Annotated in this window: 49 protein-coding genes and 2 tRNA genes (1 of these 51 running past the window's edge); 12 read left to right on the top strand and 39 right to left on the bottom strand. The window is 73.1% G+C overall.

The window, feature by feature from the left end; genetic code table 11:
- On the top strand, window positions 1-245 hold the final stretch of the coding sequence (locus EDD32_RS13310) for an ABC transporter ATP-binding protein (protein WP_123918204.1). Its footprint begins 556 nt before the window's first position; only the last 245 of its 801 coding nucleotides appear in the window; its start codon lies beyond the left edge, outside the window; the stop codon is at window positions 243-245.
- A 504-nt stretch (window positions 246-749) separates the two neighbouring features.
- Here EDD32_RS13310 and EDD32_RS13305 read toward each other — a convergent pair.
- From EDD32_RS13305 to lgt, 8 genes are all read right to left on the bottom strand, one after another.
- Entirely contained in the window at window positions 750-2,015 is a 1,266-nt protein-coding gene (locus tag EDD32_RS13305; protein ID WP_123918202.1) for an ABC transporter substrate-binding protein, read from the bottom strand.
- Between the two features lie 224 nt (window positions 2,016-2,239).
- Entirely contained in the window at window positions 2,240-2,854 is a 615-nt protein-coding gene (locus EDD32_RS13300) for an ANTAR domain-containing response regulator (RefSeq protein WP_246006294.1), read from the bottom strand.
- A gap of 159 nt (window positions 2,855-3,013) precedes the next feature.
- On the bottom strand, window positions 3,014-5,101 hold the full coding sequence (locus EDD32_RS13295; RefSeq protein ID WP_123918200.1) for a hypothetical protein: 2,088 nt from the start codon (window positions 5,099-5,101) through the stop codon (window positions 3,014-3,016).
- 128 nt (window positions 5,102-5,229) lie between these two features.
- A tRNA-Leu gene (locus EDD32_RS13290) sits at window positions 5,230-5,311 on the bottom strand.
- 87 nt (window positions 5,312-5,398) lie between these two features.
- Window positions 5,399-6,826: a pyruvate kinase gene (pyk, locus tag EDD32_RS13285; RefSeq protein ID WP_123918198.1), complete on the bottom strand. Its 1,428-nt coding sequence runs from the start codon at window positions 6,824-6,826 to the stop codon at window positions 5,399-5,401.
- A 187-nt stretch (window positions 6,827-7,013) separates the two neighbouring features.
- The gene (locus EDD32_RS13280; protein WP_123918196.1) at window positions 7,014-8,486 is read right to left on the bottom strand and encodes a glutamate synthase subunit beta; all 1,473 of its coding nucleotides are present in this window, start codon (window positions 8,484-8,486) and stop codon (window positions 7,014-7,016) included.
- The gene (gene gltB / locus EDD32_RS13275; RefSeq protein WP_123918194.1) at window positions 8,479-13,053 is read right to left on the bottom strand and encodes a glutamate synthase large subunit; all 4,575 of its coding nucleotides are present in this window, start codon (window positions 13,051-13,053) and stop codon (window positions 8,479-8,481) included. Before gltB ends, EDD32_RS13280 begins: the two co-directional genes overlap by 8 nt.
- Before the next feature lie 547 nt (window positions 13,054-13,600).
- On the bottom strand, window positions 13,601-14,695 hold the full coding sequence (gene lgt, locus EDD32_RS13270) for a prolipoprotein diacylglyceryl transferase (protein WP_123918192.1): 1,095 nt from the start codon (window positions 14,693-14,695) through the stop codon (window positions 13,601-13,603).
- A gap of 250 nt (window positions 14,696-14,945) precedes the next feature.
- On the opposite strand from lgt, the gene EDD32_RS13265 reads away from it, so the two are divergent.
- Window positions 14,946-15,581, top strand: a complete 636-nt coding sequence (locus tag EDD32_RS13265) for a hypothetical protein (RefSeq protein ID WP_123918190.1) — start codon at window positions 14,946-14,948, stop codon at window positions 15,579-15,581.
- 89 nt (window positions 15,582-15,670) lie between these two features.
- Here the strand turns inward: EDD32_RS13265 and trpA are convergent, their stop codons facing one another.
- The 9 genes from trpA to EDD32_RS13220 form a co-directional block, all read right to left on the bottom strand.
- Entirely contained in the window at window positions 15,671-16,477 is an 807-nt protein-coding gene (trpA, locus tag EDD32_RS13260) for a tryptophan synthase subunit alpha (RefSeq protein ID WP_123920537.1), read from the bottom strand.
- Between the two features lie 5 nt (window positions 16,478-16,482).
- A complete protein-coding gene (trpB, locus tag EDD32_RS13255) occupies window positions 16,483-17,772 on the bottom strand; it encodes a tryptophan synthase subunit beta (RefSeq protein ID WP_123918188.1) in 1,290 nt (429 codons plus the stop codon).
- On the bottom strand, window positions 17,769-18,584 hold the full coding sequence (trpC, locus tag EDD32_RS13250) for an indole-3-glycerol phosphate synthase TrpC (RefSeq protein WP_123918186.1): 816 nt from the start codon (window positions 18,582-18,584) through the stop codon (window positions 17,769-17,771). Before trpC ends, trpB begins: the two co-directional genes overlap by 4 nt.
- Window positions 18,585-18,682: 98 nt before the next feature.
- Window positions 18,683-18,964 carry an HGxxPAAW family protein gene (locus EDD32_RS13245; protein ID WP_123918184.1) on the bottom strand — a complete coding sequence of 94 codons (282 nt, stop codon included), beginning with the start codon at window positions 18,962-18,964 and terminating at the stop codon, window positions 18,683-18,685.
- Window positions 18,965-19,043: 79 nt separating this feature from the next.
- On the bottom strand, window positions 19,044-19,850 hold the full coding sequence (locus EDD32_RS13240) for a Trp biosynthesis-associated membrane protein (RefSeq protein ID WP_123918182.1): 807 nt from the start codon (window positions 19,848-19,850) through the stop codon (window positions 19,044-19,046).
- The gene (locus EDD32_RS13235; RefSeq protein ID WP_123920536.1) at window positions 19,847-21,382 is read right to left on the bottom strand and encodes an anthranilate synthase component I; all 1,536 of its coding nucleotides are present in this window, start codon (window positions 21,380-21,382) and stop codon (window positions 19,847-19,849) included. Before EDD32_RS13235 ends, EDD32_RS13240 begins: the two co-directional genes overlap by 4 nt.
- A 101-nt stretch (window positions 21,383-21,483) precedes the next feature.
- Window positions 21,484-21,855: a phosphoribosyl-AMP cyclohydrolase gene (gene hisI / locus EDD32_RS13230; RefSeq protein ID WP_123918180.1), complete on the bottom strand. Its 372-nt coding sequence runs from the start codon at window positions 21,853-21,855 to the stop codon at window positions 21,484-21,486.
- A 33-nt stretch (window positions 21,856-21,888) separates the two neighbouring features.
- A complete protein-coding gene (locus EDD32_RS13225) occupies window positions 21,889-23,760 on the bottom strand; it encodes an ABC transporter ATP-binding protein (RefSeq protein WP_123918178.1) in 1,872 nt (623 codons plus the stop codon).
- Complete coding sequence (locus tag EDD32_RS13220) at window positions 23,757-25,658, bottom strand: ABC transporter ATP-binding protein (protein WP_246006293.1); 1,902 nt, start codon at window positions 25,656-25,658, stop codon at window positions 23,757-23,759. Before EDD32_RS13220 ends, EDD32_RS13225 begins: the two co-directional genes overlap by 4 nt.
- A gap of 247 nt (window positions 25,659-25,905) precedes the next feature.
- On the opposite strand from EDD32_RS13220, the gene EDD32_RS13215 reads away from it, so the two are divergent.
- On the top strand, window positions 25,906-26,538 hold the full coding sequence (locus tag EDD32_RS13215) for a TIGR03085 family metal-binding protein (protein WP_246006292.1): 633 nt from the start codon (window positions 25,906-25,908) through the stop codon (window positions 26,536-26,538).
- A 45-nt stretch (window positions 26,539-26,583) separates the two neighbouring features.
- Here the strand turns inward: EDD32_RS13215 and hisF are convergent, their stop codons facing one another.
- Window positions 26,584-27,354, bottom strand: coding sequence for an imidazole glycerol phosphate synthase subunit HisF (hisF, locus tag EDD32_RS13210; RefSeq protein WP_123918174.1), 771 nt, complete (start codon window positions 27,352-27,354; stop codon window positions 26,584-26,586).
- A 69-nt stretch (window positions 27,355-27,423) separates the two neighbouring features.
- On the opposite strand from hisF, the gene EDD32_RS13205 reads away from it, so the two are divergent.
- Together EDD32_RS13205 and EDD32_RS13200 are read left to right on the top strand one after the other, a co-directional pair.
- A complete protein-coding gene (locus tag EDD32_RS13205; protein WP_246006127.1) occupies window positions 27,424-28,008 on the top strand; it encodes a uridine kinase family protein in 585 nt (194 codons plus the stop codon).
- 125 nt (window positions 28,009-28,133) lie between these two features.
- Window positions 28,134-28,568, top strand: a complete 435-nt coding sequence (locus EDD32_RS13200) for a rhodanese-like domain-containing protein (RefSeq protein ID WP_123918172.1) — start codon at window positions 28,134-28,136, stop codon at window positions 28,566-28,568.
- A 13-nt stretch (window positions 28,569-28,581) separates the two neighbouring features.
- On the opposite strand, the gene EDD32_RS13195 is transcribed toward EDD32_RS13200, so the two are convergent.
- The 7 genes from EDD32_RS13195 to EDD32_RS13160 form a co-directional block, all read right to left on the bottom strand.
- Window positions 28,582-29,625 (bottom strand): FKBP-type peptidyl-prolyl cis-trans isomerase, encoded by a 1,044-nt coding sequence (locus EDD32_RS13195; protein ID WP_123918170.1) that lies wholly within the window; start codon window positions 29,623-29,625, stop codon window positions 28,582-28,584.
- A gap of 38 nt (window positions 29,626-29,663) precedes the next feature.
- Window positions 29,664-31,064, bottom strand: coding sequence for a Pup--protein ligase (gene pafA, locus EDD32_RS13190; protein ID WP_123918168.1), 1,401 nt, complete (start codon window positions 31,062-31,064; stop codon window positions 29,664-29,666).
- Window positions 31,061-31,246 carry a ubiquitin-like protein Pup gene (locus EDD32_RS13185; RefSeq protein WP_123918166.1) on the bottom strand — a complete coding sequence of 62 codons (186 nt, stop codon included), beginning with the start codon at window positions 31,244-31,246 and terminating at the stop codon, window positions 31,061-31,063. Before EDD32_RS13185 ends, pafA begins: the two co-directional genes overlap by 4 nt.
- A 30-nt stretch (window positions 31,247-31,276) precedes the next feature.
- Complete coding sequence (dop, locus tag EDD32_RS13180; protein WP_123918164.1) at window positions 31,277-32,962, bottom strand: depupylase/deamidase Dop; 1,686 nt, start codon at window positions 32,960-32,962, stop codon at window positions 31,277-31,279.
- A gap of 8 nt (window positions 32,963-32,970) precedes the next feature.
- On the bottom strand, window positions 32,971-34,728 hold the full coding sequence (arc, locus tag EDD32_RS13175) for a proteasome ATPase (protein ID WP_211338820.1): 1,758 nt from the start codon (window positions 34,726-34,728) through the stop codon (window positions 32,971-32,973).
- Between the two features lie 80 nt (window positions 34,729-34,808).
- Window positions 34,809-35,993: a tRNA (adenine-N1)-methyltransferase gene (locus tag EDD32_RS13165; protein ID WP_211338974.1), complete on the bottom strand. Its 1,185-nt coding sequence runs from the start codon at window positions 35,991-35,993 to the stop codon at window positions 34,809-34,811.
- A 127-nt stretch (window positions 35,994-36,120) separates the two neighbouring features.
- Entirely contained in the window at window positions 36,121-37,260 is a 1,140-nt protein-coding gene (locus EDD32_RS13160) for a site-2 protease family protein (protein ID WP_123918160.1), read from the bottom strand.
- A gap of 107 nt (window positions 37,261-37,367) precedes the next feature.
- Here EDD32_RS13160 and EDD32_RS13155 point away from each other — a divergent pair, with 107 nt between their 5' ends.
- A complete protein-coding gene (locus EDD32_RS13155) occupies window positions 37,368-38,279 on the top strand; it encodes a RecB family exonuclease (protein ID WP_211338819.1) in 912 nt (303 codons plus the stop codon).
- A 34-nt stretch (window positions 38,280-38,313) separates the two neighbouring features.
- Here EDD32_RS13155 and EDD32_RS13150 read toward each other — a convergent pair whose 3' ends face one another.
- Window positions 38,314-39,015 (bottom strand): HAD family hydrolase, encoded by a 702-nt coding sequence (locus EDD32_RS13150; protein ID WP_123918158.1) that lies wholly within the window; start codon window positions 39,013-39,015, stop codon window positions 38,314-38,316.
- 87 nt (window positions 39,016-39,102) lie between these two features.
- Between EDD32_RS13150 and EDD32_RS13145 the strand changes: the two genes are divergently transcribed.
- The 3 genes from EDD32_RS13145 to EDD32_RS13135 all read left to right on the top strand — a co-directional run bounded on the left by EDD32_RS13145 (window position 39,103) and on the right by EDD32_RS13135 (window position 41,524).
- Complete coding sequence (locus tag EDD32_RS13145; protein WP_123918156.1) at window positions 39,103-40,011, top strand: proteasome assembly chaperone family protein; 909 nt, start codon at window positions 39,103-39,105, stop codon at window positions 40,009-40,011.
- A 209-nt stretch (window positions 40,012-40,220) separates the two neighbouring features.
- Complete coding sequence (locus tag EDD32_RS13140; protein WP_123918154.1) at window positions 40,221-41,279, top strand: YeeE/YedE family protein; 1,059 nt, start codon at window positions 40,221-40,223, stop codon at window positions 41,277-41,279.
- Between the two features lie 17 nt (window positions 41,280-41,296).
- Window positions 41,297-41,524, top strand: a complete 228-nt coding sequence (locus EDD32_RS13135) for a sulfurtransferase TusA family protein (RefSeq protein ID WP_123918152.1) — start codon at window positions 41,297-41,299, stop codon at window positions 41,522-41,524.
- A gap of 77 nt (window positions 41,525-41,601) precedes the next feature.
- On the opposite strand, the gene mshC is transcribed toward EDD32_RS13135, so the two are convergent.
- Both mshC and EDD32_RS13125 read right to left on the bottom strand, forming a co-directional pair.
- A complete protein-coding gene (gene mshC, locus EDD32_RS13130; RefSeq protein ID WP_123918150.1) occupies window positions 41,602-42,915 on the bottom strand; it encodes a cysteine--1-D-myo-inosityl 2-amino-2-deoxy-alpha-D-glucopyranoside ligase in 1,314 nt (437 codons plus the stop codon).
- A gap of 120 nt (window positions 42,916-43,035) precedes the next feature.
- A complete protein-coding gene (locus EDD32_RS13125; protein ID WP_123918148.1) occupies window positions 43,036-43,920 on the bottom strand; it encodes an undecaprenyl-diphosphate phosphatase in 885 nt (294 codons plus the stop codon).
- A gap of 151 nt (window positions 43,921-44,071) precedes the next feature.
- Between EDD32_RS13125 and EDD32_RS13120 the strand changes: the two genes are divergently transcribed.
- On the top strand, window positions 44,072-45,049 hold the full coding sequence (locus tag EDD32_RS13120; protein WP_123918146.1) for an aldo/keto reductase: 978 nt from the start codon (window positions 44,072-44,074) through the stop codon (window positions 45,047-45,049).
- 2 nt (window positions 45,050-45,051) lie between these two features.
- Here the strand turns inward: EDD32_RS13120 and EDD32_RS13115 are convergent, their stop codons facing one another.
- The gene (locus EDD32_RS13115; RefSeq protein ID WP_123918144.1) at window positions 45,052-45,333 is read right to left on the bottom strand and encodes a DNA primase; all 282 of its coding nucleotides are present in this window, start codon (window positions 45,331-45,333) and stop codon (window positions 45,052-45,054) included.
- Between the two features lie 103 nt (window positions 45,334-45,436).
- Between EDD32_RS13115 and EDD32_RS13110 the strand changes: the two genes are divergently transcribed.
- Window positions 45,437-45,676: a DUF5703 family protein gene (locus EDD32_RS13110; protein WP_123918142.1), complete on the top strand. Its 240-nt coding sequence runs from the start codon at window positions 45,437-45,439 to the stop codon at window positions 45,674-45,676.
- Window positions 45,677-45,936: 260 nt separating this feature from the next.
- On the opposite strand, the gene EDD32_RS13100 is transcribed toward EDD32_RS13110, so the two are convergent.
- The 10 genes from EDD32_RS13100 to EDD32_RS19555 all read right to left on the bottom strand — a co-directional run bounded on the left by EDD32_RS13100 (window position 45,937) and on the right by EDD32_RS19555 (window position 57,354).
- Entirely contained in the window at window positions 45,937-47,457 is a 1,521-nt protein-coding gene (locus EDD32_RS13100) for an IS1634 family transposase (RefSeq protein WP_211338818.1), read from the bottom strand.
- Between the two features lie 34 nt (window positions 47,458-47,491).
- Window positions 47,492-47,878 (bottom strand): transposase, encoded by a 387-nt coding sequence (locus EDD32_RS13095; protein ID WP_281274919.1) that lies wholly within the window; start codon window positions 47,876-47,878, stop codon window positions 47,492-47,494.
- Entirely contained in the window at window positions 47,808-48,197 is a 390-nt protein-coding gene (locus EDD32_RS13090) for an IS5 family transposase (RefSeq protein ID WP_123918138.1), read from the bottom strand. Before EDD32_RS13090 ends, EDD32_RS13095 begins: the two co-directional genes overlap by 71 nt.
- A gap of 152 nt (window positions 48,198-48,349) precedes the next feature.
- Window positions 48,350-50,131 (bottom strand): oleate hydratase, encoded by a 1,782-nt coding sequence (locus EDD32_RS13085; protein ID WP_123918136.1) that lies wholly within the window; start codon window positions 50,129-50,131, stop codon window positions 48,350-48,352.
- A 43-nt stretch (window positions 50,132-50,174) separates the two neighbouring features.
- Window positions 50,175-51,035 carry a 3-hydroxyacyl-CoA dehydrogenase gene (locus EDD32_RS13080; protein WP_123918134.1) on the bottom strand — a complete coding sequence of 287 codons (861 nt, stop codon included), beginning with the start codon at window positions 51,033-51,035 and terminating at the stop codon, window positions 50,175-50,177.
- A gap of 1 nt (window position 51,036) precedes the next feature.
- Window positions 51,037-51,672, bottom strand: a complete 636-nt coding sequence (locus tag EDD32_RS13075; protein WP_211338817.1) for a TetR/AcrR family transcriptional regulator — start codon at window positions 51,670-51,672, stop codon at window positions 51,037-51,039.
- Window positions 51,673-51,759: 87 nt separating this feature from the next.
- A protein-coding gene (locus EDD32_RS13070; RefSeq protein WP_484103608.1) for an IS5 family transposase occupies window positions 51,760-52,624 on the bottom strand; the annotation gives its coding sequence in 2 pieces (ribosomal slippage) (window positions 51,760-52,237 and window positions 52,236-52,624; 867 coding nt in all).
- Window positions 52,625-52,694: 70 nt separating this feature from the next.
- The gene (locus tag EDD32_RS13065) at window positions 52,695-54,020 is read right to left on the bottom strand and encodes a M20/M25/M40 family metallo-hydrolase (RefSeq protein WP_123918132.1); all 1,326 of its coding nucleotides are present in this window, start codon (window positions 54,018-54,020) and stop codon (window positions 52,695-52,697) included.
- Window positions 54,021-54,087: 67 nt separating this feature from the next.
- Complete coding sequence (locus tag EDD32_RS13060; RefSeq protein ID WP_123918130.1) at window positions 54,088-56,208, bottom strand: M3 family metallopeptidase; 2,121 nt, start codon at window positions 56,206-56,208, stop codon at window positions 54,088-54,090.
- Window positions 56,209-56,262: 54 nt separating this feature from the next.
- Complete coding sequence (locus EDD32_RS19555; protein ID WP_123918128.1) at window positions 56,263-57,354, bottom strand: bifunctional GNAT family N-acetyltransferase/nucleoside triphosphate pyrophosphohydrolase family protein; 1,092 nt, start codon at window positions 57,352-57,354, stop codon at window positions 56,263-56,265.
- A 224-nt stretch (window positions 57,355-57,578) separates the two neighbouring features.
- Between EDD32_RS19555 and EDD32_RS13050 the strand changes: the two genes are divergently transcribed.
- Window positions 57,579-57,664, top strand: a tRNA-Leu gene (locus tag EDD32_RS13050).
- The last annotated feature ends 7 nt before the right edge of the window (window positions 57,665-57,671 follow it).

Below are 57,671 nucleotides of genomic sequence, written 5' to 3'. Positions count from 1 at the left end.
GCCAGGACGAGACGTTCCTGCGCACCCGGAAGATCAACAAGGCCGGTGTCTCGGTGGTCATCGTCGAGCAGAACGCCCGCCGGGCGCTGCAGATCTGCGACCGCGCCTACGTCCTCGACCAGGGCACGAACGCCTACTCCGGGCCCGGACGTGAGCTCATGGACGACCCCAAGGTCGTCGAGCTGTACCTGGGCACCCTCGCCGCCGACGTCGAGGATGCCGCCGTGCGGGCCGGCGAGGCCTGAGCAACCTCCTGCGGCACGGCCCGACCGGCGCGGCCTGAGCTGGCTCCTGCGGCACCGCCCGACCGGCGCGGCCTGAGCTAGCTCCTGCGGCACCGCCCGACCGGCGCGGCCGATCGGGCCGCGCCCGCCGGCCCGCGGCGACCCCCCGGCCGCAGCCAGTCAGTACCTCCGCGCCGAACCAGCAGCAGGCGGGGCCAGTCAGCAGGGAACCTCCAGCTGACCCGACCCGTTGGCTGCTTACTCGTGGCGCCCGCCGGACAGCGACGGACGGAATCAGGCACCGGCGGCGAGGCAGCGCCCCCGTCAGCAAGAAGCCGCCCCGGCCAGCAACGCAGCCGCACCGGCCAGCAACGCAGCCGCACCGGCAGACGCGCCTCGAGGCCAGCCCCGGAAACTCACCCCGACGGCGAGCCGGCGCACACACGACGGCGCCCGGTGAACCACCGGGCGCCGTCGCGAGCGCGGGGAGAGCACGGCGAGAACCGCTCGCGCCGCGCGCCTTGGTCAGCCGATCTCGCCGAACTCCACGCGCTGGAAGGAGTTGTTGTTCTCGCCGTCGAAGAGGTAGACACCGATGTTCGCAGCGGAGGGGTCGTTCTCCGCGTTGAAGGGCCCGACGCCGGAGACAGCCTGGTAGACGATCTCCTCGCCGTCCTCGAGCAGCGCCGCGCACTCCTCGAACCCGGCGCACTCCGTGCCGCCCTCGGCGCCGGAGACGGCCGCCATGTTGGCCTGGATCGTCGGGCCGTCCGTGCCGTCGCCGCGCACCGCGGCGAGGGCGGCGAGCATGGTGGCGTCGTAGGACTCCGCCGCGTAGTTGAAGTCCGCGAGCTCGGGGTCCACCCCCATGAGACGCTCACGGAACTCGTCGGAGGGGAACACTCCGGGCTGGGTGCCCTGGGCGCCCTCGAGGGTGCCGGGGTCGAAGTCGTCGCCGAAGTTCTGAAGGTTGCCGTCGACGAAGTAGACCTTCGACATGTCGAAGCCCTGGTTGACGAGCTCGGCGATGATGAGCGGGGTCTGGGTGGTGAACGCGATGATCGCGACGGCGTCGGGTGCGGTCCCCAGCGCGTTGCCGACGATCGTGGAGAAGTTCTGCTCGGTCGGGTCGAACTCCTCGCCGGGCCCGCCGTAGGTGACCGTGCCGCCGGCGCCCTCGACGACGCCCTGGACGACGTCGCGCAGACCGGTGCCGTAGTCCTCGTTGAAGACCAGGATGCCGAGGTTGGCGTGGCCGTCGCCGAGGATGAGGTTCCCCAGGACGTCGCCCTGGACCGTGTCCGGCGGGGCGGTGCGGAAGAAGTACTCGCTGTACCCGGACAGCGTTGCGGAGGTGTTCGCCGGGGAGACCATGACGATCTCGGCGCCGACGACGTCGTCGATGACGTTGAGCGTCACCTGCGAGGAGGCGGCGCCGATGATGACGGCGACGTCCTCGCTGACGAGCTCGGTCACGGACTGCGTGGCCACCTGGGCGTTGTCGGCGTCGGAGGAGTCCTTGTGGGAGACCGAGACGTCGGCGCCCAGGACGCCGCCGGCCTCGTTGATCTCCTCCACGGCCAGGTCCACGCCGGCGATCTCCGGCGGACCGAGCTGCGACAGCGAACCGGTCTGGGGCAGCAGGGTGCCCAGGACCAGCCCCTCGGACGAGGCAGCCTCGTCGGTGGCGGCGCCGACGTCGTCGCCCTCGGCAGCCCCGCACGCGGCGAGGGTGAGGGCGACGGCCACGGCCAGGGCCGACGTGCGGACGGCAGAGCTCCTGCGGATCATGCGTTCCTCCTGGTGGACGTGGGCGGGGCCCGCCCGTACCGCCACCGTAGGAAGCCCGTGTATCCGCCCTGTGTCCCTGTGTGTCCGGCCCGTGAAGATCGGCTTCTCGGTGTGTCCGGCCCGTGAACTCGAGGTCTCGGTCCGGTCGCGGGACCCCCGCGGACGCCGACGGCCCGGCACCCCGTGGCGGGGTCCGGGCCGTCGGACGGAGTGAGCCGGGGGTCCTAGCGGGCGCCGACCTGCTCGATGACGGCGTCGGCCACCTCGCGCATGGTGAGGCGGCGGTCCATGGAGGTCTTCTGGATCCAGCGGAACGCCTCGGGCTCGCTCAGGCCCATCTTCGTCATGAGCAGACCCTTGGCGCGGTCGACGCGCTTGCGGGTCTCGAACTGCTCCGACAGGGAGGCCACCTCGGCCTCGAGGGAGGTGATCTCCTGGTGCCGGGAGATGGCGATCTCGACCGCGGGCAGGAGGTCGGCCGGGGTGAAGGGCTTGACCACGTACGCCATGGCCCCGGCGTCGCGCGCCCGCTCCACGAGCTCCTTCTGGGAGAACGCGGTGAGCATGACGACGGCGCAGGTGCGGTTGGCGATGATGCGCTCGGCGGCGGTGATGCCGTCCATGACGGGCATCTTGACGTCCATGACGACGACGTCGGGCTCGAGCTCGGTGGCCAGGCGCACCGCGGCCTCGCCGTCGGCGGCCTCCCCGACGACGTCGAAGCCCGCCTCGGTGAGCGACTCGACGATGTCGAGGCGGATGAGGGTCTCGTCCTCCGCCACGACGACGCGGTGGGCGCGCGTGCGCTCCTCAGCCGCTCCCGCCTCCGGGCCGGGCAGCTCGAGCTCGTCCGTGCTGGTGGGGGCGTCCTTCTCGTTCTCGGTCACAGGATCAGGGTATATCCCGCCGCCGACGCCTGACCGGCGCACGCTCGTGACGTAGGTCTCGCGGCTCCTGCAGTTCCGCTGACCTGCGTACTCACGGCCGTCGCGGCCGGCTCAGGCCCACCACGCAGCGGCGACCCCGACCACGAGCAGGACGAGGAGCGCGAGTGCGGGACCCGGCTCACGCCGGACCGCCGGCCCGGGGTGTCCGGGTCGGACGGTTGCCTCCGCCCCGGCAGCCCGCCCGGCGTGGGCGGCCAGCCCGGCGAGAGCGCGTGCGAGGTCCTCGGCACGTCGCCCGGCGTCCGTGCCGCCGGTGACGGCGGGCAGCTCGACCTCGGTGAACGGCTCCCAGGCGAGCCAGAGACCGGTCCCGTCGCGCCGGACGCCGTGGAAGGACGGCCAGGGCACCTGGTACCGCCACGTCCCCGTGACGACGGTGAGGCCGGACGACTCCCCCCGCACCTCGGTCAGGGCCCGTCGCGCCCCGGCCAGCAGGACGGTCACGGCGGCGAACGCGGCGGACAGGGCCTGGAACCAGTCGCCCTCGGTCATCCAGCGCACCCAGGCAGGCCCGCCGAGCAGGCCCGCCAGCACGAGGGCGACGCCGACGGCGCGCCGCGCCTGCGTCGTGCCGACGACGACCGTGCCGGTCACCGGGCCAGGCGCCACCGCGTGGCCAGGTGGCCCCTCCTCCCGAATGGACCCGGGATCGGCAGGGACGACGGCGTCGCCGTCCGCGTCCGCGCCGGTGACGGTGCGCCGCAGGGCGTCGAGCGCCCCACGGCCGGCGGCCGCACCACGCTCCTGCCACCCGCCGTCGGTCGCAGGACGGACCGGACCGTCGGGCACGAGAACCTCGTGCTCGGTGACCACCAGGACGTAGCCGCCCTCGTGGAGGCTGCCGACGACCGTTGCGGACTGCTCGACCGGCACCTCGAGCCCGGCGAGGTCGTCGTCGTCGAGCATCGCGGTCCAGTGCACCTCGTCGCGCCAGACCTGCCCGAACAGCGCGACGGCCTCGGCCTCGAGCCGGCGCGTGGTCTCGAGATCGAGCTCGTCGTCAGGACCTGGGCCATCGGCGTACGTGGCGCCGTCGACGCCTGGGCCGTCGGCGTACGTGGCGCCGTCGACGTCGGGCTCGCCGTCGACATCGGGCTCGCCGTCGGCGTCGGGCTCGCCACCGGCGTCGACGGCTGAGTCGTCCGACGCCCGCGGCACGGCGAAGGCGACGGAAACCCGGCCGAGGGGCCGGAGCGCGTGGCGCCCGCCCGAGCCGCCGGCCCCGCCCACCGGCAGGAGCATCACCGACCCGGACCCGTCCGGAAGGACGACGACCTCGCTCCGCGGCGCGCCGCCTACCCACAGCTCCCGCACGGCTCGCCGCCGCCTGACCTCGGCCACCAGCAGCAGCGCCGCGGCCGTCGCGGCGCCGAGGGCGGCGCTCAGCCAGCCGGTGTGGTCCGGCGGCTCGGCCACGAGGGTGGACCGGTCGGGCGCGGCAGGGTCGAGGAGCACCGGGACGCTCGCACCGACGGTGTGGTCCGTCGGTTCCAGGACGGGCACGGTCACCGTCCGCCGGGCGCCGCCGTCGCCGAGCGCGACGTCGAGCAGGTAGTCGACGTCGTCGACGGCCGCGACATCGCCGTCGACCACCACCGAGCGGGCCAGCCGGTCCTCCTCGACCGCCACGCTCTTTGCGTACCAGCCCGCCAGGCCGAGCGCGCCGAGGAGCAGGAGCCCCGCCGCGCCCACGCGCACCAGGTCCCACGAGTCGGGCTGGGCGTGCTCCGACACGGGTCCCGGCACCCGGTCGCCCGCGGTCAGCAGCCGCTGGCGGCGCCGGCCGCTGAGGATCCGCCAGAGGTGGACGGCGCAGCCGGCGCCGACCAGCCCGAACGCCACGTTGGCCGGGAGGTGGTCGTCCAGGGCGACGTCACCGACGGCGAACACCACACCGGCCGCTGCCCCGAGGACCGGCCGCAGCCAGAGCAGCACCGGCGTCGCGAGGAGCGGGACCAGGAAGACGGCGAAACCCGTGTCGGGTCCGCACACGCTCGGGTCCGCCGGCGAGCAGGGCCCGGTGTCCGTCACCACGGAGACCGCGAACGCCGCCGCCCACGCCACGATCAGCGCGACCGCCCACCGGCGCGACGGGATCGCGGTGCGCCACTCGCCGGCCCGCTCGGGCGTCATCGACACCGGGACATCATCGGGGTGCCGGGCACCCCCTTCGGACCATCCGCCGACATGTCCGGACGTGGGGTCCGTCACACCCGAGCCCACCTGGCGCCGGTGGGGGCGGAACGGGCCCGTCACAGACGGCACGGTGCTCCCGGCGGGACTCGAACCCGCACGCCTCTCGGCGCCGCATTTTGAGTGCGGTGTGTCTGCCAGTTCCACCACAGGAGCGTCTCGGCGGTCAGGGTATCGCCCCGCCGCCGTCCGCCGACGACGCGGCCCCGCCACCGAGGTGGCGGGGCTGGGCGGTCGGACCGGTCAGGCCTTGGTGTAGGTCTCGCCGATCTTGTGCACGCGGATCGAGTTGGTCGACCCCACGGTGCCGGGCGGCATGCCCGCGACGATGACGACACGGTCGCCCTCGTCCGCCAGGCCGGTGGTCTGGAGGAGCTGGTCGACCTGGTTGACCATGTCGTCGGTGTGGGTGACCGAGGGCACGGTGTAGGTCTGCACGCCCCAGCTCAGCGCGAGCCGGTTGCGGGTGTCGGTGCTCGGGGTGAAGGCGAGCAGCGGGATGGGCGAGCGCAGGCGCGACATGCGGCGGGCGGAGTCGCCGGACTCGGTGAAGGTCACGAGGTACTTCACCTCGAGCATCTCGCCGATCTCGGCCGCGGCGCGGGTGATGACGCCGCCGCGCGTGTGCGGGGAGGACCCCAGCGGCGCGATCCGCTCGCCGCCGTTCTCCTCGGTGTTCTCCACGATGCGGGCCATGGTGCGCACGGTCTCGATCGGGAAGTCACCCACGGACGTCTCGCCGGAGAGCATGACCGCGTCGGCGCCGTCGAGGATGGCGTTGGCGACGTCGGAGGCCTCGGCGCGGGTGGGGCGCGGGCTGGTGATCATCGACTCGAGCATCTGCGTCGCGACGATGACGGGCTTGGCGTTGCGGCGGGCGAGCTCGATGGCGCGCTTCTGCACCAGCGGGACCTGCTCGAGGGGCAGCTCGACGCCGAGGTCGCCGCGGGCGACCATGATGCCGTCGAAGGCGTCGACGATCTCGACGAGGTTCTCCACGGCCTGGGGCTTCTCGACCTTGGCGATGACCGGCACGCGACGGCCGACCTCGTCCATGATCGCGCGCACGCCGTCGATGTCCGAGGCGTTGCGCACGAACGACAGGGCGATGACGTCGGCGCCGACCTTGAGGGCCCAGCGCAGGTCGTCCTTGTCCTTCTCGGACAGGGCCGGGACGGAGACGGCCACGCCGGGGAGGTTGAGGCCCTTGTGGTTGGAGACGGGGCCGGCGACCTCGACACGGGTGACGACGCGGGGGCCGTCGACCTCGAGGACCCGCACCGCGACCTTGCCGTCGTCGATGAGGATGCGGTCGCCGGGCTTGCAGTCACCGGGCAGGCCCTTGAACGTGGTCGAGGCGAGCTCGGCGGTGCCGGGGACGTCCTCGGTGGTGATGGTGAAGGTGTCGCCCTCCTTGAGCTCGACCTTCTCCTGGGGGGCGAACTTGCCCAGCCGGATCTTCGGGCCCTGGAGGTCGACGAGGACCGCAACCGCGCGGCCGGAGGCCTGCGCGGCGGCACGCACGTTGCGGTAGACCGCCTCGTGCTCCTCCACCGCCCCGTGGCTGCGGTTGATCCGGGCGACGTCCATGCCGGCATCCACCAGCTCCTGGACCTTCTCGGCCGACGCGGTGGCCGGTCCGAGGGTGCACACGATCTTCGCTCTACGCATGCGCCCCAGCCTAGAGCAGGTGCTCTGCGGGGTCCCGGGTGAAGGTCCCGGTGCCGGAAGTTGCCGCCAGTGGCCCGCGTCACGTCCTGCGCTCGCCGCGCGCCCGCCGGGGCCCCCGGTCGAGCGCACGGGGCGAGCGCGCGGGGCCGTCCCGGACCGCGTCCGGGACGGCCCCGCAGCGCCTCGATCAGGCCGAGACGGAGACAGTCGAGGGCAGGATCGGCGCGGGAAGCTCGCTCTCGCCGCGCAGGAACCCGTCGACGGCGGACGCCGCGGCGCGGCCCTCCGCGATGGCCCACACGATGAGCGACTGCCCCCGGCCCGCGTCGCCGGCGACGAACACACCGGGGACGGAGGTGGCGAAACTCTCATCCCGGACGAGGCGCCCGCGCGCGTCGAGCTCGACGCCGAGCTGCTCGACGAGCCCGGCCCGCGGCACACCCGTGAAGCCCAGCGCGAGAAGGACCAGCTGGGCGGGGATGATCCGCTCGGTGCCCTCGACGGGGACGTAGGTGCCGTCGTCGGCCTTCTCCACGGTGACCAGGCGCAGGTGGGTGACCTCGCCGGTGTCGCCCTCGGAGAGCAGCTCCACCGTGGAGCTGGCGTAGACCCGCTCGCCGTTCTCCTCGTGGGAGGTCGAGGTCCGGTAGACCTTCGGGTAGGTCGGCCACGGCTGGTCCTCGGCGCGCTCCTCGGGCGGCAGCGCGTGGATGTCGATCTGCGTGACCGACCGGGCGTGCTGCCGGGTGGCGGTGCCGAGGCAGTCCGAGCCGGTGTCGCCGCCGCCGATGACGACGACGTCCTTGTCCGTGGCGAGGATCTGCCCGGGCACCTCCTGGCCGTCGACGGCCCGGTTGGCCTGGACGAGGTAGTCCATGGCCAGGTGGATCCCGCCGAGCTCGCGCCCGGGCACGGGCAGCTCGCGGCCGATGGTCGAGCCCATGGCCAGCACGACGGCGTCGTACCGCTCGAGAAGGTCCTGACCGGTGAGGTCCGCACCGCCGACGTCGACGCCCGGGCGGAACCGGGTGCCCTCGGCCTCCATCTGGGCGACGCGGCGGTCGACCTGGTCCTTCTCCATCTTGAAGTCGGGGATGCCGTAGGTGAGGAGGCCGCCGATGCGGTCGTCGCGCTCGTAGACGGCGACGGTGTGCCCGGCGCGGGTGAGCTGCTGGGCGGCGGCCAGCCCGGCGGGTCCCGAGCCGACGACGGCGACGGTGGCACCGGTGAGCCGCTCGGGGATCTGCGGCTGGACGAGCCCGCGGTCGAAGGCGTTGTCCGCGATCGACTGCTCGATGTTCTTGATCGTCACGGCAGGCTGGTTGATCCCCAGGACGCAGGCTGTCTCGCAGGGGGCCGGGCACAGCCGGCCGGTCCACTCGGGGAAGTTGTTCGTGGCGTGGAGGCGCTCGATGGCGGCCTCCCAGTCCTCGCGCCGGGTGAGCTCGTTCCACTCGGGGATGAGGTTGCCCAGCGGGCACCCGTTGTGGCAGAAGGGCACGCCGCAGTCCATGCAGCGGGTGGCCTGGCGCACCAGCGCCGGGCCGTCCTCGGAGCGGCGCTCGTACACCTCGCGGGAGTCGAGGATGCGCACCGGCACCGGGCGTCGGCGCGGCAGCTCGCGCTCGGTGTAGGTCAGGAATCCGCGCGGGTCAGCCACGGGTCGCCTCCATGATCGTCGCCCACACGTCGGGCGAGCTGGGGTCCAGGCCGTCCTCGGCCGCCTTGACGAGGGCGGCGGAGACGGCGGCGTACTGGCGCGGGAGCACCTTGGTGATCCGCGCGGTGAGGGCGCCGGGCTCGGCGAGCAGGTCCGAGGCGACGGTGGAGCCGGTCAGCTCGACGTGCCGGCGCAGGAGCTCGGCCACGATCGTCTCGTCCTCGGGGTCGAGCTCGGTGACGAGCAGGTCGCCCCCCGCCAGGGCGGGGACGTTGATCTTGGCGGTGTCGAGGTCCAGGACGAACGCGGTGCCGCCGGACATGCCGGCGCCGAGGTTGCGCCCCGTCGGGCCCAGGACGAGCAGCGTGCCACCGGTCATGTACTCCGCGGCGTGGTCGCCCACGCCCTCGACGACGAGCGTCGCACCGGAGTTGCGCACGGCGAACCGCTCCCCCGCCCGGCCCCGCAGGAAGATCTCCCCCGAGGTCGCGCCGTAGGCGATGACGTTGCCGGCGACGACGTTCTGCTCGGCGACGAGGTGCGAGCCGGGTGCCGGCCGGACGACGATCCGCCCGCCGGAGAGCGACTTGCCCACGTAGTCGTTGGCGTCGCCGAGCAGGCGCAGGGTCACCCCGCGCGGCAGGACCGCCCCGAAGGACTGTCCGGCCGAGCCGGTGAGGGTGATGTCGACCGTGCCGTCGGGCAGGCCCTCGGCGCCGTACCGCTTGGTCAGCTCGTGCCCGAGCATCGTCCCGACCGTGCGGTTGACGTTGCGCACGGGCAGCTCGATGCGGACCGGCTCGCCGCGCTCGAGCGCGGGCTCGGCCAGCTCGATGAGGCGGTTGTCCAGCGCCCGCTCGAGGCCGTGGTCCTGGGCGCGCACGTGCCGCAGCGCTGAGCCCTCCTTGGGGTCGACCTTGGTCAGGAGCGGCTCGAGGTCCAGGCCGGAGGCCTTCCAGTGGTCGACGGCGTCGGTGATGTCGAGGAGGTCCACCTGGCCGATGGCCTCCTCCACCGAGCGCAGCCCGAGGCTGGCGAGGTACTCGCGCACCTCCTGGGCGACGAACTCGAAGAAGGTCACCACGTGCTCGGCCCGGCCGGTGTAGCGCTCACGCAGGACGGGGTTCTGCGTGGCGATGCCCACCGGGCAGGTGTCCAGGTGGCACACGCGCATCATGACGCAGCCCTCGACGACGAGCGGGGCGGTGGCGAAGCCGAACTCCTCCGCGCCCAGGAGCGCGGCGACGAGCACGTCGCGCCCGGTCTTCATCTGCCCGTCGGCCTGGACGACGATGCGGTCGCGCAGGTCGTTGAGGACGAGGGTCTGCTGGGTCTCGGCCAGGCCGATCTCCCAGGGGCCGCCCGCGTGCTTGAGGGAGGTCAGGGGCGAGGCGCCCGTGCCGCCGTCGTGCCCGGAGATGAGCACGACGTCGGCGTGCGCCTTGGACACCCCGGCCGCGACGGTGCCCACGCCGATCTCGGAGACGAGCTTGACGTGGATCCGCGCCGCCGGGTTGGCGTTCTTGAGGTCGTGGATGAGCTGGGCGAGGTCCTCGATGGAGTAGATGTCGTGGTGCGGCGGCGGGGAGATCAGGCCGACGCCGGGGGTGGAGTGCCGGGTCTTGGCCACCCAGGGGTAGACCTTGTGGGCGGGGAGCTGGCCGCCCTCGCCGGGCTTGGCACCCTGCGCCATCTTGATCTGGATGTCGTCGGCGTGGGTGAGGTACTCCGCGGTGACGCCGAACCGGCCCGAGGCCACCTGCTTGATGGCCGAGCGGCGGCGCGGGTCGTGGAGGCGGTCGGAGTCCTCCCCGCCCTCGCCGGTGTTGGACTTCGCGCCGAGCTGGTTCATCGCGATCGCGAGGGTCTCGTGGGCCTCGGCGGAGATGGAGCCGTAGCTCATCGCGCCGGTGGAGAACCGCTTGACGATCTCGCTGACCGGCTCGACCTCGTCGATGCTGATCGGCGCCCGCTCGCCCTCCCGCAGCCGGAACAGCCCGCGAAGGGTCATGAGCCGCCGGGACTGCTCGTCCACACCCTCGGTGTACTTGCGGAAGATGTCGTACCGGCGGGTCCGGGTGGAGTGCTGGAGCCGGAAGATCGTCTCGGGGTCGAACAGGTGCGGCTCGCCCTCGCGGCGCCACTGGTACTCCCCGCCCATCCGCAGGGTGCGGTGCTTGGGCGAGATGCCCGACGGCGGGTACGCGGTGGCGTGCCGGGCGGCGACCTCGGCGGCGATGACGTCGAGGCCGACCCCGCCCAGCGGCGTCGGCGTGCCGGTGAAGTACTCGTCGACGAGGTCCTCCGAGAGACCGATCGCCTCGAAGACCTGGGCGCCGCGGTAGGACATCACGGTGGAGATGCCCATCTTGGACATCACCTTGAGCACCCCCTTGCCGAGCGCCTTGATGACGTTCTTGACGGCCTGCTCGGCGCTGATGCCCTCCAGGACGCCGGAGCTGACGAGGTGCTCGACGCTCTCCATCGCCAGGTACGGGTTGACGCAGGCCGCGCCGTAGCCGATGAGCAGGGCGACGTGGTGGACCTCGCGCACGTCGCCGGCCTCGACGACGATGGAGATCTTCGTGCGGGTGTGCTTGCGCAGCGTGTGGTGGTGGACCGCCGCGGTGAGCAGCAGCGACGGGATCGGCGCGAGCTCGGCGGTGGACTCTCGGTCCGAGAGGATGATGAAGCTGATCCCCGCGTCGATGGCGTTGTCGACCTCGTCGAAGATCTCCTCCAGGCGGGCCTGCAGCGCCGCGCCGCCGCCGGAGACCCGGTAGAGCCCCTCGATGGTCACCGAGGAGAAGCCGCGGCCCTGGCGGGGGGTCTTGCGGATGTGCTTGATCTTCGCGAGCTGGTCGTTGTCGATCGTCGGGAAGGGCACGAGCAGCTTGCGGGCGTGCTCGGGGGTGTCGACGAGCATGTTCGGCTCGGGGCCGATCGCCCCGGCGAGGGAGGTGACGAGCTCCTCGCGGATGGAGTCCAGCGGCGGGTTCGTCACCTGGGCGAAGAGCTGGGTGAAGTAGTCGAACAGCAGCCGCGGGCGGGCGGAGAGCACCGCGAGCGGGGTGTCGGTGCCCATGGACCCGATCGCCTCGGCGCCGGTGGCGGCCATCGGCGCGAGGAGGATGCGCAGCTCCTCCTCGGTGTAGCCGAAGGTCTGCTGGCGCCGCACGACCGACAGGCGCGAGTGGTCGACGTGGTCGCGCTCGGGGAGGTCCTCGAGCTCGACCAGGCCCTCGTCGAGCCACTGCTGGTAGGGGTGGGCGTCGGCGAGGCTGCGCTTGACGACCTCGTCGTCGATGATGCGGCCCGCCGCGGTGTCGACGAGGAACATCTTCCCCGGCTCGAGGCGGCCCTTCTTGACCACCTTGCGGGCGGCGATGTCCAGGACGCCGGACTCCGAGGCGAGGACGACGAGACCGTCGTCGGTGACCCAGTACCGGCCCGGGCGCAGGCCGTTGCGGTCCATGACGGCACCCACGAGGGTGCCGTCGGTGAAGGTCATCGCGGCGGGGCCGTCCCAGGGCTCGATGATGGTGGAGGCGAACTCGTAGAACGCCTTGAGGCCGGGGTCCATCGAGGTGTGGTTCTGCCAGGCCTCGGGGATCATCATGAGCACCGCGTGCGGCAGGGAGCGCCCGGCGAGGTGGAGGAGCTCGAGGACCTCGTCGAAGGTCGCCGAGTCCGAGGCGCCGGGCGTGCAGACCGGCATGAGCTGCTCGAGGTCGCCCAGGACGTTCGAGGCGAGCATCCCCTCGCGGGCGGCCATCCAGTTCCGGTTGCCGCGCACGGTGTTGATCTCGCCGTTGTGGGCCACGAGCCGGAACGGCTGCGCCAGCGGCCACGACGGGAACGTGTTCGTCGAGAAGCGCGAGTGCACGAGGGCGATCTCGGATGCGAAACGCGGGTCGGACAGGTCGGGGAAGAACGGCGCGAGCTGCGTCGTCGTGAGCATCCCCTTGTAGACCAGGGTGCGCGCGGAGAGCGAGGCGAAGTAGATGCCCGTCTCCCGCTCGGACCGCTTGCGCAGGCGGTAGGTGAGGCGGTCCAGCTCCAGGCCGGCAGCGCCGTCGGGGTCGGCCACGAAGAGCTGGCGGAAGGTGGGCATGGACGCGAGCGCGCTCGGGCCGATCATCGAGGCGTCCACCGGCACGTCGCGCCAGCCGAGGACGGTGAGGCCCTCGTCGGCGGCGATGGCCTCGATGCCCGCGACGGCCTCGGCCAGCGCAGCCTCGCCGGCGCTCTCCCCCGGCAGGAACACCAGGCCCGCGGCGTACCGGCCGGCGGGCGGCAGGTCGAACCCGGCCACGGCGCGCAGGAACGCGTCGGGCACCTGCGTGAGGAGGCCGGCGCCGTCGCCGGTGTTCTCCTCGGCGCCGACGGCGCCGCGGTGGTCGAGGTTGTGCAGCGCGGTCAGGCCGGCATCGACGATGTCACGACCGGGCGTGCCGCGCAGGGTCGCGACAAAGGCGACGCCACAGGCGTCGTGCTCCTGCGTGGGGTCGTACAGCCCCCGGCGCGGTGCGGCGGGGAACGGGCTGGCCGTGACCTGGTGGTCCATCCGCGTGCGTCCTCACTGGGTCGCCCCGGACGGAACGACCCGCATCGTCGTGCTGGTGATGTGGTCGGGTCGGCGTCGGCCCGTTGGTGGCGAGATGTTACTCGCAGATGACGTACTGGTGACACGAGGTGTCCACATTCTTGACACTTCTCCCGTGGGGCGCCACCCCTCCGGCCCTCCCAGCAAACGGGCGCCGGGGTGGGTTGTCAAGCACCCGGGGACGTCCGGAGAGGGACAGCGGGCGCTTCGGGCGGCGCACCGGGCGGGACTCTACGCGAACGGCGTAAGCCGGCGCGTCCGTGGCCACGCGCCCAGTACGTAGGCACGCGCCGAGCACGTACCGCCGCGCCTACGGACTCGAACCGCTGGCTCCTGACTCAAGCCGAGTACGTCGCCACGCGCCGAGCACGTAGCCACGCGCCGAGCACGTAGCCACGCGCCGAGCACGTAGCCACACGCCGAGTACGTACCGCCGCGCCTACCGACTCGAACCGTTGGCTACTGAGTGAAGCCGAAGGGGCCCCGGCATTCGCACCGGTGCGAGCTCTCAGACCTTCTGGTCGGACGCAGACGCGCCGTCCGTCGGCTCGGAGCCGGCCGCGTCAGTGGCCGCGGCCTCGTCCGTGCGCGAGCCGGCCGCGTCGGTGGACGCGGAATCGTCCGTGCGCGGACCGGCGGGGTCGGTCTGCGCAGTTGCGGCGTGAACGTCGGAGTTGCGGGAGCCGGCCGCGTCCACGCCTGCCGCGCCTTCACCGACGGCGACGTCGGCGTCGGCGCGGGCCTCGTCAGGCTCGACGCCGACCGGCTCCTGGCCGGGCAGCCACAGCGTGTCCGGCCGGTCGCGATTCCGGCGCCCGACGACGACGAAGATCACCAGGGCGACGAGGAAGATGAGGATGGAGGTCCAGACGTTGAGGCGGAGCCCGAGGACGATCTCCGCGTCGTCGATCCGGAGCATCTCGATCCACACGCGGCCCGCGGTGTAGAGCATGACGTAGAGCCAGAAGACCCGGCCGTGCCCGAGCCGGAAGCGGCGCTCGGCCCACAGCAGGACGGCGACCATCGCGAGGTTCCACACCATCTCGTACAGGAAGGTCGGGTGGAACAGGGTGCCCACCTCGTACCCGGGCACGAGGTGTGCCTCGTCGATCTCCAGGCCCCAGGGCAGCGTCGTCGGCCCGCCGTAGAGCTCCTGGTTGAAGTAGTTGCCGAGCCGGCCGACGGCCTGGGCCACGAGGAGGCCGGGGGCGAGCGCGTCGGCGAACGGCGCGAGCCGCAGGCCGCGGCGGCGCAGCGCCAGCCAGGCGCCGACGGCACCGAGCGCCACCGCACCCCAGATGCCCAGCCCGCCCTCCCAGATGTAGAAGGCACGCACGGGGTCGCCGTCGGGGCCGAAGTACGCGTCCGGCGAGGAGAAGACGTGGTAGATCCGCGCGCCGACGATGCCGAACGGGACCATCCAGAACGCGACGTCCATGGCCGTGTCCTTCGGCCCGCCCTTGGCGGTGTACCGGCGGTCCAGGATCCACCACGCCGCGACGATCCCGAGGAGGATCGCGAGGGCGTACGCGCGGACGGGGAAGGGGCCGATCGCCCACTCCGCCTGGGACGGGCTGGGGATCGAGGCGAGGGGCGGGAGCACCCCCGCAGCCTAACCGCTGGGACGAGCCCACCCGGCGAGAGGGGGATGCGGAGCCACCCCGCGAGCGGAGGACCCCGCACGGATCCGGCCACCTCGGCGGCACGGGTCTGGCAGGGTCGGCGTCACGTCCCGGTGGGCGTGGCCTCGCCTCCGCCGGCCGGTGGCGCCGGCACATCGGTGCCGGTCGGCGCGGGCACCCCGTGCCGGGCGACGTCGGCACGCTCGTGCCCGGCACAGCGAGGGGGTCGTCGTGGACGGGGTCGGGCCGGGATCAGCGCGGACCACGGGCACGCGGCCCCGGCCCGGGGCCGCGCGGCCCCGGCCCGACGGCACGCCCTGGCCGCGCGGGACGGCGCCGAGGAGCCGTGCCCTGCGCTCCCGCGTCCTGCCGTCGCTGCTCCTGGCGGCCCTCCTTGCGGGGTGCACCGGCGTGCCGACGCCGTCGCCCCTGCCGCCCGGCGAGCGGGGGGTCAACGGGGTGATGGTCGGCGTCGACGACACCGGGCTGCCCGACCACGCCGACGGCGGCGGCTGGGTCGCCGCCATCCCGGCCGAGCACCTCGACGCGCTCCTCGACCGCGCCGCCCGGGACGACTGGCGGCCCCCGGTGACGCACCTGCCCTACGTCCGGCTCCACCTCGACGAGGCGACGGTCGGGTCCTGGGGCGGGGAGGTCGCGGCCGTCGACGCCCGGGGTCGCTTCACGATCGGCCGGGACGAGTCCGGCGAGCCGCCCGTGACCGGCGCGGCGATCGTGTGCCGTCTCGTGGACGGCACCGAGGGCGCCATCACCCGCGGCTGCGACGAGGTGACCCTGCCCGAGCGGGGGACGCTACGAGCGACGTGGGGCGAGGCCGGCTTCCACGTGGGGCTGCTGAGCGGGTAGCCGCACCGGTGCGTCCGACGGCTCCGCCGGCCGACCGGTGGGTCGGCCGCCGGGCACTGTCGGTCCACCTTCGGTCCGCCGGGGCCTCCTCAGGCGCCGTGTGCGCCCGCGGCGATCTCCTCGGCCAGCACGCCGAGGTCGCGCAGGCCCGCGGTGCGGTCGCCGTCGGCACGCATGAGGGTGCGCACGAAGGCCGACCCGACGATGACGCCGTCGGCGAACTCGGCGATCTCGGCCGCCTGCTCCCCGGTGGAGACGCCCAGCCCCACGCACACCCGCTCCGCCCCGGCCGCACGGGTGCGGGCGACGAGCTCACGGGCGTGGGTGTCGACGCTGGCCCGGGCGCCGGTGACACCCATCGTGGAGGCGGCGTAGACGAAGCCACGGCACGCACGGGCGGTCATGGCCAGGCGCGCGTCGGTCGAGCTGGGTGCGACGAGGAAGACGCGGTCCAGACCGTGCGCATCGGACGCCGCGACCCACTCCGCCGCCTCGTCCGGGATGAGGTCGGGGGTGATGAGGCCCGCCCCGCCCGCGGCCGCGAGGTCGCGGGCGAACCGGTCGACGCCGTAGCGCAGCACCGGGTTGAAGTAGGTCATCACCAGCACCGCCGCGCCGGTGGCGGCCACCTGCTCGACGGCGGAGAGGACGTCGCGGGTGCGGGTGCCGCCGTCGAGGGCCGCCTGGGCGGCGCGCTGGATGACCTCTCCGTCCATGCCGGGGTCGGAGTAGGGCAGGCCGAGCTCGATGACGTCGGCGCCGGCCGCGACGAGCGCCTTCGCGGCCTCGACAGAGGTCGCGACGTCGGGGAAGCCCACCGGCAGGTAGCCGACGAGGGCGGCGCCACCCCGGGCGCGGGCGGCGTCCACGGCGGCGGCGGACTTCGAGGGGGTCATGACGCTCACTTCTCGATGCTCCCGGTGGCGTGCTCGGCGGGGCCCGGGTGGGCCAGCGCCTCCTCGTCGACGAGGTCGAACCACCGGGCGGCGGTCTCGACGTCCTTGTCACCGCGGCCGGAGAGGTTGACGAGGATCGTCGGCGCGGGCAGCCCGGCCGCCCCTGCCTCGCTACCGATCCGCATCGCGCCGGCCAGGGCGTGCGCCGACTCGATCGCGGGGATGATCCCCTCGGTGCGGCACAGCAGCCGGAAGGCCTCCATGGCCTCGGCGTCGGTGACGGGCTGGTACTCGGCACGGTGGATGCTCGCCAGCCAGGAGTGCTCGGGGCCCACGCCGGGGTAGTCCAGCCCGGCGGAGATCGAGTGCGACTCCACGGTCTGGCCGTCCTCGTCCTGGAGGAGGAACGTCCGCGCGCCGTGCAGCACCCCCGGCGTGCCGCCGGTGATCGACGAGGCGTGCCGGCCGGTCTCGACGCCGTCCCCGGCGGCCTCCAGACCGACGAGCCGCACGCCGTCGTCGTCGAGGAAGGCGTTGAAGATGCCGATGGCGTTGGAACCACCGCCCACGCAGGCGCAGACGACGTCGGGCAGCGCGCCGGTGAGCTCGAGCACCTGCTCGCGCGCCTCGTCCCCGATGACCTTCTGCAGGTCGCGCACCATCGCGGGGAACGGGTGCGGCCCGGCGGCGGTGCCGAAGAGGTAGTTGGTGGTGCCGACGTTGGTGACCCAGTCGCGGAAGGCCTCGTTGATGGCGTCCTTGAGGGTGCGCGAACCGGTGGTCACCGGCACGACCTCGGCGCCGAGGAGCTTCATGCGTGCGACGTTGAGCGCCTGCCGGCGCACGTCCTCCTCGCCCATGTACACGGTGCACTCCAGGCCGAGGAGGGCGGCGGCCGTCGCGGTGGCGACGCCGTGCTGGCCGGCGCCCGTCTCGGCGATGACCCGCTTCTTGCCCACCTTGCGGGTGAGCAGCGCCTGGCCCAGGACGTTGTTGATCTTGTGGGAGCCGGTGTGGTTGAGGTCCTCCCGCTTGAGGATGACCCGCGCCCCGCCGCAGTGCTCGGCGAAGCGGGGCACCTCGGTGACGATGCTCGGCCGGCCGACGTAGGTGCGGTTGAGGTGGTCCATCTCGGCGAGGTAGCCGGGGTCGACCCGCAGCTCCTCCCAGGCGGCCGCGAGGTCGTCGAGGGCCGCGATGAGCGCCTCGGGGACGAACCGGCCGCCGAAGTCGCCGAAGTAGGGGCCGGCGGCGTCGGCGAGACGGCCGGGGCCCGCCTGCCCGCCCGCGGTCATCGGCGCACCGCCCGCAAGGAGGGGTGCGACCCGGCGGCGACCATGTCCGCGACGGCCTGGCGCGGGTTGCCCTGGGTGACCAGCGCCTCCCCCACCAGGACGGCGTCGGCGCCGGCACGGGCGTAGTCGAGGACGTCGTGGGGCCCGCGGACGCCGGACTCCGCGACGCGCAGGACACCCTTCGGCAGGACGTCGACGACCTGGGCGAAGACGCCGCGGTCCACCTGGAGGGTGCGCAGGTCGCGGGCGTTGACGCCGACCACGCGGGCGCCGGCGTCGACGGCGCGCACGGCCTCCTCGCGGTCGTGCGCCTCGACGAGGGCGGTCATGCCCAGGGAGTGCACCCGCTCGACGAGGGAGGTGAGCACGGTCTGCTCGAGGGCGGAGACGATGAGGAGGACGAGGTCCGCGCCGTAGGCCCGGGCCTCCCACACCTGGTAGGGCGTGACGACGAAGTCCTTGCGGAGCACCGGCACGTCCACGGCCGCGCGCACCGCGGCGAGGTCCTCGAGGGAGCCGCCGAAGCGGCGGCCCTCGGTGAGGACGGAGATGACGGCGGCGCCACCGGCCTCGTACTCGGCGGCCAGGCCGGCCGGGTCGGCGATGTCGGCGAGCGCACCCTTGGAGGGGCTGGACCGCTTGACCTCGGAGATGATCGTGACGGCCTGGTGCTCACCGCGCAGCGCGGCGACGGCGTCCTTGGCCCCGTCCCGGCGCTGGGCCATGTCCTTGAGGACCTCGAGGGGCCGCTTCGCCTCACGCTCGGCGAGGTCCTCCCGGACCCCGGCGATGATCTCATCCAGCACGGTCACGGCTCGTACTCCCCTCGACTGACGACTCCCTCATCGTAGGTGTCAGCCGTGGGTGCCTCGAACGGCGTCCGCCAGGCGGCGGTCGGCGCCCGCCGGCGTCAGTCGCTGTACCAGTCCCGCTCACGCTCGCGGGCGGGCGGCGGCGCGGGCTGGCCCAGACCCATGCCGCGCATGACCACCGAGACCACGACCGCCGCCACCGCGATCACCACGGCGACGATCGTGAGCCAGTCGGCCTCGATCATGAGGCTCAGGCCGCCCACCAGGAACGCGAGGCTGACCCCCCAGGTCATGACCCAGGCCGCCGGGGTGCGCCCGTGGTTGGAGTAGGGCGCCGCGGACGGCAGCGTGTAGGGCTCGGTCGCGGGAATCTGCGGCATGGTGTCCTCCGGGGCAGGGTCGGTCTGGCCGCAGCATATCGGCCAGGTACCGGTCAGGCAGTGCGTCGCGCGCGGCCGGTCACGGTGCCTGGTCGCGCGAGGGGTCCTCGCCGCGGCCGAGGGCGTCCCAGTCGTCCATGGCGCGGGTGCGGGCATCGGTCTCCGGCGTCCCCCGAGGAGCACGGGGCGCCGCCCCGGGAGCGCCGCTCCGGTCGGGACCGGGCGCCCCCGGAGCGCCACCCCGGTCGGCACCGGACGCCGGCGAGGCGACCGTGCCGACGGCAGGACCCGTCGCCCCGGCCGGCCGGGTGGTCGACTCCCCCGGCACTGTCGTGGCCTGGTCCGGTGACGCGTCCGTGGGCGCGCCCGTCGGCGCACCCGTGGGGACCACGGCCGCACCGGCCCGCTCGAAACGACGCCCGGCGTGCTGCCACCGCCCGGCGGAGGCGACGGCCACCACGCCCGCGGCGCCGGCGGCGGCGCCCAGCAGCGCGGCGGCGTACGGCCACGGGGTCAGGGCGGGCTCGCCCTCGAGGACCCGGACCCCGCTGACCTGCGCCGCCGCGCCGAGGAGCGGCCCGGCGGGGTCCGCGAGGAGCCCGGCGACGGCGACGACGACCATGACGGCAGCCCCCAGGAGCGCCAGCCCGCCGAGCATGACGGCGACGCGCCGGCCGATGGCGACGGCCAGCGCGGCCGCGCCCATGACGAGCGCGGCCGCGGTCACCGCCGGGGCCGCGGACGTCCCGGCCACCGAGACCGTCTCGGTCCCGATCACCGTGGGGGCCGTCCCGCTCACCCACGTGGCCGAGGTGACGGCCAGGAGGAGCACGACGACGACGAGCGTGGCCAGGACGACGCGGCGCCTCGCCGGCCGGGCGGTCACGGCCGGCCCGCCGCGGGCCGCAGGCCGGCGGCGAGCTGGACCGCCCGGACGGCGGCCGCGGCCTTGTTCCTCGTCTCCTCGTACTCGGTGGCCGGCACGGAGTCGGCCACGATGCCCGCCCCGGCCTGGACCGACGCCTGGCCGCCGGCGATGACGGCGGTGCGGATCGCGATGGCCAGGTCGGCGTTGCCGGCGAGGTCGAAGTAGCCCACCACCCCTCCGTAGATGCCGCGGCGGGCCGGCTCGAGGGTGTCGATGAGCTCGATCGCCCGTGGCTTGGGCGCCCCCGACAGGGTGCCCGCGGGGAACGTCGCGACGAGGCAGTCCAGGGCGCTGACGCCGTCGCGCTGACGCCCGACCACCGTGGAGGAGATGTGCATGATGTGGCTGAAGCGCTTGACCTCCATGAGCTCGACCACCTCGACCGTCTCGGGCCGGCACACCTTGGCCAGGTCGTTGCGCGCGAGGTCGACGAGCATGACGTGCTCGGAGAGCTCCTTGGGGTCGGCGAGGAGCTCCTCGGCCAGGGCCCGGTCCTCCCCCGGTGTCGCCCCGCGCGGGCGGGACCCGGCGATGGGGAACGTCGTGACGTCGCCGTCCTGGACGTGGACGAGCGTCTCGGGGCTGGAGCCGACGACGGCGAACGTGCCCGCCCCGCCCGGGGCACCGCCATCGCCGCCATCGCCGTCGCTGCCGCCGCCCTCGTCCGCGGGCAGCTGGAGGTAGTACATGTACGGGCTGGGGTTGATGGTGCGCAGGACGCGGTAGACGTCCAGGGGGGCCGCCGTGCAGTCGATGTCGAGGCGCTGGGAGAGCACCACCTGGAAGACCTCGCCGTCCCGGATGGCCTCCTTCGCCGCCAGGACGGCGTTCTCGAAGTCGGGCCGGGACGTGCGGAAGCGCAGCTCGGGCGCCGCGGTGCCCACGTGCACGGCGGCCATGGCGGGCGCCGGGCGCAGGAGCGCGTCGGTCATCGCGTCGAGCCGGGCGACGGCGTCGGCGTGCGCGGCGTCGACGCGCTCGTCCGTGTCGTCGAAGTTCACCGCGTTGGCGATGAGCCAGACGGACCCGTCGTGGTGGTCGACGGCGGCCATGTCGGTGGCCAGGCACAGCGCGACGTCGGGGGTGGTGTGCTCGCGGGGGGCGAGCGCGCGCAGGTTCGGCTCCCACTCCCGCAGCACGTCCCAGCCCAGCGCACCGACGAGCCCGCCCGTCAGCGGCGGCAGGCCGGGCAGGGCGGGCGTGCGCAGCGCCTCGAGGGTCGCCGCGAGGACCTCCAGCACGGGCCCCTCGGCGGGGATGCCGACGGGCACGTCGCCGCTCCACCGGGCGCGGCCACCGCGGGCGGTGAGCACGGCGCGGGAGGCCACTCCGACGAACGACCAGCGCGACCAGGCGCCGTCGTGCTCGGCGGACTCGAGGATGAAGGTGCCCGGGCGCGAGCCCGCGAGCTGGCGGTACAGGCCCACGGGCGTGACGTCGTCGGCGAGGAGGCGGCGCACCACGGGCACGACCCGGCGGTCCGCGGCCATGGCCCGGAACGTGGGCAGGTCCGGCCAGGTCTCGCCCCAGTCGACCGAGACCTCCGAGGGGGCCGCAGCGACCTCCGAGGGGGCCGCGGCGTCGGGGGCGCTCACGCGACGTCCCCGACGACGGCCCCGAGGTCGCCGCCGGCCTCGAAGCAGGTCCGGGTGCCGGTGTGGCACGCGACGCCCACCTGGTCGACGCGCACGAGCAGGGCGTCGCCGTCGCAGTCCAGCGCCACGGAGACGACGTGCTGGACGTGCCCGGAGGTGTCCCCCTTGCGCCAGTACTCCTGGCGCGAGCGCGACCAGTACGTCGCCCGGCCGCTGGTGAGGGTCCGGCGCAGGGCCTCGTCGTCCATCCAGCCGACCATGAGCACCTCGCCGGTGTCGTGCTGCTGGACGACGGCGCAGACCAGGCCGTGCTCGTCACGCTTGAGGCGGTCGGCGACGGACGGGTCGAGGGTGGGGTTCTCGGGCACCGGACGATCTTGCCACGGGGCGGCGCGAGCCGGTCAGCGCGTCTGCGCCACCCAGGAGGCGTGCATCCGCGCGTACGGCCCGCCCGCGGCGAGGAGCGCCTCGTGGCTGCCCACCCCGGCGAGGTGCCCGTCCTCGACGACGACGACGAGGTCGGCGGCCTCGGCGGTGGAGAGGCGGTGGGCGATGGTCACCGACGTCCGGCCCGCGGTGAGGCGGTCCAGCGCCCGGGCGATCCGGGTCTCGGTGGCCGGGTCGACGGCGGAGGTGGCCTCGTCCAGGACGAGGAGGTCGGCGTCGGCGAGCGACGCGCGGGCCAGGGCCACGAGCTGGCGCTCACCCGCCGAGAGCGACTCCCCGCGCTGACCGACCGGGGTGTCGAGCCCGGCGGGCAGGCTCGCCACCCACCCGTCCAGGCCGAGGGCGGCGACGGCGGCCTCGACCTCCTCGGCGGGGTGGTCCACCGCGCCGTAGGCGATGTTCTCCCCGATGGAGGCGTCGAGGAGGAAGCCCTCCTGGGGCACGAGCACCACCCGGGAGCGCAGGTCCCGCAGGGTGAGGCGGCGCAGGTCCGCGCCGTCGAGGAGGACCTCGCCGGCGGTGGGGTCCATGAGCCGGACGAGGAGCTTGGCGAGGGTGGTCTTGCCCGACCCGGTCCGCCCGACGACGGCGACCTGGGTGCCGGGCTCGATCGCGAGGTCGACGCCGTGGAGCACCTCGGGGCCGCCGGGGTAGGCGTAGCGCACGCCCCGGAACTCCACCCGGGCCGCCCGGTGCGCGCCGTCCGGCGCCGGCACCGCCGGAGCGCCGGCCGATTCGTGGACGACGCCCGGCGTGGGGGCGTCGCCCGGCGCCGGGCGGGTGGCGTGCCGGCTGCGCGGCGGCAGCGGGTCGGCCGGGTCGGTGACGTCGACGGGCGTCTCGAGGACGGCGATGACGCGTCGCCAGCCGGCCACGGCGTTCTGGAGCTCGTTGAGCATCTCGGTCGCGTTCTGCACGGGCCCGGTGAACATCTGCACGAGGAAGAGGAACGCGAGCACCTCCCCGATCGTGAGGTCCCCGGCGGCGCCGAGGTACGTGCCGGCCACCACCACCGCCGCGAGCGCCACGGCCGCGAGGACGACGCCGGTGGAGAAGGCGATCGCCACGTAGGTCTGGGCGCGCACGGCCTCCTCGCGGTGCTCCCGGACGGCGGCGTCGATGCGGCGCTGGGTGCGCCCGGCGGCGCCGAACGCCCGGATCGTCTCCGCCCCGACCACGGACTCCGAGATCGCCGAGAGCATGGCCCCCACCCGCACCCGGACCCGGCCGTAGGCGGCGGAGACCCGCTTCTGCGCGCGCGGTGCGAGCAGCACCATCGGCAGGAAGCACACCCACACCAGCAGCGCGAGCTGCCAGGAGTACACCAGCATCGCCGCGCCGGCGAGGAGCAGCTGGCCGGCGTTGAGGACGAGCATGAGCCCGCCCCGCTGGACGAAGAGGGAGACCGTGTCGACGTCGGAGGTCACCCGCGAGACCAGCGAGCCGCGCTTCTCCGCGGACTGGGTCAGCGTGGACAGGTCGTGGACGTGGCGGAAGGTGGCCACCCGCAGCTGGGCCAGGCCCCGCTCGCTCGTGCGGTAGAGCCGGACGTTGACGGCGGCGCTGACCTGGCCGGTCAGGAGCAGCACCACGAGACCGGCGACGGCGAGCCAGGCCACCCGGGCGACGTCGGGCCCGCCGTCGGCGAGGATCCCGTGGTCGGTGGCCTGCTGGAGGACCACCGGGACGACGACGCGTCCGGCGGTGGCGACGACGGCGAGCAGCAGCGTGGTGACGATGCCCTCGGTCATCGCCGGGGAGAGCTGCAGCCCCCGGCGGACGGTGGCGACGACCCCGAGGTCGGACGCGGCGGAGATCGCGCTCATCGGTCCCCTCCCCCGGCGCGCCCGGCCCGGGCGGCCTCCCGCTCGGCGGTGCGCACCGCGTAGGCGGTGACGAGCTCGCGGTAGCCCGGGTCCCGCTCGGACAGCTCGGCGTGGGTGCCGGCGTCGACGACCCGCCCGGCGTCGAGGTGGACGACCTCGTCGGCCAGGGCGATCGTCGAGGTTCGGTAGGCCACGAGCAGCACGGACGTGCCGCCCTCCCCGGCGCCGAGGCCGGTGAGGATCTCCTGCTCGACGACCGGGTCGACGGCGGAGGTGGCGTCGTCGAGCACGAGGAGCCGGGGCCGCCGGACGAGTGCCCGGGCGATCGCCAGGCGCTGGCGCTGCCCGCCGGAGAGGGTCGCGCCGCGCTCGCCCACGACGGTGTCGAGACCGGCGGGCAGGGCGCGGACGAAGTCCTCGGCGCGGGCGGTGCGCAGCGCGGCCCAGACGTCGTCGTCGTCGAAGCGGTCGCCGTCGTCGAGGGTGACGTTGCCGCGGACGGTGTCGTCGAAGACGAACGTGGACTGGCTCACCAGGGCGACGGCGGCGGTGCGCGCGGCGGGGTCGAGCTCGCGCACGTCGTGCCCGCCCAGGAGCACCCGCCCGGCGGTGGGGTCCATGAGGCGGGCGACGAGCGCCGCGAGGGTCGACTTGCCTGCCCCGGTGGCGCCGACGAGGGCCACCGTGGCGCCCGGTGCCACCCGGAGCGAGACCCCGGAGAGCAGGTCCACCGTGCCGGGGTCGCGGCCCGGCCGGCCGGCCGGGGCGCCGTCGGGGTCCTTGGCCAGGCGGGCCGGGACGGTGAAGGTGACGTCCTCCACGAGCACCTCGAGGCCGCCCCGGCCGCCGGGGACGGCCCGGCCGCCGGTGAGGGCACCGGTCGCGTCGACGACGCGGGCGATGCGGTCGTGACCCACGAGGGAACGCGGGACCTCCCCCAGGACGAAGCCGATGGAGCGGATCGGCATCGTCATGACGGTGAGGAGGTAGGCGACCGTGACGACGTCGCCGGTGGCCGCGGCACCGGCCCGCACCCGCCACGCCCCGGCGGCGATGACGGCCAGGGTGGCCGCGGAGGGCAGGAGCTCGATGACGGGGTCGAACACCGCCCGGACGCGGCCCATCGCCACGTTGGCCTCGCGCAGCTCCTCGGTGACCGCGGCGAAGCGGCGCTCCTCCCGCTCGGCGGTGCCGAGGGACTTCACGAGCAGGGCCGCCTCGAAGCTCTCGTGCGCGACGTCGGAGACGGCGGCCCGCAGCCGCTGGGAGCGGGTGACGGCCGGCGCCATGCGGCGGCGGTAGACGGCGTTGGCGAGCACGACCAGCGGCAGGACGCTCACGCCGATGGCGCCGAGCCAGGGGTCGGCGAGGAACATCGCCACCGAGGCGACGAGCATCATCACGACCACGCCGAGGGCGAAGGGCAGCGGCACGAACACGCCGGAGGCGGCCTCGGCGTCGGCGTTGGCGTTGGAGAGGAGCCGCCCGGTGGGATGGCGGCGGTGCCAGCTCATGGGCAGGCGCAGGTACTGGCGGGTCACGCGCAGCCGGTGCGCGGCCTGGATCTCGTACGCCGCCCACCCGGCGTAGATCCGGCGCAGCGCCACGGCGGCGGCGGTGAGCAGGCCGACGACGAGCAGCGCGCCCCCGGCGGCCCAGACCTGGCCGGCGTCGAGGGAGCGCTCCGCGACGGCGGGGGCGACGACCTGGTCGGTGACCCAGCCGAGCAGCCACCCGGACGCGACCGTGCCGACGCCGTACACCGCGGCGGCCCCGACCGCGACGGCCGAGGTGCGCCGGGAGTCCACCAGCCCGCGGCCGATGAGGACGAGGCTGCGGCGCAGGGTGCCGCCCGGCAGGGCGTACGGGTGCGGGGTGCGCAGGTCGTCGGCGTCCACGTCCACCGCCTCGCCGGCGGTGCCGCCGGGGTCGTCGGGGGCGCCGTCGCCGGGCCGCGGGTGGTCGATCACGGGCACAGCGAGGTCCTTCTTCCTGGGGGCGGCCCGTCGATCCTCGCACAGGGCCGGCAGCGGCGCCCGCGGCGGCGGCGCCCCCCACCGTGTGGCACGGTGGGTCGAGCGTCAGCGTGGGCCCGAGCTCTCGCGGCGAGGCGGCGGACGGACGGAAGGCGGACCGGTGACCTGGATGGAGACCGAGCGCGAGGCGCTGGTGCAGACCCTGCGCGGGGCGGACCCCGAGGCGCCCACACTGTGCGAGGGCTGGTCCGTGCGGCACCTGCTCGCCCACCTCGTCGAGCGGGAGCAGGAGCCGGCGCGCTACGCCGCGGACATGGCGGCCACCCGGCTCGGCCGCGAGCCCGGTGCGGAACCCTTCCTGTCGCGGCTGGCCGGCTCCGCCGTCACCGCGCCGGGGTACGCCGCGCTGGTGGACCGGTTCGCCGGCGGGGGCTCGCGCATCGTGGCGCTCGGCGACCGCGCCCACCTGATCGAGTACGTCGTCCACCACGAGGACGTGCGCCGGGCGGGCACGGAGCCGGCCGAGCCGCGCGTCCTGCCCCCCGACCTCGTCCGGGCGGTGTGGCAGCACCTCGGTGCGCTCGCGCGCACGGCCTACCGGTCCTCCCCGGTGGGGGTCGTGCTCGTCGTGCCCGGCGGTCCGCGCAAGGTGGTGCGCCGCGGCGCCGACGCCGTCGTCGTCTCCGGCGACCCGGTGGAGCAGGCGCTGTTCGCGCTCGGGCGCCGCGAGGTCGCCGACGTGGAGATCCTCGGCGCCCCGGGGACCGTGGCCCGGTTCGAGGAGTGGGCGGACCTGGCCTGAGCCGTCCGCGCCTGGCCTGAGCCGCCCGTGGAGGAGCCGGGACGGTCAGCGGACGGTGACGCCCGCCGCGCGCATGTGGTCCTTGACCTCGCCGATCGTGAGGGTGCGGAAGTGGAAGACCGACGCCGCCAGCACGGCGTCGGCCCCGGCGAGCGCGGCCCCGGTGAAGTCCTCGACCTTGCCCGCCCCGCCGGAGGCGATGAGCGGGACGTGCAGCCCGGGACGGACGTCGGCGAGCATCGTGAGGTCGTAGCCGTCCTTGGTGCCGTCGGCGTCCATGGAGTTGAGGAGGATCTCGCCGGCACCGAGCTCGGCCCCGCGCAGCGCCCACTCCACCGCGTCGATGCCGGTGCCGATCCGGCCGCCGTGGGTGGTGACCTCGTACCCCGACGGCGTGCGGGTCTCGCCGGTGACCCGGCGCGCGTCGACGGACAGCACGACGACCTGGTTGCCGAACCGCTCGGCGACCTCGGTGATGAGCTCGGGTCGGGCGATCGCGGCGGTGTTGATGCCCACCTTGTCGGCGCCGGCCTTGAGGAGGCGGTCGACGTCGGCGACCGAGCGCACCCCGCCACCGACGGTGAGGGGCACGAAGACCTCCTCGGCGGTGCGCGAGACGACCTCCATCGTGGTGTGGCGGGCCTCGGCGGAGGCGGAGACGTCGAGGAAGGTGATCTCGTCGGCACCCTCGGCGTCGTAGCGGCGGGCGAGCTCGACCGGGTCGCCGGCGTCGCGCAGCCCCTGGAAGTTCACGCCCTTGACGACGCGACCGCCCGCCACGTCCAGGCAGGGGATCACGCGCACCGCGACCGACATCTCCACTCCTTCCCGGCGGGTCTGCCCCACCGGCGGCTACAGGTTAACCGCCCCGGTAGCCTCGCCCCGGTGAGCGTCCACGCCCCGCTCGAGGCCGTCCTCGGGCTCGTCACCGCCGCCCGGGCCCGGCACGACGGCCCGGGTCCGGTGGTGCTCGGCGTCGACGGCCGGTCGGGATCGGGCAAGTCGGACCTCGCCGGCGCGGTGACCGCGGCCCTGCGGGCCGACGGCACGGACGTGGCCCTGCTCGCCCTCGAGGACGCCTACCCCGGCTGGGACGGGCTCGCCGCCGGGGTGGCGGCCGTCGCGCGCGGTGTCCTCGCGCCGCTCTCCCGGGGCGAGCCGGGCACGGTGCGGACGTTCGACTGGGACGCGGCCCGCCCCGGCCCGGTGCTGCGGGTGCCGGCGCCGGGCCGGCCGCTCCCGGACGTGGTCGTCGTCGAGGGCTGCGGCGCGGGCTCGGCCGCCTGCGCGCCCTACCTCGACGTCCTGGTGTGGCTCGAGGCCCCCGAGGAGGTGCGCCGGCGGCGTGCGCTGGAGCGCGACGACCACACCTGGACCGAGCGCTGGGCGGCGTGGGCGGCGCAGGAGGAGGCCCTCCTGGCCGAGCGCGACGCCCGCGCCCTCGCCGACCTCGTGGTGCGGACCGCCTGACCCGTGGTGCGGACCGGCTGACCCGTGACGCGAACCGGCTGCGCCCCCGCCGCCGGTCCGCTCCGCCCGTGCCCTGACCCTGCCGACCGTGGCGCGGACGCCTGGCCCGATATACCCTTGGGGGTATGCAGAGACTCTCCCGCAGCATCCCCGCCCTCGCGGCCGCAACGGTCGCCGCCCTGCTCCTCGCCTCGTGCGGCACGGACGACGCCGGCTCGGCCGACCCCGGCGCCGTCTCGGTGGAACAGCTCCAGGGCAAGGTCGACCCGGCCGCCGCCGTCGAGGTCATCGACGCCGGCACGCACACCGTCATCGACGTGCGCACCCCCGCGGAGTTCGCCGAGGGCCACGTCGACGGCGCGGAGAACATCGACGTGCAGTCGCCCGACTTCGCCGACCGGATCGCCGAGCTCGACCCCGAGGGCGCCTATGTCGTGTACTGCCGCAGCGGCAACCGCTCGGCCGCGGCCTACCAGGCCATGCAGGACGCCGGGTTCACCTCGGTCGTCGACGCCGGCGGGTTCGACGCGCTCGTGGGCGCGGGCGTCGCCACGTCCTGAGCCCCGGCCCGGATCAGCCGGTCGTCTCCTCGGCGGCCGGCTCCGTCGTGTCCTCGGCCGGCTCGGTCTCCTCGGCCGGGTCCTCCGACGCCGGCTCCTCCGACGCCGGCTCCGTCTCCTCGGACGGCTCCTCCGTGGCTTCCGGGGACTCCTGGACCACGGCGTCCTCGTCGCCGCCGGAGGTGGCGAGGATGTCCACCACGAGGACCAGGGTCTCGGTGCCCTGCGCCAGGCCGGGCGGGATGACGAGCAGGACCTGGGACCCGACGTGCTGGTCGACCAGACCGTCGCGCAGGCCCGGGAAGACCTCGTCGATGGCGATCGTCTGGGGGACCTTGCCCTGCGCCCACGTGGAGTCGTAGTCCGTGCCGGACTCCCACGCCACGCCGGTGTACTGCAGGGTCACGCTCTGGCCGCGCCGCACCTGGGCACCGTCGCCGCGGATGAGCGGCTGGACCACCAGCGCGGTGGGGGGTTCACCCTCGGGCAGGCTGATCGACGGCGCGCCGTCGTCGGCCAGGCTCACGGTGGGCAGGCCCTCGCGCGGCTCGACCGCCTCGCCGCGGGCCCGGGTGTAGAGCACGTCGACGACGAGGAGCAGCATCCGGTCGACGTCGTCCTCGGTGATGGGCTGGCGCAGCAGCAGCCGGCTGCCCTCCTGGGCGCCCACGAGGACCGGGAAGAGGTCCTCGCCGACGTCCTCGCGGCTGAGCGTGAGTGTCTGCGCCACGCCCACCTCACGGTCCTCGACGAGCTCGCCGTCCTCGCCGTCGTAGGCCGTCAGGCTCAGGAGCATGGGCTCGCCCTCGGCGAGCTCGCGGCCCTCGCCCTCGATGAGCACGTCGACCGAGGAGTCCGCGAGCGGCAGCGGCGGGGTGAAGGTCACCACGGGCACCGAGCCGAACTGCCCGGAGACGGCGACCGCGTCGACGGTCTCCTCCTCGTTCGGGCTGTCCTGGTCCCCGCAGCCGGCGAGCATCACGAGCGCGACGAACGCCGCGACCAGCGCGGCGGCTCGGGCGCGGAGGGTGGTCTGGGTCCGGGTGCTGCGCTCCACGACAGGCAAGCCTACGTCGCCGCCAGGAGTGCCCCCGCTCACGCCTGCAGCGCCGCCATGAGCGCGTCGACCCGCTCGTCGACCGGCGAGAACGGGTCCTTGAGGACGACCGTGCGCTGGGCGGCGTCGTTGATCTTCAGGTGCACCCAGTCCACGGTGATGTCCCGGCGCCGCTCCTGCGCCGCGGCGACGAAGTCCCCGCGCAGCTTGGCCCGGGTCGACGCCGGCGGGTGGGTGACGGCGTCGGCGATCTCCTCGTCGGTGGTGATCCGGGCCATGAGACCGCGGGCCACGAGGGAGGGGGCCAGGCCCCGCACGGCGGAGATGTCGTGGTAGGCCAGCGAGAGCCGCGCGACGCGCGGGTCGTCCAGGCCGAGGGTGTGCTTGGCGCGGTAGCGCTCGAGGAGCCGGCCCTTGATCGCCCAGTCGAGCTCGGTCTCCACCAGGGAGTGGTCCTGGGTGCGCAGCGCCCGCAGCCCCCGCTCCCACAGCTCGAGGACCTTCCGCTGGACGGCGGTGAGCTCGGCGGACCGGCCCTCGGCGTCGAGGTGGCCGCGCACGCGCGCGTAGAACTCCTCCTGGATGTCCAGCGCACTGAGCCGCCGCCCGGTGGCGAGCTCGACCGGGACGGTGGCGGTGGTGTCGTGGGAGATCTCGCGGATCGCCCGCATGGGCTCGGCCAGGACGAGGTCGCGGATCTTGACGCCGTCCTCGAGGACGGCGAGCAGCAGCTCGGTCATGCCGACCTTGAGCATCGTCGTGGTCTCGGCGACCGAGGAGTCACCGACGATGACGTGCATGCGCCGGTAGAGCTCGGCGTCGCCGTGCGGCTCGTCGCGGGTGTTGATGATGGGGCGCGACCGGGTGGTCGCCGAGCTCATGGCGTCCCACATCTGGTCGGCGCGCTGGGAGAAGGCGTAGCTGGCGCCGCCGCCTGCGCGGGGGCGGATGTGCCCGGCGCCGGTGAGGATCTGCCGGGTGATGAAGAACGGGACGAGTGCCTCGCCCATGGCGGGGAAGTCCCGGCGGCGGCGCACGAGGTAGTTCTCGTGGCAGCCGAAGGAGTTGCCGGCCGAGTCGACGTTGTTCTTGAACAGATGGATCGTCCCGGCGATCCCCTCCTCGGCGAGGAGGCCGTTGGCCTCCTCGGTCATCTCGTCGAGGATGCGCTCCCCGGCCCGGTCGTTGACGACGAGCTGGTGGACGTCGTCGCACTCGGCGGAGGCGTACTCCGGGTGCGAGCCCACGTCGAGGTAGAGCCGGGCCCCGTTGCGCAGGAAGACGTTGGAGGAACGGCCGAGGGCGACGACGCGGCGGAAGAGGTAGCGCGCGGCGTCGTCGGCGGTGATGACCTGCTGCTCGTGCCCCGGCGCGGCCGGGGGCTGGGCGCAGGTGATGCCGTACTCCGTCTCGACGCCGAAGATGCGCCTGGCGGTCACTGGCCGCCCTTCTGCACGAAACCCTGCACGAAGGTCTCGGCGTTGGCCTCCAGGACGGAGTCGATCTCGTCGAGGAGGCTGTCGACCTCCTGGACCCGGGTCTGCGCCGCGGCCGCGACAGGCGGGTCGACGGGGTCCGGCTCGTCCCGCCGGGTGGTGCGGCGCTGCTCCTGCTGTGCCATGTCTTCCTCCTGCTGTTGCGTCGTTCCAGGTTACGGCGTGGCGCCGCGCCCGGCGGCTGGGCGCGCGCCCGTGAGAGCCTCGAGCAGCTCCGCGGCGGTCTCCGCGCCCTCGAGGAGGGCGCCGACGTGGGCGCGGGTGCCGCGCAGCGGGTCGGTCATGGGCACGCGCACGAGGTGCTCGGCGCCGGGGACGTCCAGGACTACCGACTCCCAACTCGCCCCGGCGACCTGGCCGGGGTAGCGCTCGACGACCTGCCCGCGGAACCAGGCCCGGGTGTCGGTGGGCGGGGTGCGCTCGGCGGCGAGGACCTCGGCGTCGGTGACCAGCCGCTCGACGCGCCCGGCGGCCGCCAGGCGGGCGACGATGGAGCGCTCGGGCCGCAGGTCCGACCACTGCAGGTCCAGCGCCTGGATCTTGGGGTGGTCCCACGGGAGGTTCTCCCGCTCGCGCATGCGCTCGAGGAGCTGGAGCTTGCCCAACCACTCCACCTCCGCGGCGGCCGTGGCGGGGTCGGTGGCCAGGCGGTCCAGCACACCGGCCCACCGCTCGAGCACGTCGGCGGTGGCGGCGTCGACCCCGGCGGGCGGCGCGGCCCGGCGCACGGCGTCGGCGACGACGTCGAGGTAGACGCGCTGGATCTCCAGGGCGGTCATCTCGCTGCCGTCGCTCATGGTCAGCCGGTGGGTCAGGGACGTGTCGTGGCTGACCGCCCACGTCTCCCCCACCGGGTTGGCGATCATGAGGGCGTCGAGCTGCAGCGGGACGGCGTCGTTCTCCAGCAGCCACAGCAGCAGGGCGGTGGTGCCGACCTTGAGGTAGGTGGAGACATCGAAGAGGTTGGCGTCGCCGCCGATGACGTGCAGGCGCCGGTAGCGCTCGGCGTCGGCGTGGGGCTCGTCGCGGGTGTTGATGATCGGGCGGTTGAACGTCGTCTCCAGGCCCACGTCGTTCTCGACGTAGTCGGCGCGCTGGGAGATCTGGAAGCCGGGCCGCTCGCTGCGCTGGCCCAGGCCGACCCGGCCCGCCCCGCAGAAGATCGGCCGGGTGACGAAGAACGGGGTGAGGTAGCGGATGATGTCGCCGAAGTTCACCGACCGCTCGACGAGGTAGTTCTCGTGGGTGCCGTAGGCGGCGCCCTTGCCGTCGACGTTGTTCTTGTACAGGACGACGTCCGGGGCGAGCGCCGTGGCGTGGAGGGCGTCCATCGCCCCGCGCATGACGAGCTCGCCGGCGCGGTCCCAGCGCACGGCGTCGAGGGGGTTGGTCACCTCGGGGCTGGAGTACTCGGGGTGGGCGTGGTCGACGTAGAGCCGGGCCCCGTTGGTGAGCACGGCGTTGTTGGCCGTGGGCAGGGCGAGCTCGGCGGCGCTGGGGCGGCGCAGGCGGGTGGTGCGCACGGCGCCGTCGCCCTCGCGGGCGCCCACGCCACCGACCTGGCGGGCGTCCTCGCCGTCGCCGTCCTCCGCCGGCGCGGGCGCGTCCGGGTCGTCGGTGAGCTGGGAGGGCCGGGCGCTGGCCCGGTCCAGGCGGAACCCGCGCGCGTCGGCGAGCGGGTCCTCCCCGGCGTAGTCCCAGCGGACGGTGCGCCCGCGCAGCGCGGACCCCGCGTACGCGGCGACGACGTGGGCGGACAGCACCATCGGGTTGGCGCCGGGGTTGCCGTGCTCGAGGAGCCCGTACTCGGTCTCGATGCCCATGGGGCGGTGCACGCTCATCGGTCCCCCTACAGGTAGCCGCCGGTGGGCGTGATGGTGTCGACGTCGCGGGCACCGAGGTGGTCCGCGGCCGCGCCGTGGACGTCGCCCACGGTGGTGCCGGACCCGCCGTGGTGGACCGGGAGGTCGTGGACGCCCCTCCCCTCGTCCGGCGCGGGCAGGGACCTCCCGGCGCCGAGGGTGCGGATGAACGTGATCCGCTCGCCCTTCTTGCCGCTGACCCGCGCCCACTCGTCGGGGTTGGTGGTGTTGGGCAGGTCCTCGTTCTCGCGCATCTCGGCCGACAGCGCGCCGAGGAGGTGCTCGGTGCGCAGGCCGCGCTCGCCGGTGGCGAGGAGGTCCTTGATGGCCCGCTTCTTGGCGCGGTCGACGATGTTGGCGATCATCGCGCCCGAGGCGAAGTCCTTGAAGTGCAGGACCTCCTTCTCGCCGCTGGCGTAGGTGACCTCGAGGAACTCGTTCTCCGGCCCGGTGCCGAAGAGGGCGGTCACGGCGGCGTCGGTCATCGCGGCGACGGCGGCGGCCGCGTCGCCGTCGTGACGGTCGAGCTCGGCGGGGTGCAGGGGCAGGTCGGTGGTGAGGTACTTGGCGAAGATCTCCGTCGCGCCGTCGGCGTCGGGGCGCTCGATCTTGATCTTCACGTCCAGGCGGCCCGGCCGCAGGATGGCCGGGTCGATCATGTCCTCGCGGTTGGAGGCACCGATGACGATGACGTTCTCGAGCTTCTCGACGCCGTCGATCTCGCTGAGCAGCTGCGGGACGATCGTCGTCTCGACGTCGGAGGAGACGCCGGTCCCGCGGGTGCGGAACAGGGACTCCATCTCGTCGAAGAAGATGACGACGGGGATGCCCTGGACGGCCTTCTCCCGGGCGCGGGCGAAGATGACCCGGATCTGCCGCTCCGTCTCGCCGACGTACTTGTTGAGGAGCTCGGGGCCCTTGATGTTGAGGAAGTAGCTGCGGGCCGCGCCGACCCGCTCCTCGCCGCGCTCCTCCCGCCGCCGGTCGGCGGTGCCGGCGAGCGAGGTCGCCACCGCCTTGGCGATGAGGGTCTTGCCGCACCCGGGCGGGCCGTAGAGCAGGACGCCCTTGGGCGGCTTGAGGCCGTGCTCGCGGTAGAGCTCGGGGTGGAGGAAGGGCAGCTCGACGGTGTCGCGGATCTGCTCGATCTGCGGGCCGAGGCCGCCGATGTCGGAGTACTGGGTGTCGGGCGTCTCCTCGAGGAGGAGCTCCTCGACCTCGGAGCGCACCACCCGCTCGGTGACGAAGTTCGTGCGCATGTCGGCGGTGAGGGCGTCCCCGACGCGCAGGTGCACCCCGAGGAGCGGGCCGGCCAGGCGCATGACGCGCTCGTCGTCGCTGCGGGCGAGGACCAGGACACGGTCGCCGTCGAGGACCTCCTTGACCGTGACCAGCTCGCCGGTGGTCTCGTACGGCCCGGCGGCGATGAGGAGGAGCTGCTCGTTGAGGCGGACCTCCTGCCCCGGGTGCAGGGCGCCGAGGGGGACCGCGGCGGAGACGGCGACGCGCATCTTACGGCCGCCGACGAAGACGTCGGCCTCGCGCTCCTCGAGGTGCCCGGCGAGGAACGTGCCGTACGAGCCGGGCGGCTTCGAGACGTTGTCGAGCTGGTCCTGGAGCTGGACGAGCCGCTGGCGGGCGGCGTCGAGAGCCTCGGCGAGCCGCTCGTTCTTCGACGCCAGCGAGATCGCCTGCTGCTCGAGCTCCCGGGCCCGGGCCTCCCCGAACCGGTCCGCCTGTGCCATGTCCGTCCCTTCGTCGGCCGACCCGACCACCCTATGCCCGGGTCCGGACACGCTGCCGCCGTGGGGGTGTGGCGGCCGTCTCAGGCGCGGTCGTCAGGCTCCTCGGGGGTGGCCAGGGTCGCGGCGCTCCGGGCGGGCCCGACCGGTGCGGCGGTCCCGCCGGGGCCTACCTGCTCGGTGGTCGTGGCCGGACCCGCGGGCTCGGTGGTGGTGACCGGACCCGCCGGCTCGGTGGTCGTGGCCGGACCCGCCGGCTCCGTGGTCGTGGCCGGACCGGGCTGAGAGGCCATGCCGGTCTCCTCCATGACGCTGCGCCGGTGGATGTCGCGGCGGACCCGGCGGACCTTCTTGTCCGAGATCGACCGCTCGCCGACGTCCTCGGGCGCCCACTCGCCGTCGGGGGCGTAGGCGCCCTTGGCGGGCCGGCGGGTGCGCTGGGGCGGGGTGGTGCCCGGGGCCAGGCGCCGGGTGGTGACGAGGAACCCGGTGTGCCCGATCATCCGGTGGTCGGGGCGCACGGACAGGCCCTCGAGGTGCCAGGTGCGCACCATCGACTCCCACGCGCGCGGCTCGGTGAACTGCTCGCTCGTGCGGGCGTCCTCGACGAACCGGCTCAGCTGGGTGGTGGTGGCGACGTAGGCGATGAGCACCCCGCCCGGCGCCAGGGCGTCCGCGGCGACGGCGAGGTTGTCCCACGGGGCGAGCATGTCCAGGACGATCCGGTCCACCGAGCCGGGCTCGACGGCGCCCGGCAGGACGTCGGCGAGGTCGCCGGCGCGGACCTCCCACGCCGGGTGCGGCCCGCCGAACCAGGACTCGACGTTGCCGACGGCGATGTCGGCGAAGTCCTCGCGCCGCTCGACCGAGAGGAGGTGGCCGCGCTCCCCCACCGCCGAGAGCAGGCTCATGCTCAGCCCGCCGGAGCCGACGCCGGCCTCGACCACGCGGGCGCCGGGGAAGATGTCGCCCATCTGGACGATCTGGCCGGCGTCCTTGGGGTAGACGACGGCCGCGCCGCGGGGCATGGACAGGACGTAGTCGCTGAGCAGCGGGCGCAGCGCGAGGACCTGGTGCCCGGTGGCGGTGGTGACGACCGAGCCGTCCGGGCGGCCGATGAGCTCGCTGTGCCGGAAGGAGCCGCGCTGGCTCTGGAAGAAGCCGTCGTGGGTGAGGACGACCGTGTACAGCCGGCCCTTGGTGTCGGTGATCTGGACCCGCTCGCCGGCCCGCAGCGGACCCCGGCGCCGGGCGGGACCGCCCGGCAGGTCGGCGTCGTCCTGCGGGTCCGCGACGCCCGGAGCGTCGTCGAGGGCGGGGGGCGTGGGGGGCTCGTTGGTCACGACGGGCGAGTCTACGCAGCCGCCCGGCACGGGCCGGGCCGGCCGGCGGGGCTCAGGCGGGCCGGCCGAGCGCGCGGGCGACGTCGGCGACCCGCACCATGCCGAGGACCTGACGGTCCTGGGTGAGGAGGACCTCGCTGGTGTGCCGCTGCGCGCGCGCGACCGCGGCGACCGCCTCCGGCCCGGTGACGTGCCCGACCACCATCTCGCGGTAGAGCGTCCGGGCGACGGCGTCGAGCGGCGTCGAGGCCCGGTGCTGCGGGGGGATCGCCGCGAGTGCCTCGACGTCGACGACGGCGACCGGCACCTCCCCGCGCATGAGCACCACGGTCGGTCCGTCGGCCTCACGCGTCTCGGGGGCGCGCACGTCGAGCTCGGCGACGGCGGTGCCGGCCGGGACGAGGAGTACGGGCCGGGCGAGGGGGCGCAGGTCGAGCCCCTCGGCCGCCCGGTGCACCTTGGCCGACGCCAGGGCCTGGCTCGCGCCGCTCCACAGGACCGAGGCGAGCAGCGCCACCCAGATGATGGTGGTGAGGTCGGGGCTGCGGCCCTGGAGCAGCGGGACGCCCAGCGCCCACACCGCCAGCCCCCCGGCGACGACGCGCCCGCCCCACGCCGCGGCGACCGTGCCGGGGTAGCGGCGCCCCGTGACCTTCCACACCAGCGCCTCGAGGACACGGCCGCCGTCGAGGGGCAGCCCCGGCAGGAGGTTGAACCCGGCGACGAGGGCGTTGGTGATCGTCGCGCCCCACAGGACGATCCACAGCGGCGTGGGCAGGTCCGCCCGGGTCGCGGCCCAGGCGGCCGCGGCGAGGACGAGGTTCGCCGCCGGGCCCGCGGCGGAGACCACCGCCGAGGCGCCGGGCGAGGAGAGGTCGCGGTCGAACGCGGTGTGCCCGCCCCAGAAGGTGACCACGTACTCCCGGGCCGGGGAGCCGTACCGCGCGGCCGTCATGCCGTGGGCGAGCTCGTGGAGGAGGACCGAGACGAACAGCACGACGACGAAGCCGAGGGTGGTCAGGGCGATGGTCACGGCGTCCGCGCCGCCGAGGACGCGCTGCACGAAGGGGAAGTAGATGAGGAGGATGAGGCCGGCGACGAGCAGCCAGGACGGGGACAGGACCACGGGCACGCCGGCCACCCGGCCGATCACCCACCCGGAGGTGCGGCGGGCACCGCGCTGTTGACTCACCCGCCCCAGGGTAGGCGAGTCCTCCCCCGCCGCCCCGGGTGCCGGGCCGTCCCCACGCCGCGCGGGGGTGCACGGCGATGTCGGCGGGCGCGGTTACCGTGGCCGCCATGACGATCGAGACCGCGACCGTGCCGCTCACCGCGGCCGACCCGCTCACCGCGGCCGACCCGCTGCCGCCCGGGGCGGGCGGGGAGGGCCGCCGCCGCGCGGCCCTGTCGCCCTCCCGGGCCAAGGACTTCAACCAGTGCCCGCTCCTCTTCCGCTTCCGCACGGTGGACCGGCTCCCGGAGCCGCCCAGCCCGGCGGCCGTCAAGGGCTCCCTCGTCCACGCGGTTCTCGAGCACCTCTTCGACCTGCCCGCGGCCGGGCGCACCGAGGCCGCAGCCCAGGAGCTGCTCGACCCGCAGTGGACGGCGCTGCGCGCCGGCCGGCCCGAGGTCACCGAGATGTTCACCGGGCCGGAGGACCTCGCGGCGTGGCTGGCCCAGGCCCGCAGCCTCCTCACGCAGTACTTCCGGATGGAGAACCCGCGGCGGCTCGAGCCCGCGGAGCGGGAGCTGCTCGTCGAGACCGAGCTCGCCTCCGGGGTGCTGCTGCGTGGGTACGTCGACCGCCTCGACGTGGCCCCCGACGGCGCGGTGCGGGTGGTCGACTACAAGACCGGCCGCTCGCCGAACCCCCGCTTCGTCGAGGAGGCGCTGTTCCAGATGCGGTTCTACGGCCTCATGCTGTGGCGCCTCAACGGGACGGTCCCCGCCCGGCTCCAGCTCGTCTACCTCGGGGACGGCCGCACCCTGACCCACGACCCGCACGAGGCGGAGCTCCTCGCCGTCGAGCGCATGCTCGACGAGCTGTGGTCGACGATCGCGGCGACCGCCCGCTCCGGCGACTTCCAGCCGCGGCGCTCGCGCCTGTGCGACTGGTGCAGCCACCAGGCCCGCTGCCCGCTCTTCGGCGGCGAGCAGCCCCCGCTGCCCGAGGAGGGGCTCGCGCACCTGCTCACCGTCCAGGCCGGCTGAGAAGCCTCGCCGTCCGGCCCGGGCCTGGCACGGCTCACGCGCGGGTGGCGACCACCTCGTCGACGTCCTCGCCGTCGAGGATCCGTCCGAGCAGGTCCAGGTCGAGGCGCTCGAGGGAGCGCAGCCGGCTCAGGCCCGGCCGGGCGGCGACGTCGACCATGAGCGGCACGGCGATCGTCCGCGCACCGGCGGCCAGGGCCGAGCTCGCCCCCACCGGGGAGTCCTCGATCGCGACGCACCGGCGCACGTCCACCCCGAGGCGGCTCGCGGCCGTGAGGTAGGGCTCGGGGTGCGGCTTGCCGTGGGTGACCTGGTCGCCGGAGACGACGGTGGCGAACGTCCCCGCGGGCGATCCCTCGACGACGGCGGTGGTGACCTCGGCGTAGGACATCGTGACCAGCGCACAGGGCACGCCGGCGCCGGCCATGAGCGCGAGGAACGCCTGGGCCCCGGGCCGCCACGGGGTGCCCTCGCGCCGCATGCGCTCCACAACGCCGGCGACCAGCTCGGCCACCAGGTCGTCGGGCTCCCCGGCGAGCCCGGTCTCGTCGAGGATGATCCGGGCGGCCGTGCGCAGGTCCTGCCCCACGAGCTTGAGCCCCTGCTCGTGCGACCAGGTGGAGCCGTGCCGCTCGACCACCTCGTGCTCGGTGGCGAGCCAGTAGGGCTCGGTGTCGACGAGGGTGCCGTCCATGTCGAGCAGGACGGCGGCGGGCAGGGAGGGGCTGGACGTCATGGACCGACGATAGGGCGCCGGCGACGCGCGGACCGCACCGGTCCACCCCGGACGGCCCGGGGCCCGTGCGGTGTCTAGGGTGTTCCCATGACCAGCAGCCATGACGCGGAGCGGGACGACGCCGCCGGTGGGCACGACCTGCCCCCCGCCATCCTCCTGGCCGCGTTCGAGGGCTGGAACGACGCCGGCGGTGCCGCCACCCAGGCGCTGGAGGTCATCGCCGAGGCGTGGGACGCCGAGGTCGTCCACGAGCTCGACCCGCAGGACTTCCACGACTTCCAGGTCAACCGGCCCCAGGTGAGCACCGACGAGGAGGGCAACCGCCTCCTCACCTGGCCCGAGACGACGATCTCGGTCGTCACGACCCCGCTGGCGGGTCGAAAGGTCGTCCTCGTCCAGGGCGTCGAGCCGTCCTTCCACTGGCGCGACTACTGCGACGAGATCCTCGACGTCGCCACCGAGCTCGAGGTCGGCACCGTCGTCGGGGTCGGTGCGCTGCTCGCCGACGTCCCCCACTCGCGGCCCATCCCGGTCCAGACCTCCTCCAACGACCCCCAGGTCCAGGCCCTCCTCGGGGTGGAGGGCTCGGACTACGAGGGCCCCTCGGGCATCGTCGGCGTGCTCGGGCACTACGCCACCGAGCGGGACCTGCACACCCTCAGCGTGTGGGCGGCGGTGCCGCACTACGTCGCGCAGCCGCCCTCGCCGAAGGCGACCCTGGCGATCCTCGTCAAGCTCGAGGAGCTCGTCGGCGAGCCGCTGCCGGTGGGCGAGCTGGCCGAGGACGCCCGCGCGTGGCAGGCGGGGGTGGACGAGCTGGCGGGTCAGGACCCCGACGTCGCGGAGTACATCCAGCAGCTCGAGCAGGTCAAGGACACCGCCGAGCTGCCCGAGGCCAGCGGTGAGGCCATCGCCCGGGAGTTCGAGCGGTACCTGCGCCGCCGCGACACGGGCAAGGGCGACAAGGGCGGGCCGCCCGCACCGGGCGGGCGCTGAGTCCTCGGATCCACACGCCCTAGCAGGCCCCACACCTGGGGGCACAAGGAGTGCGGGCGCGGTCCCACGCACCGAGACCGCGGGGACCGGCCGACCCGGGGAGTGAGACGTGTCCCGGGCGCGCTCAGACGCCGGCGGACGCGGCCCTACGTTCTCCGACGTCCGGACCGCCGCGCGTCCGGCCCCTGCCTCCCGCACAAAGGATCACCATGCTCCTCACCGGCCTCGTCCTGGGCGCCGCGCTCGGGTTCGTCCTCCAGCGCGGGCGCTTCTGCGTCACCGGCGCGTTCCGTGACGTCTTCGTCGCCCGCAAGACCACCTGGCTCACCGCCTTCGTCCTCGTCATCGCCGTCCAGGCGGTCGGGGTGGCGGCGCTCGAGGGCCTCGGGGTCATCAGCCCCGCCTCCGACCCCCTCCCGCTGGGAGCCGTGGTCGTGGGCTCGCTCATCTTCGGCTACTCCATCGTCCTGGCGGCCGGGTGCGCCACCGGCACCGTCTACCGCTCGGGGGAGGGCCTCGTCGGGTCCTGGATCGCCCTGATCTTCTACGGCGCCTCCGCCGGCGCCATGAAGTACGGCGTCTTCGCCGACCTCACCACCTGGGCGCGATCCCAGACCGTAAGCCTCACCACGATCCACGAGACGCTCGGGATCTCCTCGTGGTTCCTCGTGGCCGGGCTGCTCGCCGCGACCCTCTACGCCGTCCACCGGCACCTGTCCGTGCCGCGCCGGCCGGTCGCCACCCTCCCACCGCGCCGCACCGGGGTCGCGCACGTGCTCCTGGAGAAGCGCTGGCACCCGTTCGCCACCGCCCTCGTCATCAGCGTCATCGCGATCGCCGCCTGGCCGCTGTCCACCGCCACGGGGCGCGAGGCCGGCCTGGGCATCACCACGCCCGCCGCGGACATCGCCACCTACGTCGTCACGGCCGACACCGAGCTCATCGACTGGGCGGTCTTCCTCCTCGTCGGGATCGTCCTCGGCTCCTTCATCGCCGCGAAGGCCTCCGGGGAGTTCCGGATCCGGGTTCCCGACGCCACCACCGTGCTGCGCTCGATCGCCGGCGGCATCGGGATGGGCGTCGGCGCCGCCCTGGCGGGCGGCTGCACCATCGGTGCCGCCATGGTCGCCACCGCCCAGTTCTCCTGGGAGGGGTGGCTGGCCTTCGGATTCATGCTGCTGGGCACCGGCCTCGCCGCGAAGGTCTACATCATCAACCCCTCCCGCGCCGCCGCCGGCGACCGGGCCCCCGCCCTCACCAACGCCTGACCGAGAGAGAGACCACCATGAGCACCCACGTCCTGAAGACCGACGGCCAGGTCTGCCCGTTCCCCCTCGTCGAGGCCAAGGCCACCATCGCCGCCATCCCGATCGGCGACGAGCTGGTCATCGACTTCGACTGCACGCAGGCCACCGAGGCCATCCCGCAGTGGGCCGCGGACAACGGCTACCCGGTGACGAACTTCGACCGCCGGGGCGACGCGAGCTGGACCATCACCGTTCAGAAGGCCTAGACCGACGACGACGTCGCCAAGACCACGACGACGGCGCCCGGTCCACCCCTCGGGGTGGGCCGGGCGTCGTCGTGACGTCAGACGGCGACGCCGAGCAGGGCGTCGACAGCGCGGCGCGCAAGGTCCGGGCCATCGGCACCGGCCGGGGCGGACGCGTCGCCGTCAGAGGCCGCGTCGCCGTCGCCGTCACCGTCGCCGTCGAGCGCGCGGTCGACCCACGCGTCGACCGCCGCCAGCGCGGCCGGGGCGTCGAGATCGGCCGCGAGGGCCCGCCGGACGTCGTCGAGCAGCTCCTCGGCGGACGGTCCCGAGCCGTGCATCGCCTCGCGCCAGCGGCCCAGCCGGGCGGTGGCCACGGCGAGGTCGTCGTCGGTGTACTCCCAGTCGGTCCGGTAGTGGTGGGCGAGGAGGACGAGCCGCACGGCCATGGGGTCGGCGCCGTCGGCAAGGAGCCGTGAGACGAGGACGAGGTTGCCGCGCGACTTGCTCATCTTCTCGCCGTGGTAGCCCACCATCCCGGCGTGGACGTGCAGCAGCACGGGCGCGGGCTCCCCGGTGAGGGAGCGCAGGTGCGACTCGCTCATCTCGTGGTGCGGGAAGACGAGGTCGCGGCCGCCGCCCTGGACCTCGACCACCGGGCCGAGGTGGCACCGGGCGATGCAGGCGCACTCGATGTGCCACCCGGGCCGGCCACGGCCGAGCGTGCCGCCGTCCCAGTCGGGCTCGCCCGCGCGGGTGCGGCGCCACAGGAGCGGGTCGAGGGCCTGGCGCTTGCCGGGCCGGCCCGGGTCGCCGCCGTTCTCCCCGAAGACGTCGACCATCGCGGCGTGGTCCAGGTGGGCGCCGACGCCGAAGAAGGGGTCCACCGAGGTGTCGGCGTAGACGTCGCCGAGGTCGTCACCGGCGACGGCGGCCTCCTCGGGCGTGAGCGGGACGCGGTAGGCGGTGCCCGCGCCGAGCATGCCCTCGACCGCACCGACGACCGTCTCCATCGACTCCACGGCACCGATGTAGTGCTCCGGCGGGACCACGCGCAGGGCGGTCATGTCCCCGCGGAACAGCTCGATCTGGCTCGCGGCGAGCTCGCGCCAGTCCACGCCGGTGGCCGTCGCCCGCTCGAGGAGCGGGTCGTCGACGTCGGTGACGTTCTGGACGTAGCGGACGTCCCGGCCGGCGTCGCGCCAGGCCCGCACGAGCAGGTCGAAGGCGGTGTAGGTGTTCGCGTGGCCGAGGTGGGTGGCGTCGTAGGGCGTGATGCCGCAGACGTAGAGCGTGGCCGGCTCCTCCGTGCCGCGGGTGGGCACCAGGACGCGGGCGGTGGAGTCGAAGAGGTGCACCCGTGCACCGTGCCCGGGGAGGGCGGGGACGTCGGGGGCGGACCAGCTGTGCACCGGTGAACCTTACAGTCCGGTCCCGTCCGGTCGCCCGGCGGGTCCAGCTCGCGGATCAGCCGGGCGGCGCCGACCCGAGGATGCGCCGGTCGCCGGCGCCGGTGCGTCGGGCGACCGGCGTCAGCCGGCGGCGGAGGCGCCGCCCGGGACGGCGTCGATGACCCCGGCGACGATGAGGACGACGACCGCGGCGGCAAGCATGAGCCGGTAGACGACGAACGGCTTGTAGCTGTTGTGGGAGACGAAGGCGAGGAACCACACGATGACGGCGTAGCCGACGACGAACGCGACGGCGGTGGCCAGGGCGATGAGGGCGCCCGGCACGTCGGCCGCGCCGGGCGTCGGCTCCCCTATGAGGACGTCGGAGAAGAGCTTGTAGAAGCCCGACGCCATGACCGCTGGGATGGCGAGGAGGAAGGCGTACCGGGCGGCGGCCTCGCGGGTGTACCCCAGGAGCAGGCCGGCGGTGATGGTGCCGCCCGAGCGGGAGACGCCCGGGATGAGGGCGAGGGCCTGGGCGAGGCCGTAGAGAACCGCGTCGCGCCACGTCATCTGGTCCAGGGTGCGGGTCCGCCGGGAGGTCGCGTCCGCCCAGCCGAGCAGGAGGGCGAAGATCGCCAGCATGGCAGCGGTGATGTAGAGGTTGCGCAGGGTCTCGTCGATCGCCGACTCGAAGAGCAGGCCGAGGACGGCGATGGGGATCGAACCGGCGATGACGAACCAGCCCAGGCGGGCGTCGGGGTCGGTGCGCGGGACCGTGTTCTTCCACGGACCCACCGGCAGCGCACCGAACCAGGCCCGCATGATCCGCCAGATGTCCTTGCGGAAGTAGATGACCACCGCGGTCTCGGTGCCGATCTGGGTCACCGCGGTGAAAGCCGCGCCGGGGTCGGCACCGGAGGGCAGGAGCTCCCCCACGATCCTCAGGTGCGCGCTCGAGGAGATCGGGAGGAACTCGGTGAGGCCCTGAACGAGCCCGAGGACGATCGCTTCCCACCATGTCACGGGGGGTCACCCTACTTCGCGGTCGTGACGAGGAGGTGACGGCCCGGGCGTGTTCCGCGCCACGCGGGCTTCTGGCGCCACCTGTGCGGCGCGTGCGCCGAGGGGTGGCGGCAGCGGGGCGGACGGCCGTCGGCCACTACGGTGGTGCCCCATGAAGCAGCGCAGGGTCGGGGCCACCGGTCTGATGGTCTCCGACATCGGGCTGGGCACGATGACCTGGGGCCGGGACACCGACGAGCACGACGCGGGCGAGCAGCTCGAGGTCTTCCTCGACGCCGGCGGGACCCTCGTGGACACGGCCGCCTCCTACGGCGACGGCGCCGCCGAGTCGGTCATCGGCGCCCTGCTGGCGGGCGAGGTCGACCGCGAGGACCTCGTGCTCGTGACCAAGGCCGGTGTGCGGACCCGGCGCACACCAGATGGCGGGGGCGTCGTCGACGCCTCGCGCGGCTCGCTCCTGGACACCCTCGACGCCTCGCTCGAGCGGCTGGGCACCGACCACGTCGACCTCTGGCTCGTCCAGTCCCCCGACGCCGCCACCCCGCTCACCGAGACCCTCTCGGCCCTGGATCAGGCGGTGCGCAGCGGCCGCACCCGCTACGTGGGGCTGTCGAACTACCCGGCGTGGACGACCGCCCGCGCCGCGACCCTGCTCGCCGCGCCAGCCGGTCCGGGCCTGGCGGCGGTGGAGGTGGAGTACTCCCTCCTCCAGCGCGGGATCGAGCGCGAGCTCCTCCCGGCCGCCGAGGCGCTGGGCGCCGGGGTGCTGGCGTGGTCACCGCTGGGTCGCGGGGTGCTCACCGGCAAGTACCGCGCGACGGTGCCGGCCAGCTCACGGGCGGCGTCGCCGCACCTGCGCGGGTTCGTCGACCCCTACCTCAACGAGCGGGCCGGCGGGGTCGTCGAGGCCGTCGCGACGGCGGCGAGCGGGCTGGGCCGGACGGCTCTCGAGGTGGCCCTGGCCTGGGTCCGGGACGCCCCCGGCATCAGCTCGGCCATCACCGGCGCGCGGACGGCGGGTCAGCTGCGCGGGGTGCTCGCGGCGTCGGACCTCGCGCTGCCCGCGCCCATCCGGGCCGTGCTGGACGAGGTCACCGCCCCCGAGCTGGGCTACCCCGAGCGCTTCTGAGCTCAGGACTCGTCGTCCTCGTCGCCGTCCTCGTCGTCGTCTTCATCCTCGTCGTCGTCGAAGTCGTCCTCGTCGTCGTCCTCTTCGGTGTAGATGTCGAAGGGCGTGTCCACCCCGAAGCCGGTGAAGAGCGCGTCGTCGTAGGTGTCGAAGGCGTCCATGAGGGTGTTCGCTGCGGCGACCACGGCCGGGGCGTCACCGTCCTGCGACGCCGCGACGGCGTCGTAGTGCGCCTCGAACGCGGCGATGAGTCGGTCGAGCGCAGCCCGGGGGTCGTTTGCCATGGCCTGAGCGTAGCGTCCCCGGCGAGGCGATTCACCCGTTGCCAAAGCACCGTGGATACGCTGTGATTTCCGGATCCAGCGGACCGCGGGAGAGCATGTGGACATGCCGACGGAGAAGAACCGGACCGCCGCCGCCCGCCGGCGTGCGGCCACCCCGGGCACCTACTACGAGTACCGGACGCTGAGCCTGCCCGGGTCCGTGAGCAACGGTGACGTGCGCCGTCTGCTCACCGACGAGGCCGAGTACGGCCGCTGGGAGCTGGCCCGCACACGGCTGTACCTGGGTGGGTCGCGACGCGTGTGGTTGCGCCGCAAGGCCATGCGGGTGCCGAGCACCCTCTGACCTAGGACGTGTTGCTAAATCCATTGCAGAGCGGCGGAGAGGCAGATCCCTGCCGCGTATGACCGGGCGGTCTTGTCGTAGCGGGAAGCGAGTCCGCGCCACTGCTTCACGAAGTTGAAGCACCGCTCGACGACGTTGCGGCCCTTGTAGCGCTCCCGTTGGTCATCGCCGAAGTCGATCGGACGGCCCGGCCGCTTGCGACGGTGCGCGATCTGGTCGTCGCGTTCGGGGATCGTGGCCTTGACCTGAGTTCCACAGGGTTAGTGCCCCGTCGTGGTGATGGCCGGTAGGTGGTCGAGGATCTCGCGGGCGTCGGGGGTGATGGCGGGGTCTGCGGTGATGTGGTGGCCGTTGATGCTGATGGTCGCCGAGCGCAGGGGCCGCAGGGTGTTGACGATCTTCTTCAAGGATTTGCCGGTCGCGGTGGTGAGGTAGCGGCTGATGGCGAGAGCAGCGAAGACGACCGTGAGGTGGGCCTCGATGGCTTCGCGTTGGTGGTGGAAGACCGGGCGGGCGCGCAGGTCGGACTTGGTCATGCGGAAGGACTGCTCGACCCGCCACAGGTCGTGATATGCGCTGATGACCGCCGCGCCGGTCATCGTCTCGACGGGCAGGTTGGTCACATACCCCTTCAGCCCGGCGAGCTGACGGGCCCGGTCGATGGTGGCCTGGTCGAGCTCCTTGGTGGCGCCGGAGACCTTTAGGAACCGGGTTTTCCTCAGCGGGGCTGTGCCGGCGGCGATCTTCTCCGCCTTGGCGATCATCAAGTTGATGTCCCGGTCATCGCGCTTGTTCCGCTTGAACGACCACTGGTAGACCACCCGCCGCTCCCGGGCATTCGTCCCGGTGCCCATCACCCGGGTCGACTCCAGGATCTGCCCGTCGTCGAAGTAGTTGCCGTTGCGTTCGAAGTGTTCGGCCAGGTCGTAGGGTGCCTTGGTCAGCCGCGAGCCGACGATGAAGGAGAACCCCGCGTCCTCCAGGGCGTTGAGATTGGCCGCGGAGAGCATGCCGGCGTCAGCGACGACGACCATGTCCATCACGCCGTGGCGTTCCTGGAAGGCCCGCAGGACCGGCACGATCGTCGTGGTCTCGGCCTTGTTGCCCTCGAACAGGTGGACCTCGAGGGGGAAGCCACCCGGGTCGACCAAGAGCCCGACCTGGACCTGGGGGTCGACCCGGTGCTCCTTGCTCATCCCGACCTTGCGCAGGTCGTCCTCGTCCTCGTTCTCGAAGTGCAGGGTGGTCACGTCGTACATCACCAACGCGGCCGTGCCGCTGGTGCGGGCGGAATGGGCCAGGCACGCCTTGGCGAGCCGGTCGCGGTAGTCCCTGCCCTGCGCCCGTCGCAGGGCCGCGTAGAGCGTGTTCAGGTGCGGGGCGCTGACCCCGATCTCCTCCAGCACCCGCACCGTGTCGGCCTTGGACGTCGGCTCGACGAGCCGGGCCAGGACCACCGCGGCGAACGCCTCGTCCTTCAACGACTCGAACCCCAGGACCCGGTAGGCGTCGGAGAGGACCTCCCACAGCACCCGGCTCGAGGTCCCGACCACATGGGCACGCACCGCAGAAGACACGGCCGGGGTGTCCAGGCCCAGGTCGAGTTCGTCCTGGCCGGCGTTGAGACGCTCTCGGGCGGCCTGGACCAGCACCGCCAGCTCGAGCTCGTCACGGGCAGAGCCCAGATGCTCCACGATCCGGCGCACCCCACCGCGCTTCTCCGCGATCTGTACCGCGGTCGCCCCAGAGGCGGTCTTCACCTTGCGGATGTAGGGCGACACATCCTGAGAATACCCGCCAACTTAGTGCCCCAAATCAACCCACCACAGAGCCCTGACCAGCACAAACACCGCTCAGCCCGCCACCACCTGTGGAAGTCGGGTTGACGCCGCGCTCGCGCAGCCAGGCCCGGTTCTTCTTCGACGGGTAGCCCTTGTCCGCGAGCACCCGGTCCGGTCTCGTGCGCGCGGGCCCTCGGCCGGGGATGTGGATCTCGTCGAGTACGCAGGTGAACATGCTCGTGTCTGCGACCTGCCCGCCAGTGAGGACGAACGCCAGCGCCCGGGCCTTCCCGTCGCAGACGAGATGGATCTTCGTCGTCAAACCACCCCGTGACCGGCCGATCGCGTGGTCAGGAGGCTCTGGACCGGACTTCTTGTAGTTCGACGGATCCCCCTGTGACCCGGGGCAAGGTCGCGCCATGCTGATGGACACGCGCGATCGAGGAATCCACCGACACGACCCAGTCGATCTCGTCAGCGAGCGACGCCCGCTTCTGCACGTGGGTGAGCAGGTCCTCCCAGACGCCGTCGCTCGCCCACCGGCGGAAGTTCTTGTAGATCGTGTTCCAGCTCCCGAACCGATCGGGGAGGTCTCGCCACGCCGATCCCGTGCGGAACCGCCACGCGGTCGCCTCGACCACTGTGCGCCGATCCACCGGAGGACGGCCCCGTGTCCTCGCCGGCGGGAACACGTCCCGGATCAGCTCCCAGACCTCGTCCGTGATGACATCTCGCGACACGACTCAAGAATCACCCGAAGGCTCCACACCCACATTTAGCAACACGGCCTAGGTGCACCGGTCGATGCACAAGGTTCAAACCTTTGCTTCGTGGTGCGAAGACAAGAAGCAGGCGGCGACGGACTCGGATGCCGACCGCGGGCGTCTTGTGGTCACTCGCCGAGCAGGTGGAACTCGTTGAGGAGCTCGCCGATCTCGGTGTCGTCGATCCGCTTCATCAACAGCTTCCGGGTGAGGGAGCCTCCTGGGATCTTCAGTTCCTCGCCGTCGCGCAGGCGACTGGTGGCGGCCAGGAGCTTGCGGATGTCGTAGGTGGAGTTGAACACCTCGGGCACGCCGCGTTCGATATCGAGCAGCGTGTAGACGGCCTCCATGGGTGTGCGGACGGAGTACTCGGTGGTGAAGATGCAGTCGCGTTCGGCCGATTCGGAGAACTGGCCGATGAACGCGAAGTTCACCGAGCCTGCGGGGACGACGTCGGGGCGGTCGCCGGCTTGGCGGGGCATGAAGAACGCCGTCACGTAGGGCATCATCACCGGCACGGTCTTCGCGGCGTTCGCTGCGAGCTCGTCGATCTGGTCGATCGGCACGCCGAGGTGGTACAGCCATTCGCGAGCGATCTCCTCGCCCGTGGACTCCTGGATCGTCTTGCCGGTGTAGTCGCCGGGAACGTCGGTGAAGAGCGCGTAGACCCAGATCACGACCTCGTTGGGCTTCTGTTGCTTGAAATGCGGCTGGCGGTTCACCGTCCACGACAGCAGCCAGCTTGAGTCGGTGGCGGTCACGATGCCGCCGGTGACGACCTTGCCGCTAAGCGGGTCGCGCTTGGCGATCTTCTCGATATAGGCGGGGATGCGCGCATCCAAGGTGGTGACGGTCGCCGACTCCCATTTCGTCTCCGGGATGTGGTCGGCGAAGACGCCAGGACGTCCGAACGAGGGGTGCTTCGCCGCCACGTTCCGCCACAGGTCCCATGCTGGCGCCGGTCCGTCGTCGAGTTTCGCGGGGGTCTGCTGATCGCCCTCGTCGGAGTTCTCGGTCAGGGAGCCGATCGTCATGAACACCAGATCGTTCTCGGAGAGATCGACACCGTCGCCCGGGGCTCCGTTTTCGCGGGAGGTCCAGTGGATGTGCGTGGCCTGCTTCCGGCCGGTCTCCTCGTCGATGTCGAAGTCGACATCGTTCACGGTGGTGGAGAAGTGGAAGACCACGCCTTGGTCCAGCAGCCACGTGTAGAGGGGCAGCACGAGCGATTCGTACTGGTTGTATTTGGTGAACTTCAGCGCCGAGAAGTCGGGCAGGCCGCCGATGTGGTGGATGAAGCGGTGCAGATAGAGCTTCATCTCCAGCGCGGAGTGCCATTCCTCGAAGGCGAACATGGTGCGCCAGTACATCCAGAAGTTGCTCTTCAGGAACTCCTCGGAAAACACCTCGTTGATGCGCTTGTTCTCCATCTCCCCGCGGGTGGCGAGGAAGACCTTGACGATCTCCTTTTGCGCCTTCTCCGAGAGCGTGAACAGCCCGTCGGTGCGCGCGTCTTCACCCCGGTTCACGGTCGCGCGCTGCAGCGAGTAGTTAGGGTCGTCGCGGTTGAGCCAGTAGAACTCGTCGAGCACACTCGCGCCCTCGATCTCCAGCGAGGGGATCGAACGGAAGAGGTCCCAGAGGGTCTCGAAGTGGTCCTCCATCTCCCGTCCGCCGCGGATCACGAAGCCCTTCTTCGGTTCCTTGATGCCGTCCAACGCACCGCCGGGCAGCTTGAGCTCTTCGAGGATGGTGATCTTGTTGCCGGGCATCTGCCCGTCGCGGATGAGGAAGGCGGCGCCGGCCAGCGAGGCGAGCCCCGCTCCCACGAACCACGCCGACTTGCCATCGACGCCTTGCGGCTTGCGGGGACGCGCGAATGCCTCGTAATTGCCCGCGGTGTAACGCATGAGTGTGCTCCTGCTTCTTGTCGTGTCGTGATGAGGTGGATGGTTATTTGGCGTCGTAGGTGTAGAAGCCCTCGCCGGTGGCCACGCCGAGCTTGCCCTTATCGATGTAGTTCTCCTTCAGCCACTGCCCCAGCTGTTTGCCCTCGCCGGACTGGGACAGGATGTTGTACGGCGTTGTGAGGCCGATGATGTCGGTGATCTGGAAGGGTCCCATCGGTGCCCCCGTGGCGATGCGCCACACGTTGTCGATATCCTTCGGGTCGGCATAGCCGCCCGCGGCGAGCGCGTAGCCTGCGTTGAGGAAGGGGACCAGCAGCGAATTGAGCACATAGCCCGCCTTCTCCTTGTGGATCGGGATCGCCACCATGCCGATCTCGCCCGCGAAGGCGACAACCTCGTCGAACACGGCGGGGTCGGTGTCGGCGGTGCCCATCACCTCGGCGGTGTTGAACTTCCACACCTGGTTCGCGAAGTGCAGCGCGAGGAACCGTGCGGGGCGGCCGGTGAAGTCCTTCAGATCGCTCGGCAGCAGCGTCGACGAGTTCGTCGCGAAAATGGTCTTCGCGGGGGCCACCTTGCCGAGCTGCTCATAAGTCTGTTGCTTCAGCGCGAGCACTTCCGGGATCGCCTCGATGACGAGATCGGCATCCGCGACAGCGGCCGCGAGCTCGGAGGAATACGTGATGTGCGTGAGCGCCGCATCCGCCTTGCCTTCGGCGGCACCGGCGACACCGTCGGCCTGATAGGTCGACGCGAGTCCTTCGAAGCGCTCCTTCGCCTTCGCCAGGATCTCGTCGCTGATGTCGTACGCGGTCACCTTGAATCCGCTGAACGCGGTCTGGTAGGCGATCTGGGACCCGAGCACCCCTGTGCCGAGCACCGTCACGTTCTTGATGTTTGACATGTCATTCCTTTTCTGTGAGCAGGCCATCCACGACCTGCTTGATCTGGACCCGAAGGTTTCGCTCGATGTCTGACAGCTCGACCGGCGCGTCCGAGAGGCGCGCGATGGTGAGATTGATGATGCCGAACACGGTCTCGCCCGCCAGGCGGACGGAGGCGGAATCGACGGACAGGCCACGTTCGCGCGCATGCGCTTGCAACCGGGCCGAGATCAGGCCTTCCAGTCGATAGACGAGCTCCACACCCTCGGCCCGATAAGGTTCTGCCGCGAGGCCGAACAACAGCTCCCGCTGGTACGCCATGGAATTCTCCGGCGTGCGGACGCTGCGCTCGATCGTCGGGACCACGAGCGCGTTGATCGCAGCCGCGGGCTCGGCGATAGGCGCCGCACGTCGTTCGCCCTCGTCAATCGCCGCGCGGAACTCTTCGTTGTAGATCATGAGCAGCAGCTCGCTCTTGGTGGCCGCATAGCGGAAGAGCGTCCCGGCGGCCACATCGGCCCGATCGGAGACCTCCTGCGTGGTCACCGCCGCGAAGCCTCGCTCCGCGAACAACTCGGCGGCGGCGCGGAAGATCCGGTCGCGCTTGTCGCGCATATTGCGGTCGCGCCTGCTCGCTGCCGCGACTGCCATCGTCATGCTGCAACCTCCCTGAGTAGCCTCAATAATGAGTGTACTCCGCGTCGCTCACTACGTCCGGTCCGCCCGCGGCACTAGGACGTGTTGCTAAATCCATTGCAGAGCGGCGGAGAGGCAGATCCCTGCCGCGTATGACCGGGCGGTCTTGTCGTAGCGGGAAGCGAGTCCGCGCCACTGCTTCACGAAGTTGAAGCACCGCTCGACGACGTTGCGGCCCTTGTAGCGCTCCCGTTGGTCATCGCCGAAGTCGATCGGACGGCCCGGCCGCTTGCGACGGTGCGCGATCTGGTCGTCGCGTTCGGGGATCGTGGCCTTGACGCCGCGCTCGCGCAGCCAGGCCCGGTTCTTCTTCGACGGGTAGCCCTTGTCCGCGAGCACCCGGTCCGGTCTCGTGCGCGCGGGCCCTCGGCCGGGGATGTGGATCTCGTCGAGTACGCAGGTGAACATGCTCGTGTCTGCGACCTGCCCGCCAGTGAGGACGAACGCCAGCGCCCGGGCCTTCCCGTCGCAGACGAGATGGATCTTCGTCGTCAAACCACCCCGTGACCGGCCGATCGCGTGGTCAGGAGGCTCTGGACCGGACTTCTTGTAGTTCGACGGATCCCCCTGTGACCCGGGGCAAGGTCGCGCCATGCTGATGGACACGCGCGATCGAGGAATCCACCGACACGACCCAGTCGATCTCGTCAGCGAGCGACGCCCGCTTCTGCACGTGGGTGAGCAGGTCCTCCCAGACGCCGTCGCTCGCCCACCGGCGGAAGTTCTTGTAGATCGTGTTCCAGCTCCCGAACCGATCGGGGAGGTCTCGCCACGCCGATCCCGTGCGGAACCGCCACGCGGTCGCCTCGACCACTGTGCGCCGATCCACCGGAGGACGGCCCCGTGTCCTCGCCGGCGGGAACACGTCCCGGATCAGCTCCCAGACCTCGTCCGTGATGACATCTCGCGACACGACTCAAGAATCACCCGAAGGCTCCACACCCACATTTAGCAACACGGCCTAGGCCCCCCGGCCGGTCCGCTCAGCAGGTCCGCAGCATCCGCTCGAGCACCCGGCAGCCGAACTTCAGCGCCTCGACCGGCACGCGCTCGTCGACGCCGTGGAACATGCCGGGGAAGTCCAGGTCCGGCGGGAGCTGCAGCGGCGCGAAGCCGTACCCGGTGATCCCCAGGCGGGACAAGGACTTGTTGTCCGTGCCGCCGGAGAGCATGTAGGGCAGGACGACGGCGCCGGGGTCCTCGGCGTCGATGGCCGCGACCATGGCGTCCACCAGGTTCCCGGCGAAGGGCACCTCGAGCCCGACGTCCTGGTGCACCGGCTCGATCTCGATGCCGGGGCCGGCGAGGCGCTTGATGGTCGCGAAGACCTCCTCCTCGTCGCCCGGGATGGACCGGACGTCGACGACGCCGCTCGCCTGGCCGGGGATGACGTTGGCCTTGTACCCGGCCTCGAGCTGGGAGGGGTTGGAGCCGGTGCGCAGCGTCGCGGCGACGAACTTCCTCGCCGGGCCGAGGGCGTCGACGAGGCGGTCGATGCCCTCGGGGTCCTCCGGGTCGAACGTGGTGCCGGTGAGGTCCGCGACACCGGTGAGGAGCTGACGGACGGTGCCGGTGAGGTGTATCGGCCAGGAGTGCTCGCCGATGCGGTGGATGGCGCCGGCGAGGCGGGTGACGGCGTTGTCGGTGTTGACCTGGGAGCCGTGCCCGGCCGTGCCGCCCGCCACGAGCCGCAGCCACGCCAGGCCCTTCTCCGCCGTCTGGAGGAGGTAGACGCGCCGGCCGTCGACCTCGGTGGAGTAGCCGCCCACCTCGCTCACGGCCTCGTCGGCGCCCTCGAAGAGGTCGGGCCGGTGGCGCACGAGCCACTGGGCGCCCATCTTCCCGCCGGCCTCCTCGTCGGCGAACATCGCCACGATGAGGTCGCGCGGGGGGCGCCAGCCGGTGCGGCCCATGTCGCGCACGACCGCCAGGATCATCGCGTCCATGTCCTTCATGTCGACGGCGCCGCGGCCCCAGACGAGGCCGTCGCGGATCTCGGCGGCGAAGGGGTCGACCGACCAGTCGGCGGCCTCGGCCGGCACGACGTCGGTGTGCCCGTGCAGGACCAGCGCGGGGCGGGTGGAGTCGGTGCCGGGGATGCGCAGGACGACGCTCGACCGGCCGGGCACGGACTCGATGAGCTCGGGGGCGAACCCGACCTCGGTGAGCAGCGCCATGACGAGCTCGGCCGCGACCCGCTCCCCCGGCCCTGAGCCGTCCCCGTAGTTGGAGGTGTCGATGCGGATGAGGTCGCAGCAGATCTGGACGACCTCGTCCTCCGGGCGGATGGGGGTCTCGGCGTTGGTCACCTCGGCAGGCTATCTGCCGTAGCCGTGGGGTCCGCCACCTGAGAACCTGACCGCTCGGCGAGCCCCGTCACTCCGCGAGTCCGCGCCGCGCCAGCAGGGGGGCGATGTCGGCGTCGCGCCCCCGCAGCGCCCGGAACGAGCCGAGCGGGTCGCGGGAGAACCCGCGGGAGAGCAGCTCCTCACGGAAGCGCTGCCCGGCGGCCCGGTTGAGGCCGCCGTCGCCACCTTGTGCCGCCTCGTGATGGAACCACTCCACGGTCTCGGCGTCGAGCACCTCGGACCAGATGTAGGAGTAGTACGCGGCGTCGTAGCCGCCGCCGAAGGAGTGGTTGAAGTAGGTGGAGCGGTACCGGGGCGGGACGAGGTCAAGACCCACACCGGCGGCGTCGAGCGCGGCGCGCTCGAACTCCTCGACGTCCTCCGGGGCGGTGGGCACCTCCTCCGGGGTGAGCCGGTGCCAGGCCTGGTCGAGCAGGGCGGCGCCGAGGTACTCGGTGGTGGCGAAGCCCTCCCCGTAGGCGCCCACCGCGAGCAGCTTCTCGAGCAGGTGCTGCGGGAGCGGCTCCCCGGTGCTGTGGTGTCGGGCGAACCGGCCGACGACGGCGGCGTCGGTCATCCACATCTCGTTGACCTGTGAGGGGTACTCGACGAAGTCACGCGGCACCGAGGTCCCGGACAGGGTCGGGTAGTGCACGTTCGAGAACAGCCCGTGCAGGGCGTGGCCGAACTCGTGGAAGCAGGTGCGCACCTCGTCCCAGGTGAGCAGCGTCGGCTCCCCCGGCGGCGGGGCGGTGATGTTGAGGTTGTTGACGACGACCGGCTTGCGGCCGAGGAGGTGGGACTGCCGGACGAAGGAGTGCATCCAGGCGCCGCCGCGCTTGCCGGCGCGCGCGTAGAAGTCGCCCACGAAGAGGCCCAGACCGCTGCCGTCCTCCTCCTTGACCTCCCACACCCGGACGCCGTCGGTGTAGCCGGCGAGGTCGGGCCGCTCGTGGAAGGTGATGCCGAACAGGGCGGTCGCGGCGTGGAAGACGCCGTCGGTGAGGACGCGGTCGAGCTCGAGGTAGGGGCGCAGGACGTCGTCGTCGAGGTCGAAGCGCTCCTTGCGGAGCCGCTCGGAGTAGTAGCCCCAGTCGGCGGCGGTGAGCGTCTCGCCGTCGTGGTCGGCGTCGAGCATGGCCTGGAGCTCGGCCGCCTCGAGGCGGGCGTTGCGGGCCGCCGGGGCGGCGAGCCGCTCGAGCATGGCGCGGACCGCCTCGGCCGTCAGGGCCGTCCCGTCCTCGGCGATGTAGGCGGCGTGGTGCTCGTAGCCGAGCAGCCGGGCACGCTCGGCCCGCAGCCTGGCGAGCTCGAGGAGGACGACGCGGGTGTCCGAGTCGGCGTCGACCCCGCTCCCGCGGGTGCGGGACGCCTCGAGGAGAGCGGTGCGGAGCTCGCGGTCGGTCAGGCGCGCGAGGAGGGGCTGCTGGGTGGGCAGCTGGAGGGTGATGAGGTGGCCCGCGCCGGCGGCGTCGTCGGATCGGTCGGCGGCGTTGCGGGCGAGGGCCGCGACGGTGCCCTCGTCGAGCCCGGCGAGGCGGGCGGGGTCGTGCACGGGGAGGGCCCCGGCCTCGAGGCTGCGGACGGCGCGCTGGGAGAACTCGGTCTCCAGGGTGACGATGCGTGCGTTGAGTGCCCGGAGCTGCTCCTGCTCGGGCTCGGTCAGGCGGATGCCGGCACGCACGAAGGTCTTGCGGTACTGCTCGAGGAGCCAGGCGGTCTCGTCGTCGAGGTCGAGAAGGGGGGCCGCGTTGGCGACGGACTCGAGGCGGTTGTAGATGCGCCGGTCGAGGTAGAGCGCGTCGCCGTGTGCGGCGAGCAGCGGGGCGATCTCGGACTCGAGGGCGTGGAGGTCGTCCCCGCCGACCGAGCCGGCAAGGGTGTGCAGGACCACCATGGTCCGGCGCAGGATCTCGCCCGAGCACTCGAGCGCCTCGAGGGTGTTGGCGACGTCGGGCAGGTCCTGGTCGGTGGCGATCGCCTCCCACTCGGCCCGCTGGGCGGCCATGCCGGCCAGCACTGCCGGGCGGAAGTGCTCCAGACGGACCGCGGCGAAGTCGGGCAGGCCGTAGGGCAGCGTGGAGGGTGCGGCGAAGGGGTTGTCGGCGGGTAGCGCCGTGACCTCCGGTGCGGTGGCGAGATCGGGCATCGGGCTATTGTGCCGTGCGTCACCGGCAATGCGGACCAGATGCACAGCCGCGCGTCACATTTTCGGACGGAAACCGTGGCGCGCGAGGACGCTGGCGATGTCCGGCGGGAAGAACCCGGGCCCCTTGAGCACCTTCCCGTCCTCGCGGTAGATGGGCCTCCCGTCCTCGCCGAGCTTGGAGAGGTTGGAGGCCTGGATCTCGGCGAGGACCTCGTCCAGCGGGATCCCGCACTCGAGCGCCATCCCGTAGATGACGTAGATGAGGTCTCCGAGGGCGTCGGCGGCCTCGACGGTGTCCCGGGTGCCGTCGTCGGCCGCGACGGCACGGGTGAAGGCGGCCGAGACCTCGGCCCCGGCGGACTCGCCGTAGACGGCCTCGACGAGCTCGGCCAGCTCCTCGGCGACGAGAGCCATGCGCATGTGGACCCGGTCTCGGTCGACGCTGGGGGCGTCGGCGACGACGGGCAGGTGGTAGGTCTCGTGGAACTGCCGGACGAGAGCGTCGGGGTCGCGGGGCGACGGCGCGGCGGGCTGGGCTCCCACGGCGGTGCCGTCCGGGTTGCCCGTCGCGGCGGCGCGGTCCGGCCCGTCCCACGGCGCCACGGGGGTGCGCGGGTCATCCCTGAGTAGGGTGCCGATCCAGCCGTCCTTCCACTCCCCGCGGGAGTGGTTGAGCGAGCGCACCGTTCCTTCCTTGCGGAAACCGTGGCGCCAGACCGCTCGCCAGGAGGCCCAGTTGCCGGCGTCGGCGCGCCAGGCGATCGTGTGCAGGCCCAGCCGGTCGAAACCGGCGTCGAGGACGAGCCCGACGGCGGTGGACATGACGCCGTGGCCACGCGCCTCGGAGGCGAGCCAGTAGCCGATCTCCGCCTTGCCGTCCTGGGCGCCGTGGAGGCCGATCATGCCGACGAGCCGCGCACCGCCCTCGTCGCGGATCGCCCAGACCGGCGAGCCGTCCGTCCAGCTCGCGGGGACGACACTGGTGACGAAGTTCTCGGCGTCGGAGCGCCGGTACGGGCTCGGCATGGTGGTCCAGAACTGGATGTCCGGTTCCTGGCAGACGTCGGTGATGCGGTCGACGTCGTCGGCGGTTGGGGCGGTGAGCACCAGGGCGCCGTCCGGCGAGCGCAGCTCGAAGGTCTCCATGGCGCAGGACGCTACCGGGTGGCGCGGGTCGTACAACGGCGACAACCGTGCCGTCGCCCCTCCGCTCACGCACGAAGCGGCGGGAGGTGTGGTGTCCGTCACGAGTGGCCGTCGGGGTGCCTCGCGGTTCGGAGGTGCCGCCGGCCGCGTGCTATCTTTTCTGGCGTTGCCCAGCAGGGCGGACGGTGCTCAGGTGCCGGACGAGAAGCCGGGAAACACCACCTGTCCGGGTGGCGGAATAGGCAGACGCGCTAGCTTGAGGTGCTAGTGCCCTTTATCGGGCGTGGGGGTTCAAGTCCCCCTCCGGACACTCGTTG

The organism is Georgenia muralis (genome assembly GCF_003814705.1).
GTDB lineage: Bacteria > Actinomycetota > Actinomycetes > Actinomycetales > Actinomycetaceae > Georgenia > Georgenia muralis.
This window is presented reverse-complemented; position numbering and strand designations above follow the sequence as displayed.

Coding starts and splice junctions, on each gene's coding strand:
- EDD32_RS13145 (WP_123918156.1), top strand. CDS start 39,103: ATGACCAGCAGCCATGACGCGGAGCGGGACGACGCCGCCGGTGGGCAC.
- hisF (WP_123918174.1), bottom strand. CDS start 27,354: ATGTCGGTCGCGGTGCGCGTGATCCCCTGCCTGGACGTGGCGGGCGGT.
- EDD32_RS13085 (WP_123918136.1), bottom strand. CDS start 50,131: ATGCGTTACACCGCGGGCAATTACGAGGCATTCGCGCGTCCCCGCAAG.
- trpA (WP_123920537.1), bottom strand. CDS start 16,477: ATGACCCCCTCGAAGTCCGCCGCCGCCGTGGACGCCGCCCGCGCCCGG.
- EDD32_RS13120 (WP_123918146.1), top strand. CDS start 44,072: ATGAAGCAGCGCAGGGTCGGGGCCACCGGTCTGATGGTCTCCGACATC.
- pyk (WP_123918198.1), bottom strand. CDS start 6,826: ATGCGTAGAGCGAAGATCGTGTGCACCCTCGGACCGGCCACCGCGTCG.
- EDD32_RS13110 (WP_123918142.1), top strand. CDS start 45,437: ATGCCGACGGAGAAGAACCGGACCGCCGCCGCCCGCCGGCGTGCGGCC.
- gltB (WP_123918194.1), bottom strand. CDS start 13,053: ATGGACCACCAGGTCACGGCCAGCCCGTTCCCCGCCGCACCGCGCCGG.
- EDD32_RS13215 (WP_246006292.1), top strand. CDS start 25,906: ATGGAGACCGAGCGCGAGGCGCTGGTGCAGACCCTGCGCGGGGCGGAC.
- EDD32_RS13115 (WP_123918144.1), bottom strand. CDS start 45,333: ATGGCAAACGACCCCCGGGCTGCGCTCGACCGACTCATCGCCGCGTTC.
- EDD32_RS13185 (WP_123918166.1), bottom strand. CDS start 31,246: ATGGCACAGCAGGAGCAGCGCCGCACCACCCGGCGGGACGAGCCGGAC.
- EDD32_RS13225 (WP_123918178.1), bottom strand. CDS start 23,760: ATGAGCGCGATCTCCGCCGCGTCCGACCTCGGGGTCGTCGCCACCGTC.
- EDD32_RS13135 (WP_123918152.1), top strand. CDS start 41,297: ATGAGCACCCACGTCCTGAAGACCGACGGCCAGGTCTGCCCGTTCCCC.
- EDD32_RS13140 (WP_123918154.1), top strand. CDS start 40,221: ATGCTCCTCACCGGCCTCGTCCTGGGCGCCGCGCTCGGGTTCGTCCTC.
- EDD32_RS13095 (WP_281274919.1), bottom strand. CDS start 47,878: ATGGCGCGACCTTGCCCCGGGTCACAGGGGGATCCGTCGAACTACAAG.
- EDD32_RS13235 (WP_123920536.1), bottom strand. CDS start 21,382: ATGGCCGCGGACCGCCGGGTCGTGCCCGTGGTGCGCCGCCTCCTCGCC.
- dop (WP_123918164.1), bottom strand. CDS start 32,962: ATGAGCGTGCACCGCCCCATGGGCATCGAGACCGAGTACGGGCTCCTC.
- EDD32_RS13305 (WP_123918202.1), bottom strand. CDS start 2,015: ATGATCCGCAGGAGCTCTGCCGTCCGCACGTCGGCCCTGGCCGTGGCC.
- EDD32_RS13080 (WP_123918134.1), bottom strand. CDS start 51,035: ATGTCAAACATCAAGAACGTGACGGTGCTCGGCACAGGGGTGCTCGGG.
- EDD32_RS13060 (WP_123918130.1), bottom strand. CDS start 56,208: ATGCCCGATCTCGCCACCGCACCGGAGGTCACGGCGCTACCCGCCGAC.
- trpB (WP_123918188.1), bottom strand. CDS start 17,772: ATGACCGCGGGCGGGCAGGCGGGCCCCGGCCGTCTCGCCGACGCCGCC.
- EDD32_RS13245 (WP_123918184.1), bottom strand. CDS start 18,964: ATGCCGCAGATTCCCGCGACCGAGCCCTACACGCTGCCGTCCGCGGCG.
- EDD32_RS19555 (WP_123918128.1), bottom strand. CDS start 57,354: ATGGAGACCTTCGAGCTGCGCTCGCCGGACGGCGCCCTGGTGCTCACC.
- EDD32_RS13075 (WP_211338817.1), bottom strand. CDS start 51,672: ATGACGATGGCAGTCGCGGCAGCGAGCAGGCGCGACCGCAATATGCGC.
- EDD32_RS13155 (WP_211338819.1), top strand. CDS start 37,368: ATGACGATCGAGACCGCGACCGTGCCGCTCACCGCGGCCGACCCGCTC.
- arc (WP_211338820.1), bottom strand. CDS start 34,728: ATGGCACAGGCGGACCGGTTCGGGGAGGCCCGGGCCCGGGAGCTCGAG.
- EDD32_RS13200 (WP_123918172.1), top strand. CDS start 28,134: ATGCAGAGACTCTCCCGCAGCATCCCCGCCCTCGCGGCCGCAACGGTC.
- EDD32_RS13150 (WP_123918158.1), bottom strand. CDS start 39,015: ATGACGTCCAGCCCCTCCCTGCCCGCCGCCGTCCTGCTCGACATGGAC.